General features: G+C 39.7%; 54 protein-coding genes and 1 pseudogene (1 of these 55 running past the window's edge). 44 read left to right on the top strand and 11 right to left on the bottom strand.

What is annotated here, in order from left to right; genetic code table 11:
- The 7 genes from JV16_RS09205 to JV16_RS09175 form a co-directional block, all read left to right on the top strand.
- Positions 1-1,758: the 3' portion of a hypothetical protein gene (locus JV16_RS09205; RefSeq protein WP_160289328.1), read on the top strand. The gene continues 2,091 nt to the left of window position 1, outside the view; only the last 1,758 of its 3,849 coding nucleotides appear in the window; the start codon falls outside the window, past its left edge; the stop codon is at positions 1,756-1,758.
- A 628-nt stretch (positions 1,759-2,386) separates the two neighbouring features.
- On the top strand, positions 2,387-3,823 hold the full coding sequence (locus JV16_RS09200; RefSeq protein WP_042535444.1) for a helicase HerA domain-containing protein: 1,437 nt from the start codon (positions 2,387-2,389) through the stop codon (positions 3,821-3,823).
- Between the two features lie 2 nt (positions 3,824-3,825).
- Positions 3,826-4,647 carry a DUF4007 family protein gene (locus JV16_RS15020; protein ID WP_052481251.1) on the top strand — a complete coding sequence of 274 codons (822 nt, stop codon included), beginning with the start codon at positions 3,826-3,828 and terminating at the stop codon, positions 4,645-4,647.
- Between the two features lie 14 nt (positions 4,648-4,661).
- Positions 4,662-8,921, top strand: a complete 4,260-nt coding sequence (locus JV16_RS09190) for a coiled-coil domain-containing protein (protein WP_042535442.1) — start codon at positions 4,662-4,664, stop codon at positions 8,919-8,921.
- 203 nt (positions 8,922-9,124) lie between these two features.
- Complete coding sequence (locus JV16_RS09185) at positions 9,125-10,003, top strand: DUF4007 family protein (protein WP_042535440.1); 879 nt, start codon at positions 9,125-9,127, stop codon at positions 10,001-10,003.
- Positions 10,000-13,413: a hypothetical protein gene (locus JV16_RS09180; RefSeq protein WP_042535438.1), complete on the top strand. Its 3,414-nt coding sequence runs from the start codon at positions 10,000-10,002 to the stop codon at positions 13,411-13,413. Before JV16_RS09185 ends, JV16_RS09180 begins: the two co-directional genes overlap by 4 nt.
- Before the next feature lie 12 nt (positions 13,414-13,425).
- Positions 13,426-14,229 carry an adenine nucleotide alpha hydrolase family protein gene (locus JV16_RS09175; RefSeq protein ID WP_244463819.1) on the top strand — a complete coding sequence of 268 codons (804 nt, stop codon included), beginning with the start codon at positions 13,426-13,428 and terminating at the stop codon, positions 14,227-14,229.
- 315 nt (positions 14,230-14,544) lie between these two features.
- Here JV16_RS09175 and JV16_RS09170 read toward each other — a convergent pair whose 3' ends face one another.
- From JV16_RS09170 to JV16_RS16195, 3 genes are read right to left on the bottom strand one after another with little or no spacing between them, the layout of a single operon-like run.
- Positions 14,545-14,949, bottom strand: a complete 405-nt coding sequence (locus tag JV16_RS09170) for an IS630 family transposase (RefSeq protein ID WP_042535436.1) — start codon at positions 14,947-14,949, stop codon at positions 14,545-14,547.
- A gap of 41 nt (positions 14,950-14,990) precedes the next feature.
- Positions 14,991-15,395, bottom strand: coding sequence for a winged helix-turn-helix domain-containing protein (locus JV16_RS09165; protein WP_420864991.1), 405 nt, complete (start codon positions 15,393-15,395; stop codon positions 14,991-14,993).
- Positions 15,343-15,534, bottom strand: coding sequence for a hypothetical protein (locus tag JV16_RS16195; protein WP_420864990.1), 192 nt, complete (start codon positions 15,532-15,534; stop codon positions 15,343-15,345). Before JV16_RS16195 ends, JV16_RS09165 begins: the two co-directional genes overlap by 53 nt.
- Positions 15,535-15,747: 213 nt before the next feature.
- Between JV16_RS16195 and JV16_RS09160 the strand changes: the two genes are divergently transcribed.
- The 5 genes from JV16_RS09160 to JV16_RS09140 all read left to right on the top strand — a co-directional run bounded on the left by JV16_RS09160 (position 15,748) and on the right by JV16_RS09140 (position 22,775).
- Entirely contained in the window at positions 15,748-17,745 is a 1,998-nt protein-coding gene (locus tag JV16_RS09160) for a 3'-5' exonuclease (RefSeq protein ID WP_244463818.1), read from the top strand.
- The gene (locus JV16_RS09155; RefSeq protein WP_042535434.1) at positions 17,687-18,742 is read left to right on the top strand and encodes a tetratricopeptide repeat protein; all 1,056 of its coding nucleotides are present in this window, start codon (positions 17,687-17,689) and stop codon (positions 18,740-18,742) included. The genes JV16_RS09160 and JV16_RS09155 overlap by 59 nt, the downstream gene beginning before the upstream one ends.
- Before the next feature lie 66 nt (positions 18,743-18,808).
- Positions 18,809-20,257, top strand: coding sequence for a M20/M25/M40 family metallo-hydrolase (locus JV16_RS09150; RefSeq protein ID WP_042535432.1), 1,449 nt, complete (start codon positions 18,809-18,811; stop codon positions 20,255-20,257).
- 235 nt (positions 20,258-20,492) lie between these two features.
- Positions 20,493-21,650, top strand: a complete 1,158-nt coding sequence (locus JV16_RS09145; protein WP_042535430.1) for an ImmA/IrrE family metallo-endopeptidase — start codon at positions 20,493-20,495, stop codon at positions 21,648-21,650.
- A gap of 135 nt (positions 21,651-21,785) precedes the next feature.
- A complete protein-coding gene (locus JV16_RS09140; protein WP_042535428.1) occupies positions 21,786-22,775 on the top strand; it encodes a PD-(D/E)XK nuclease family protein in 990 nt (329 codons plus the stop codon).
- Between the two features lie 39 nt (positions 22,776-22,814).
- Here the strand turns inward: JV16_RS09140 and katG are convergent, their stop codons facing one another.
- Entirely contained in the window at positions 22,815-25,001 is a 2,187-nt protein-coding gene (gene katG / locus JV16_RS09135) for a catalase/peroxidase HPI (protein ID WP_042535426.1), read from the bottom strand.
- A 229-nt stretch (positions 25,002-25,230) separates the two neighbouring features.
- Positions 25,231-25,362 carry a hypothetical protein gene (locus JV16_RS16105; protein ID WP_003395753.1) on the bottom strand — a complete coding sequence of 44 codons (132 nt, stop codon included), beginning with the start codon at positions 25,360-25,362 and terminating at the stop codon, positions 25,231-25,233.
- A gap of 204 nt (positions 25,363-25,566) precedes the next feature.
- Between JV16_RS16105 and JV16_RS09130 the strand changes: the two genes are divergently transcribed.
- Entirely contained in the window at positions 25,567-26,391 is an 825-nt protein-coding gene (locus tag JV16_RS09130; protein ID WP_042535424.1) for an undecaprenyl-diphosphate phosphatase, read from the top strand.
- A 120-nt stretch (positions 26,392-26,511) separates the two neighbouring features.
- The gene (locus JV16_RS09125; protein WP_021094934.1) at positions 26,512-27,654 is read left to right on the top strand and encodes a TIGR04053 family radical SAM/SPASM domain-containing protein; all 1,143 of its coding nucleotides are present in this window, start codon (positions 26,512-26,514) and stop codon (positions 27,652-27,654) included.
- On the opposite strand, the gene JV16_RS09120 is transcribed toward JV16_RS09125, so the two are convergent.
- Positions 27,651-27,896 (bottom strand): YczF family membrane protein, encoded by a 246-nt coding sequence (locus JV16_RS09120; RefSeq protein ID WP_035063225.1) that lies wholly within the window; start codon positions 27,894-27,896, stop codon positions 27,651-27,653. The two genes, JV16_RS09125 and JV16_RS09120, sit on opposite strands and share 4 nt — an antisense overlap.
- A gap of 73 nt (positions 27,897-27,969) precedes the next feature.
- Here JV16_RS09120 and JV16_RS09115 point away from each other — a divergent pair, with 73 nt between their 5' ends.
- Genes JV16_RS09115 through JV16_RS09105 form a run of 3 tightly spaced genes read left to right on the top strand, consistent with a single transcriptional unit; the run spans position 27,970 to position 31,932 of the window.
- Positions 27,970-29,610 carry a spore germination protein gene (locus JV16_RS09115; RefSeq protein WP_042535422.1) on the top strand — a complete coding sequence of 547 codons (1,641 nt, stop codon included), beginning with the start codon at positions 27,970-27,972 and terminating at the stop codon, positions 29,608-29,610.
- The gene (locus JV16_RS09110; protein ID WP_476855432.1) at positions 29,555-30,802 is read left to right on the top strand and encodes a Ger(x)C family spore germination protein; all 1,248 of its coding nucleotides are present in this window, start codon (positions 29,555-29,557) and stop codon (positions 30,800-30,802) included. Before JV16_RS09115 ends, JV16_RS09110 begins: the two co-directional genes overlap by 56 nt.
- A 17-nt stretch (positions 30,803-30,819) precedes the next feature.
- Positions 30,820-31,932, top strand: a complete 1,113-nt coding sequence (locus JV16_RS09105) for a GerAB/ArcD/ProY family transporter (protein ID WP_042535420.1) — start codon at positions 30,820-30,822, stop codon at positions 31,930-31,932.
- A gap of 11 nt (positions 31,933-31,943) precedes the next feature.
- On the opposite strand, the gene JV16_RS09100 is transcribed toward JV16_RS09105, so the two are convergent.
- Together JV16_RS09100 and JV16_RS09095 are read right to left on the bottom strand one after the other, a co-directional pair.
- Positions 31,944-32,774, bottom strand: coding sequence for an aldo/keto reductase (locus JV16_RS09100; protein WP_042535418.1), 831 nt, complete (start codon positions 32,772-32,774; stop codon positions 31,944-31,946).
- 84 nt (positions 32,775-32,858) lie between these two features.
- Positions 32,859-33,563, bottom strand: coding sequence for a polysaccharide deacetylase family protein (locus JV16_RS09095; protein ID WP_042535416.1), 705 nt, complete (start codon positions 33,561-33,563; stop codon positions 32,859-32,861).
- 110 nt (positions 33,564-33,673) lie between these two features.
- Here JV16_RS09095 and JV16_RS09090 point away from each other — a divergent pair, with 110 nt between their 5' ends.
- The 4 genes from JV16_RS09090 (at position 33,674) to JV16_RS09075 (ending at position 37,457) form a co-directional block, all read left to right on the top strand.
- Positions 33,674-34,525 carry a hypothetical protein gene (locus JV16_RS09090; RefSeq protein WP_042535415.1) on the top strand — a complete coding sequence of 284 codons (852 nt, stop codon included), beginning with the start codon at positions 33,674-33,676 and terminating at the stop codon, positions 34,523-34,525.
- Positions 34,526-34,536: 11 nt separating this feature from the next.
- Entirely contained in the window at positions 34,537-35,118 is a 582-nt protein-coding gene (locus JV16_RS09085) for a Uma2 family endonuclease (RefSeq protein WP_042535413.1), read from the top strand.
- A 22-nt stretch (positions 35,119-35,140) separates the two neighbouring features.
- Positions 35,141-36,634, top strand: coding sequence for a glycoside hydrolase family 32 protein (locus JV16_RS09080; protein ID WP_042535411.1), 1,494 nt, complete (start codon positions 35,141-35,143; stop codon positions 36,632-36,634).
- Between the two features lie 100 nt (positions 36,635-36,734).
- The gene (locus JV16_RS09075) at positions 36,735-37,457 is read left to right on the top strand and encodes a TspO/MBR family protein (protein ID WP_042535409.1); all 723 of its coding nucleotides are present in this window, start codon (positions 36,735-36,737) and stop codon (positions 37,455-37,457) included.
- A 327-nt stretch (positions 37,458-37,784) separates the two neighbouring features.
- Here the strand turns inward: JV16_RS09075 and JV16_RS09065 are convergent, their stop codons facing one another.
- Both JV16_RS09065 and JV16_RS09060 read right to left on the bottom strand, forming a co-directional pair.
- Positions 37,785-38,201, bottom strand: a complete 417-nt coding sequence (locus JV16_RS09065; RefSeq protein ID WP_042535407.1) for a hypothetical protein — start codon at positions 38,199-38,201, stop codon at positions 37,785-37,787.
- Between the two features lie 303 nt (positions 38,202-38,504).
- Complete coding sequence (locus tag JV16_RS09060) at positions 38,505-38,630, bottom strand: transposase (protein WP_042535405.1); 126 nt, start codon at positions 38,628-38,630, stop codon at positions 38,505-38,507.
- Between the two features lie 353 nt (positions 38,631-38,983).
- Between JV16_RS09060 and urtA the strand changes: the two genes are divergently transcribed.
- Genes urtA through JV16_RS08995 form a run of 13 tightly spaced genes read left to right on the top strand, consistent with a single transcriptional unit; the run spans position 38,984 to position 49,308 of the window.
- Positions 38,984-40,240, top strand: a complete 1,257-nt coding sequence (gene urtA, locus JV16_RS09055; protein WP_042535403.1) for an urea ABC transporter substrate-binding protein — start codon at positions 38,984-38,986, stop codon at positions 40,238-40,240.
- 60 nt (positions 40,241-40,300) lie between these two features.
- Positions 40,301-41,200, top strand: coding sequence for an urea ABC transporter permease subunit UrtB (urtB, locus tag JV16_RS09050; RefSeq protein WP_042535402.1), 900 nt, complete (start codon positions 40,301-40,303; stop codon positions 41,198-41,200).
- 13 nt (positions 41,201-41,213) lie between these two features.
- Positions 41,214-42,287, top strand: a complete 1,074-nt coding sequence (gene urtC, locus JV16_RS09045) for an urea ABC transporter permease subunit UrtC (protein WP_042535400.1) — start codon at positions 41,214-41,216, stop codon at positions 42,285-42,287.
- On the top strand, positions 42,244-42,993 hold the full coding sequence (gene urtD, locus JV16_RS09040) for an urea ABC transporter ATP-binding protein UrtD (RefSeq protein WP_042535398.1): 750 nt from the start codon (positions 42,244-42,246) through the stop codon (positions 42,991-42,993). Before urtC ends, urtD begins: the two co-directional genes overlap by 44 nt.
- On the top strand, positions 42,987-43,688 hold the full coding sequence (gene urtE / locus JV16_RS09035; protein ID WP_042535396.1) for an urea ABC transporter ATP-binding subunit UrtE: 702 nt from the start codon (positions 42,987-42,989) through the stop codon (positions 43,686-43,688). The genes urtD and urtE overlap by 7 nt, the downstream gene beginning before the upstream one ends.
- 34 nt (positions 43,689-43,722) lie before the next feature.
- Entirely contained in the window at positions 43,723-44,025 is a 303-nt protein-coding gene (locus tag JV16_RS09030) for an urease subunit gamma (protein WP_042535394.1), read from the top strand.
- A gap of 12 nt (positions 44,026-44,037) precedes the next feature.
- Complete coding sequence (locus tag JV16_RS09025) at positions 44,038-44,373, top strand: urease subunit beta (protein ID WP_042535393.1); 336 nt, start codon at positions 44,038-44,040, stop codon at positions 44,371-44,373.
- Positions 44,370-46,079: an urease subunit alpha gene (gene ureC, locus JV16_RS09020; protein WP_042535391.1), complete on the top strand. Its 1,710-nt coding sequence runs from the start codon at positions 44,370-44,372 to the stop codon at positions 46,077-46,079. The genes JV16_RS09025 and ureC overlap by 4 nt, the downstream gene beginning before the upstream one ends.
- Before the next feature lie 11 nt (positions 46,080-46,090).
- Positions 46,091-46,540 carry an urease accessory protein UreE gene (gene ureE, locus JV16_RS09015; RefSeq protein ID WP_042535389.1) on the top strand — a complete coding sequence of 150 codons (450 nt, stop codon included), beginning with the start codon at positions 46,091-46,093 and terminating at the stop codon, positions 46,538-46,540.
- Complete coding sequence (locus JV16_RS09010) at positions 46,530-47,204, top strand: urease accessory protein UreF (RefSeq protein WP_209428840.1); 675 nt, start codon at positions 46,530-46,532, stop codon at positions 47,202-47,204. The genes ureE and JV16_RS09010 overlap by 11 nt, the downstream gene beginning before the upstream one ends.
- A gap of 27 nt (positions 47,205-47,231) precedes the next feature.
- Complete coding sequence (gene ureG, locus JV16_RS09005; RefSeq protein WP_042535387.1) at positions 47,232-47,846, top strand: urease accessory protein UreG; 615 nt, start codon at positions 47,232-47,234, stop codon at positions 47,844-47,846.
- Positions 47,843-48,658: an urease accessory protein UreD gene (locus tag JV16_RS09000; protein WP_042535384.1), complete on the top strand. Its 816-nt coding sequence runs from the start codon at positions 47,843-47,845 to the stop codon at positions 48,656-48,658. Before ureG ends, JV16_RS09000 begins: the two co-directional genes overlap by 4 nt.
- 23 nt (positions 48,659-48,681) lie before the next feature.
- The gene (locus JV16_RS08995) at positions 48,682-49,308 is read left to right on the top strand and encodes a HoxN/HupN/NixA family nickel/cobalt transporter (protein WP_042535383.1); all 627 of its coding nucleotides are present in this window, start codon (positions 48,682-48,684) and stop codon (positions 49,306-49,308) included.
- A 178-nt stretch (positions 49,309-49,486) separates the two neighbouring features.
- On the opposite strand, the gene JV16_RS16190 is transcribed toward JV16_RS08995, so the two are convergent.
- Complete coding sequence (locus JV16_RS16190) at positions 49,487-49,543, bottom strand: hypothetical protein (RefSeq protein ID WP_420864992.1); 57 nt, start codon at positions 49,541-49,543, stop codon at positions 49,487-49,489.
- A 229-nt stretch (positions 49,544-49,772) separates the two neighbouring features.
- Here JV16_RS16190 and JV16_RS08990 point away from each other — a divergent pair, with 229 nt between their 5' ends.
- The 10 genes and pseudogenes from JV16_RS08990 to JV16_RS08945 form a co-directional block, all read left to right on the top strand.
- Positions 49,773-51,149, top strand: a complete 1,377-nt coding sequence (locus JV16_RS08990) for a HAMP domain-containing sensor histidine kinase (RefSeq protein WP_042535381.1) — start codon at positions 49,773-49,775, stop codon at positions 51,147-51,149.
- A 2-nt stretch (positions 51,150-51,151) separates the two neighbouring features.
- Positions 51,152-51,823 carry a response regulator transcription factor gene (locus tag JV16_RS08985; RefSeq protein WP_042535379.1) on the top strand — a complete coding sequence of 224 codons (672 nt, stop codon included), beginning with the start codon at positions 51,152-51,154 and terminating at the stop codon, positions 51,821-51,823.
- Between the two features lie 11 nt (positions 51,824-51,834).
- The gene (locus tag JV16_RS08980; RefSeq protein ID WP_021096079.1) at positions 51,835-52,389 is read left to right on the top strand and encodes a TVP38/TMEM64 family protein; all 555 of its coding nucleotides are present in this window, start codon (positions 51,835-51,837) and stop codon (positions 52,387-52,389) included.
- 82 nt (positions 52,390-52,471) lie between these two features.
- Positions 52,472-52,891 (top strand): hypothetical protein, encoded by a 420-nt coding sequence (locus JV16_RS08975; RefSeq protein ID WP_035063652.1) that lies wholly within the window; start codon positions 52,472-52,474, stop codon positions 52,889-52,891.
- A 74-nt stretch (positions 52,892-52,965) separates the two neighbouring features.
- Entirely contained in the window at positions 52,966-53,700 is a 735-nt protein-coding gene (locus JV16_RS08970) for a nucleotidyltransferase family protein (protein WP_042535377.1), read from the top strand.
- 59 nt (positions 53,701-53,759) lie between these two features.
- Complete coding sequence (locus JV16_RS08965) at positions 53,760-54,032, top strand: hypothetical protein (RefSeq protein ID WP_021095624.1); 273 nt, start codon at positions 53,760-53,762, stop codon at positions 54,030-54,032.
- Positions 54,033-54,407: 375 nt separating this feature from the next.
- Positions 54,408-54,719 (top strand): metal-sensing transcriptional repressor, encoded by a 312-nt coding sequence (locus tag JV16_RS08960; protein ID WP_042535375.1) that lies wholly within the window; start codon positions 54,408-54,410, stop codon positions 54,717-54,719.
- Positions 54,720-54,732: 13 nt separating this feature from the next.
- Positions 54,733-57,120: a heavy metal translocating P-type ATPase gene (locus JV16_RS08955; RefSeq protein ID WP_042535373.1), complete on the top strand. Its 2,388-nt coding sequence runs from the start codon at positions 54,733-54,735 to the stop codon at positions 57,118-57,120.
- Positions 57,121-57,138: 18 nt separating this feature from the next.
- Positions 57,139-57,342, top strand: a complete 204-nt coding sequence (gene copZ / locus JV16_RS08950) for a copper chaperone CopZ (RefSeq protein ID WP_035019187.1) — start codon at positions 57,139-57,141, stop codon at positions 57,340-57,342.
- Positions 57,343-57,463: 121 nt separating this feature from the next.
- Positions 57,464-57,671, top strand: a pseudogene (locus JV16_RS08945) (IS66 family transposase); the annotation flags it as partial.

Here is a 57,671-nt window from a genome sequence, read left to right as displayed (position 1 = left end):
AAAGGAGTAGCGGATGAAATTTATTTAAATCATCCCTCTTTAATGGCCTTAGGGAGGTCTTTAGATGAAGATTTTGACAGTAAAGAGGTTCTATCGGAAACATCAAAATCACAATTAGTATTTAACCATATGAAGCAGTACGTTCAAACTTTTCCATCTAATGCTGACTTTCTATCGGTGTGTTTTATTAACTTTGAACAATTACAAATCATAGTCGCTTCTCTTCATAAATTTATTGAGGAATATAAGGAATCGTTTCGATATGTAAATTTAAAAATACACATTATATCGCCATTAAATACTCAACATGGAAAAAGGTATTTGAGTTTTTGGCTAGATAATTTCTTTAGCGAGGATGATAATGTAAATATAGAAACTTATTATAGTTATATAGATATAAAGAATATGTCACTAAATGATTGGAAAAAGGCATTAGATAATTACGATATTATTTTTTACGAAAACATACTTGAGACAGCAGGGATTGATTACGAACGAACATGGGAAAAATCTATTAATCCCAGTGACACTAGGTTTCCGATGACGTTTCATCCTCTCCCTGCTTCAAGAAAAGACAGAGTAAGAAATATATCAATTAGCCAAAAGCAGTTTCAAGCTTCATTCAGTCATTCACAATTAGTGTTTTGGATCGAGCAGCCATACAGCGAAAAAGATATTTACCGAGTAGAGAGAAAGTTGGTTTTATCTGACCAATCTAGAGAGTTATTAAATTATCTTCATAAAATAGCTCGCTGGGTGGTTACTATAGATACATGTCTAGATAAAACATTCTATGATAGTGAAAATATCATAAGTTTCTCAACTGGAGAGGGTTCGTTCGGAGAGTTAAATGTTGCGATTTCGTCATCTCCAGAAGTGAAAAATGATATATGCTTAAAGCTAAAATCTCGATTACAATCCATATTTACTTCTTGGGATTTAAGGACATGCGAGCAATCAGCGAGTTATTGCGTCAAGAAGTCTTCACTTTTAGATGGTATTAAGGTTTTAAAGGCATTGAATCCTTATAACTATGAAATTCATAATTTTTTATCTAGCCTTTTATCTGTCTATTCACTAGAGGTAGAAACAGTAACTGATAGCTTGATAGTTAGAAACTATATTTCGCTTGATTCTTATCAACATTGGTTTCATGAAGGAAAAATGCAGAATAAGTTAGAAAATAGGCCAGATTTTTTACTCTTAGAAATAGACAGGAATGGATTGCAGTTAGAAGATGTTATTAAGATTAAGGCAACGCTAGTAGAATGCAAAATGGGGAAAGAAAATGCTTTCCATGTAGAAAAAGGGATTACCCAACTAGAGGCAGGAGTACAGTTCCTAAAGTCTATTTTTGATCCTTCCTCTGAGAAACATGATAGAAGATATTGGTATTCACAATTGTATAGATTGCTATCTTTTTCGCCGGTTTATATCACCAATAATCCAAATGATAAAGAAACATTAAACAAAGGCTTGTTGAAGATAATCGAAGGAAAATTTGAAATAGAGTGGAACTGTGTGTTACTTACCTATTGGTTAGACTATAACCAAGAGGTCATTAGTGAGGAAAAAATTAATTTAAGAGATAGCGAGATCCTGTGTGTTCATAAATCATTTGGACAGATTTACATTCAGAAGAATTTATTGCCTCAAGATTTACAAGATGGTATTTCTTTTGTTGATATAGAAAAGGAAGAAATAGATCTTTTTGCGGATGATAGAGATGATTACCAAGACGGTGCGACACGTTCCTAACTGAAAAGGTTAGGCACTAGCGTAAAAAACTAGGAGAACTGATGGTTCGAAGAGTCGAATGAGAGGGTAACGCCTCGAAAGGCTCTCCCTAATACTCCGAATAGCGGCAAGATGGGGAAGCATCTAGTCGTTATAAGCTCGGTGAAGTCGGCTGAACGTTGCCGTAACAGATAAGGCTGACGAAAGCTCTCCAGAGGTGGGGGGTGCAACGGATAGGCCGGGGGTCTATAAAGCACTCATGGTGAGGATGCTGGGATGCAAAAACAGCTGACGAAAATCCGAATGTACAGCTCTAGAGGTATAAGTACCAGAAATGGTATTGCCACGATTGGTGGTGCTGGTGAGGTGGAGTAAGATTCGTCTTTATGAAACACCTTACAGCGTTATAGGCGCTGTCCAGCCAGCAGGGCTAGAGGGTTCACCTAAAAGTGCATATGTACAGATAGAACCATTGGAACGTGGAAAGTTGGCAACGTGGAGGTCTTACCCACCGATGAAACGGTGATGAGGAAAGGCGAAATGCTATAACTCATCTTTATGCCAGTGAGAGCGGTGGCATAGTACTGAAGAAGTGATGGAAACATCATGGAGGGATGGCCACTAGTCAATCGGCTGATACAACTGATTGATGGAACGCCGTATGAGGGGAAACTCTCACGTACGGTGTGAATGGGGGGAAAAACCAGAGATTACTTCAAAGGTTTACCTATCCATATTTTTAAAGAGAGTAAATGTAGAAAAAGATGTTGATATTACGAACACGGAATCTCTCATAAATGAGAAAGAGTATAATCGAAGTGACACAGAAAATGTAATTAATCAAACCTTAGTTGAGGCACAGGGGTACCACTTTTCTAGCAAAGTAGCAACCGAAGCTCTAGAGATAACTAATTCGAATAAGAGTATTTTAGATACTCACGAGAGAACAATCAACAGCTTGGAGAATATTCGAATTCTGCTAGGTGAAGAAGTTAAAACGAAAAAGAAAGTTTATTGGGAATATGGACACCCACAACTCGAGAATCGACATATATTGATTACTGGAAAATCGGGGGTAGGAAAAACATACTTTATCCAGTGTTTATTGCTTGAACTGGCTCGTCATAATATTTCAAGTATTATTTTTGATTATACAGATGGATTTAAAAATTCTAAGTTAGAGCCAGAGTTTAAGGGATATTTAGGAGATAGAATTAAACAATTTCATGTACAAATGCAAGGATTTCCGATCAATCCTTTCAAAAAAAATTTAAAGGAAATTGATGAAGGGCTTTATAAAGAAGAAGAAAATGCGGATGTAGCTGAAAGAATAAGAAGTGTTTTTGCAGCTGTGTATAAAGGGATGGGAGATCAGCAAGCTAATGCTATATATAGAGCTACGATGAGAGGTCTTCAAAAATATGGTGCTAAAATGAATTTACAATATTTGAGAGATGAATTGGAAGTAGACGGATCTAGTTACGCCAAAACAGCATTAGCAAAAATTGAGCCACTTATTGATAGAAACCCATTTGACTCTGAGTCAGAATATAACTGGGAGGAACATCGGAAACAAGAAGGAGTTATTTTTGTTGTTCAATTGTCTGGATTTGTGAGGGAAGTTCAGTTAATTGTAACTGAGTTTATACTTTGGGATTTATGGAATTTTAATTTATCACACGGAGATAAAACAAAACCTTTTCCAGTAATATTAGACGAGGCGCAAAATCTAGATCATTCCGAGAGTTCGCCAAGTGCTAAAATTTTAACAGAGGGGCGTAAATTTGGCTGGTCGGGTTGGTATGCTACTCAATTCTTACAAGGACAGCTAGATAAGGATGAGATTCAGAGGTTGCAAAATGCAAGTCAAAAAGTTTATTTTTCACCTCCGGAATCTGAAATAAGTGATATTGCTTCTTTCTTAAGTATGGATAATCAAAAAAGAAAAGAATGGGCTTTAAAACTGTCAAGTTTAGGAAAGGGTCAATGTATAGTCTCTGGACCTGTATTAGGTGCGAACGGTAACTTAGAGAGAGGGGCACCTATGATTATTAATATTACTTCGTTAGGAGAAAGGATTAAGTAGCTATGCAGTTCTCATTAAATTTTCATCAGACATTTGCACCAGAGAAGGAAGCGATTGCACAGTTAGTGCAACTCGCTTCTAAAACAAACGATTACTTATCAAAAGAAGAAATTTCAGCTATAACGACAATTCCAACTGGCCAACGGTCTGGAAAAGTTGAACCTAACATCATGTACTGTCAAGCAATGAGATTAATAAGCGTTCATAAAAAAGGAGTTGCTTATTCTATTCGCTTAACCCCTTTAGGAGAGGTAATCGTTAGAGAGGATCCGTTTTTTACAGAAACTTTAACACATTGGTTATGTCATTATAATTTATGTACCCTTAAATCTCCGGCAACGATGTGGTCTTATATTTTTAATACGCTCATTCCTAGTGCTGGGTTGGAGTTAGAACAACAATTTTTAGAAAATGCCCTTTGTAAACATTTTAATGTAAGTAATATTAATACTACTCCACTTCGTACATGCTATACAACCGAAAAAAGTTTTGGGAATCTAGGGATACTAGAGATTGAAAAGCAGAAATGCATTTTTAGACAGCATCAACCTAATAGAGTGTTTAGGTATTTATATGCGTATTTACTAATCAGTGAATGGGAAGAGTTGTTTCCTAATCAAACAGAATTAACGTATGACCACATAAAAAAAGAGCTCGGTTTTGGAAAACCTTTCATTTGGGATGATTTTGTTATTATGGATATATTGGATACTCTCCAAGAAGAAAGGATAGTTCTTATTAATAGGCAGCTATCCCCTATTACGATAGTTAAACAAGTCTCTTCGGAAATGTTATTAGGAAAAATATATAGTTTTTTGATATAGAAAAGAGGGAGATTATGATACATCTTAAGGATGTTATTCGATTTAAAAAAGAACTATATTTCAACGGTGCGGTACAAGTTGATTGGTATTATAACAAGGAAAAACAAGAAGAGGTAGCTAAAAGTTTTGTGTTTCATGGACCGGAGTACTTTGGTGTTTTTGAAGATGATTTAACGTATAAAACTCATCGTTTAGTCGATACGGCCACCTTCGCTAATATTTTAGCTAATAAGTTATATGGTGATAGTAGCCTATCTAATTTCTTTATGGTCATTGCTCCGTACGGAACAGGTAAATCACATTTAGCGTTAACTTTAGCAAGTTTATTTAGCGGGAATGCATCAACACAAACGGAGATTATTTCAAACATAGAAAAAGTAGATGGTAGAATAGGAAAAGAAATTAAAGGATATTCATTGAAGCCTAACTTGGTGCTGGTTCTAAATGGAATGAGAGATTTTAACTTAAACTATGAGATATTAAATGCAGCACAGAAAGTTTTAGATCTGCAAGGCGTAGATGGAGAATTTTTAAAAAGCATTACAAAATCATATGATATTGCTAAAAATTTCGTTAACAACACTTATGAAAATTACGAAAATTTGTATAAGGAATATGCACAAGAAATTCTTAGTGTAGCGGATTATGTAAATTTAAAAAATTATCTTCTAGAAAATATCTTACAAGATCCTAATGTGTTTGAAGTTATAAATAAGGTTTATTATCAAATAAATGGAACATATATCAGATGGGATGAGGGAATTTCAGCCGGGGATGTGCTTTCCAAAATAGCTGAGCATTTATGTGGAGATAGAGGAAATTTTAATAAAGTCTTAGTGTTTTTTGATGAGTTTGGAAGATATATAGAGTTCGCTTCTGCCTATCCTACAAGAGCAGGTGATTCCGCCCTCCAACAGATTTATGAGGCTGTTCAAGACAGTAGTGATAAAATCGTCTTTGTTGGTTTTATACAATCTGATTTAAAGTCGTACCTCACTAGGGTAGATAGAACAACAAATATAAGTCGTTATATCGGTAGATACGAAGCGAGCGAAAAAATACATTTATCATCAAATCTAGAAACTATTTTCGCTAATTTAATAGAAAGAGAAGATAGTAACGAATTCAAAAGATTGGTTGTTAACAAAATTGAAAAAAATAAAGATGAATGGAAATTATTCCATGAAAAATTTTTAGCTTGGTCCCCTCACTCTAAAAATTCTAGTGTATGGGGAGATTTTGAGCATTTTAGAAAAATAGTTTTAGAAGGAGCCTATCCATTACATCCATTAACTACATGGATGCTATCGAATCTTTCTTCTTGGCTTCAGCAAAGATCTTCTTTAACTTTTTTAGAAAGACAAATAGATTTAGAAGCAAATAACATCTTGAGTGAGTTCGGGGATCTATGTACTGTTCCAGCAACGAGAATAGTAAGATCAGAGTTTTTTAAAGAACTTTTAGCTGCTGAACAAGAAGGGAGAAAGCAGAGTGAATACTGCATTCTTTACAACCAAATATTAACAAAATACGGAGATAAGTTGGATGAAAGACAGAAGGAAGTTTTAGCAGCAAACCTTGTTGCCAGGATCGGAAAGTTTAAAACTAGGTCTTTAGAAGAAACGAAACAGTTACTTGCCTATATTGCACAATTGACATTTAAAGAAGTAAATGAAATTGTCGCTCAGCTAGAACACGAACTTGGTGTTATTAGTTATGATGAAAGTGCTAATGTATTTGATTTTATTGCTGATGCCACGGGGATTAATGATTTCAAAAGGCTAATCAATGCGAAAAGAAGAAAATTAGAGTTGGATCTTAGCTTATTTTTTGATAATGCTGTGCAGCAAGTCTTGCCATTAGAGGTTACTGATACGTCGTTTGGGATAAAAAACAATATAACCACAAATGAGTGGAAATTTAGTCAACAAATAGTTCACATTGGAGATGTAGGGAAAGATTTTCTGCTTCGGTTAAAAAATGATTGGGAATTATCAACTTCTCCAGAAAAACCGAAGGGAAAATTAGTGTGGCTCTATGTTCCAGCGGGAACTGATACGGAGGAAATCGAAAAAGTTTCAAAGTTGTTAAAACGATTTGAGTTTGACAAAATACCTATTGTTTTCTTTGTACTAGATGATCAAAGTAATGATTTCTATAATAGTTTAGTGGAATATCAGATTTCTAACTTATTTACAGAACAAGAAAAAGCGAAGTTTTATCGATTTATTCCAGAGTTTAGAGAGAAGACAGAGAATGTGGTTAGAGATCGATTTAATGAGCTTATTTCAAAGCGTACAATATTGACTGGAGACGGAGTTAGTAGAGTTGATAAACGTCCTAAACTCTATTTTGAGGCGTTGTTCGACAAATTGTATCCATTTGTTGTCCCATTCCCTTTTACAGAATTCACTAATAAATCATTAGGAAAAGCTAAGAAGAATTTATCCCGAATAGGAAGACTTATTTTATCAGGTGCAACTTTCCAAGTTATTCATTCAGAAACAACTGAAATTAAAAATCGTATCGAAGGGATTTTGTTTGAGGGAAGAACAGGGTCATGGGGAATATTCAACAGTGATTATCAAATTATTTCACCAACTAACTTAAAAATAAGACAAATATATGGAGAAATAGACGAGTTAGTTGCTCAAAGCGAAGAGGTAGAAGTAAGTAAAATTTTCGATTTTTACCATAAACCTCCATATGGTATTAATGACTATGCTTTAGCTTTACTAATCGCTACGTACTTAATGCAAAGAAAACTTGAGATTCGGGTAAGTATTGGAAATGTTCGTTTACGCCTCGAGGAATGGGGAAATGAAGTATTTGCAGATAAAGAAGTAGATTTTAAGAAACTGTTTGATACTGCGATTGTTAGAGTCGATCCTGAAAAATCTGCAGGGCGATATTTAGTTTTGTATAATAAAGTTGAAAGAAATAATGATATAGATATGTGTCCATCATTATGGGAAGAGTATCAAAAACTAAAGCAAGAAGAAGATATACCAAAAGAGCTCGAGGACAAAATAATTAATATGGAGTTGATTTTGAAAGAGGGATTGAAATTACACAAAAATAATACTGATCTGTTCGGGATTTTAAGATCTAAATTAGAGGATGGAAAAAGAGATAAGCAATTTAAGCTAATATTCGAGGTGTTAGATGATTGTCAAAACATACAAGGAATGATCGGGGATTCAACAAGATACTTGTACAATCAAAAACATCTTGAGGAAGCTCGTCAAATGGAATTAGAATGTCATAGCTTTATTCAAGAGAAATTCGAGCATTTTATAAATAATTTAAAATGTCAAAGCTACGCTCAAGTATCAGCTTTTGAAAAATGGGTTCTTCACTTAATAGATTCTTTAACTAAATACGATTATCGGGATTTGGCACGCAAATTAAGAACAAAGCTTGATAAAATCTTGGATGATTTGACAATTATACAAAAACTGCAAAATATTAATGAAACAGTACAAAATTATTTCAATAATAACAAACCATCTCCGACATCCGGATACAATGAATTGGTCAAAATAAAAAATGATGGACAAGAAATTTTGAAATTACTAGAAAACTATCCGGTGGATAAAAGATATTTACATGAATACTATCAAAAAATCGAGTCAAACATAAATAAAGCAGATGAATATTTGAATAAGCTTAAAGAGGAAGTTTCAGAAATATATGACGTGATATATAATTTACTAAGTGTTCAAGATTGCAAAGAATTTTTGTCTCAAGTAAGAATAATCCTTGGAAAATCGATTAGCGATATTGATCGGGAGGGTATAGAGCAAGCAGCGAACGATGTACAGAACTTCCTTAATGATGTTTATAATCTTGAAAAATTCTCTGATAATAGAAAAGAATTAATTAATGAATTTAATGCTTTGCGAGATAAGTGGGGAGGCTATGAGTCAGAAGTTGATTTTTCATTAGTTATTGATGCACATGAAAAATATTTGCTCGATCGCTTGAATGATCTTGAAGAAAGATGGAAACTCGGCTATCTATCATCATTAGCTGATGAAGTTTCTAATTGGGATGTATCCCGTTGTATGACTTGGCTAGAGAATACAAATATAATCCCACCATATTTAAGTGAATCAGCTATTTGTTCTCTTAAAGAAACAAGAGAATTAGTAAATAATCGATTAAGTGAACTGCAAGTAGAAGCAGTGATTAGTCTGTTTTCTAAGTTGTCTGATGAGCAAAAAGAGATTGCTTTATTAAAGATGAGGAATATGTTGAATATTGTTTCCTAGTAATGAAATTGCGAAGAGAGATGTAGTTTTCAAAAAAATGGAATATGTTAGGTGGGAATTCCCGATACCCTCTCTAAATGTATGTAGTTGTTTTTGTGTTATAAAGAAAAGGAAGCGTCTAGATAGTAATTATCTAGATGTCTTCTTTTCTATATATTTTTGTATTGGACAGAATGTTCCAACAGTAGGAGGAAAGTAGAAAAATGGCTTATGGTCAACATCAAAGCTTTTATTTACGTGATCGATGGTTGAGTAAAGGGATAAAGAATTTAATGGAAGATGAACGTTTTTTTTATAATAAGGATTCTTTTGAAATAATTGGACTAGGGAAGAATATGCTACAGTCTTTACGATTTTGGCTAATAGCCACACGCATAGTCCAAGAGAAGTTTAATGGTGAACAGAAAAAAGTGCATCATGTAACCCAGCTAGGCCAGATTATTTATAGATTTGATAGGTTTGTTAGATTCTATGACACAGCCTCTATTTTGCATTATGAACTTACCAAAGAAAGAGAACCTGCTACTGCTTGGTATTGGTTCTTTAATGTATTGCCTCAGCAATCTCTTTCGAAAGAGGAATTGTTACAGTTGTTTGTTGAGTGGGTCAGTAGAGAAGAAAAACGCGAAATATCGGTAAAATCTTTAAAACGTGATATCGAGTGTTTAATAAAACTATATACTGCTGGTCAAACCACATTTGACCCTGAAGAAGTAATCCAGAGTCCGCTCTATAAAATAAATCTGTTAGAAGAGACGAACGGAATGGTGCGTAAACGAGATGGAAACATACAGAATGTAGGTGTTACTGCTTTAATGTACGCTCTGCTAGACTATCGAGAAAGGAAAGGTGTAGAAACAATAGCAGTTGATGAAATTGTTACTGAAGAGGGATTGTGGGGAAGAATTTTTAATATGAATCGCTCAACAGTGGTTAATGCTCTAGAGATTCTCGCCAATCATCCGGTTTATAGAATTTCATTCACACGTACCAACAATCTTGATACGGTGAAATTGCCTTCTATTTCCGCAATGGGCTATCTGCAATATGAGTATGAAAGAAAGGTTGAGATTTTAGTATGACATTTAAAGCTAGTGTTAACATCAAGTTTGATTTTGGAAAAAAGGAGTTTTTTGAAAGATATATTCCGACTCCCTCACACGCCGAGGTTATTAGAGGTTTGTTAAAAGGGTTTAACGGCACTGGATCAAGGGCGCACATTGTTGTTGGACCATACGGAACTGGAAAATCCTTAATAGGAACTTTGATAAGCAGTATTGTATCGAAGGTAGTTGAAAATGAAGCATTTAATGCCCTTGTAGAGAAGTTTAATCAAGTAGATGATGAAATCTATAGAGAACTAGATAGAGTACGTAAACATAAAAGAATATATCTCCCAGTGATTTTAAATGGGTATGAGGGTACTTTTCGACAAGCCGTATTATCGGCGGTAGTGAGAACACTCAAGGAAAATAAAATTTCGATTGTTGTTCCTGGAATCGTGAGTAAAATTTTGTCTATCGTAGCTATGTGGGAAGATAAATACCCGAAAACATACCAACACTTTTTGAATTTGCTGCGTGAGTATAAGAAAGATCTAGAGTTATGGAGGCTGGAGTTGCTTAGCTTTAATGAAATGGAAATAGAATGGTTCAAAACTGTTTACCCATCACTTACGTCTGGAGCACAATTTGTATTAGATTACGAAGACAATTTTATATCTCAAATACAATATGTATTAAAAGAGTTAGATAAACAAAATATCGGTATTTTTATGGTTTACGACGAATTCGGGAGATTCCTTCAGAATATGCCCGCCGAACAAATTCATCAAACAATGCAAGATATCCAAGATTTAGCCGAGCTTGCGGATCATAATACTAATAACTTTCATTTGATGTATATTACTCACAAAAATCTTCGACACTATTTCTTAAGGCTTAGTGATGAGTATCGAAGTGAATTTCAGCGGATTGAGAAAAGGTATGTGATTTACCATATTGAAAATGATCGTGCAACGTATGTTCGGTTAGTACAAAATGTTCTTCGTGAGTTGTATAGCGGGAAGAAGATTGAAGAAGATAAGAAAAGGGAGTACATACGTTATCTACGTAGATTTTTTATTTTTCCAGAATTAAATCAAGTGGAGATTGAAAAACTCTTGGTACAAGGTGCGTATCCATTACATCCTGTATCTCTAGCTTTGCTTCCCACTCTTTCCAGTCTTTTTGGTCAGAATGAGAGAACATTATTTACATTTTTAGGAAGTTCTCAAACGGGTGGGTTACTTAATTTTGTATCTAAATACGATAGTGTATATACTGCTTCTAATTTGTTTGATTATTTCTTTCCAAGTCTAGAAGAGATGGAGGTATACGAAGAATTTAATGATTTGAATGTGTATAAGAAGTTAATAAAAAAAATCCCTAATTTATCAGAAGAATCTTCGAATATTTTAAAGTTTGTTACATTGTGGAATATAACGGGGATGCAATCAAAATGCCCGCTGACTTTAGAGTTTATTTCTTTTGCCATGGACAAAGAAGAGTCTGAGATTGAAATGTATTTAAAAGAGCTAGCTAAAATGAAAGCTATTCGTTTTAATTCAATCCGTGGTTATTGGGAATTATTTGAAGGTAGTGCGTTTAATATTGATGAAATGATAGAGAGTAAACATAAGTCACTAAATTTTTCTAGAGAAAGAAGGATACAAATTCTTGAAGAGCATATTGCTAAAAAATTTTATTTAGCAAATGAGTATAATGATGTTAAAAGTATGACACGTTTTGCTTCTGTTCATTTTATTTTTAGTTCTGACATTTTAAATGGAAATGTATCGGTTCTAGCTTACGAAAAACAAGCTGATTCGTTAATTTACTTAGTATTACTAGAATCAGCCACAGAGCGGGAAAATGTGATATCTACCTTACTTAACCAAAAAAATTCTTATAATTTTTATTGTATTCCTACCTTTGAATATGCTTCCGTAAATAAATATGTTGAAGAGTATGAGATTGTTAACTTACTTTTAAAAGATAGCGATTTGTTAAAAAGCGATTCAGGCTTAAAACATGAGTTAGTTTTGAGAAGAGAAGAAATATCGTTTAATATTAGAAAATTTGTGGAACGATATTCTAGCTTTCAGGAAAAATTAGAATGGATTGTACGTGGAGAAAAAAGAGAGGTTAAAAACGAGTACATTTTAGAACAGCTACTGTCTAATACTATGTTTGAAATATATCCGCATACTCCAGAGGTGCGAAATGATTCTTTTAATAGAAAGTTTGTTAATCGTGTTCAGTTGAAGGCAGCATATACTGTTGTTGATCATATTATTAGGCATCCTAATAAGCCGAATTTTAATATCGCTGGGAACGGTCCTGATTACTTAATTTACGCAACCATTTTTAAGAACAATCAACTAGATATTGGACAATTAGACAATATTAAATCTGGAAGTTTTCGCTTATTGCGTGAATCATTAATAGGATTGTTAGAAAAGAAACCTTTAGGGTATTTGAGTGATTTGGTAAATATACTTAGAAGTTCTCCGTTTGGGATTCGTGAGCCGTTAATACCGATCTATATTGTGAGTCTACTTCGTGATAAATGGGATAATATTTCTTTCTATAGAAATAATATGTATGTTTCAGAGGTTAATGGAGAAATTCTGTTTAAAATGATTGAAGAGGCGGAACAGTATCTGTATTTTTACTATGAATTTGGCACGGAGTACGAAGAATTGTTTAAATTACTAGAGGAAATGTTCGGGGAATATATAGACGATGAGTCAGCTACAACACCGAAACACCAAAAAATAGCTAGGCTTTCACTGAGATGGCTGAGATCATTGCCAAGATTCTCTCAAGTAAGTTCCGATATGGATGAAGAGTTGCTTCAGCTTAAAGAAAAAATTCGGCAGATTGAAGTGAATCCTAATCAAGCGTTTGAAGCGCTAGTCAACAAATATGGGAATGATCTTTCACTTTTGAAAGACCACGTATCTGCTATAGAAAGTTTTTATATAAATAAAAAAGAGCAGATCAAGAATAAAGTGTATAATATGATAAATGTTTCATCCTACGAAGAACTGATTAATTGGGCTAATGAGCAAGACCCGGTGTCTAAAAAACAAAACCGTCTTGTGACATCTATTTTAGAGTCGAATTCTGAAAATTGGCTTGACTTATTAATTGATCATATGGTAGGAGTAAGTTTTGATGCGTGGTCTGATAATACTGTGCAAATGTTTTTTAATCAGATAAGTAATGAATATAGTCAGTTGGCAAACCGAAATGCTAACAAGGAGGAGGAGAATATTCATTTAGTTGTTGATGGGGACACAAAGGTTATTTCCCGAGTAAATCTTTCACCTAAATCACAGACATTGTATCAAAATATTAATCGAATTATTAAAAATGGTGGAAAAACTGTTCCGCAAGAGGAAATAGAGTATTTAATCTATCAATTAGTTAAAGAATTTGTTAAATAAAGGAGTGTTACCGTGGCTGAGAGAAAAAAAGTGCACGTAGCTATGTTTAGTGGGGGAGCAGCTAGCGCATATGTCGCGTATCAAATGGTTCAGACGTATGGAAAAGAGAATTGTATTCTATTTTTTACAAATACTTTATGGGAAGATGAGGACAACTATCGCTTTATGGAAGAAGTGGCGGAGTATATAGGAATTGACATTACAGAACGAATAGATGGACGTACGCCAGAAGAAGTTTTTTATGATTACCGTTTTTTAGGTAACTCTCGATTAGCTAAATGCTCAGAAGAACTGAAGGTTAGACAGACTGTTATGTTTATCGAAGAACTGCGTGATGAGCATAATTTAGAACCAATTTTATATTTTGGAATTGGTCCGCACGAAAAGCATCGAGCCGATAATTTAAGAGAGTTTTATCAGCATGTGCCACTTGAACCAGTTGAAACTAGGTTTCCGATGATCGAAACATTTACTAGAGATATTGACGTAAAATCGATTATTCAGAATGAATGGGGCATCAAATTGCCGCGGATGTATGAGTTAGGATTTGCTCATGCAAATTGTGGTGGACGTTGTGTACGAGGAGGATTCCAACATTATGCACAGCTTTATAAAATTTGGCCGGAACGTTATAAAGAACAGGAAGAAATGGAAGAGAGATTCCGTAGTTATTTTCAGAAAAATGTTTCTATCCTAAAAAAAGATGGAAAACCGTTTACTCTAAAAGAATATCGCAAGCAGATGGAGCGTGAAGGTGTAGAGAAATTCTTGAAAAAGCCTGATGATACGGTTCCTTGTGTATGTTCTTATTCATAAATACCCGTGGTGCTAGTTGAGCGCTAATGCTCAACTAGCACCAGTGTTAAAAACGTTATTATAGTCTCGGAGAGATAATCTAGGGTATTAAATGTTGTAAATGTGTCAGGTTTCTAACAGCGGATAAACAGCTGAACGCGCTGCAAAAGTTAGAGTATGACCGGTGTTGGCTTGTGGTCGAAAAAGTAGGATTTCAACAGTACGTATTGCTGGAAAGCTATCGTGAATATTCAGCTTTAATTGGACTACAACCGAATGTGGGCGCATTCCTTGCTTCGTTGTATATACATCCAAATTGAAATTTTAATCTCTGGTTCACGCAGCACACCCGATGCGGCGTAACACCTCATCTGGGTGCTGTAAGACATGTTGTTCAAACCGAGTAATCGACTGGGCGATGTCCTTTTGATCTTTATGCAAGACGTTGGCGATGACTTCGTCTTTCAGCCACTTCCATAACCGTTCAATCGGATTCAAATGAGGCGAATACGGCGGGAGAAAAATAAAATGAAAGGCATCGCCTTCTTCGCTTTGAAGGAAAGCTTGCACCATGTTGGCATGATGAATACGCGCATTGTCCAATACAAGAACAATGAATCGATCGGAATATTTCTCTTTCAACAGGCGCAAGAAGTCGAGGAACGTTTCGGCATTGGCGGATGATGCGCGATGAAACACGACATCGCCTTGTTGCACGTCGACGGCACCAAAAATGGACACGTGGGCGTGGTGACCGTAGCTTGGTACTTGTTTTTGATTCCCTACTTCTGCCTATGTCGTACGAAGCTCCTTTTTTTTATAAACTCGAGTTCTTTTTCAAAGGCCACTTGAAGCACTGGATCGCCTTTGACAAGCTTATCAGTCGGGCGTGTCCATGACAAGCGAAGACGATGCAACAACTTCTGAATGCCTTCCCGTGACATCGAAACACCATATGTTTGTTGGATGTAAGATTGTAATATACGTGTGTTCCATGACGAAGAAATGCCCCAGCCGACATCCACAGGGGTGGTGGTTAAGACGAGTTGTCTCATTTCTTGTTGTTCTTCCGTAAGAAATGGCACGCGACCAGGTGGCAAGCGACGATCGAGTAAATGATCGAGCCCACCTTCATTAAAGCGTACGACGAACCGATTGGCGGCATAGATGAACCATTTTTGCGACATCTTTGCCAAGAAACCCTTCCATGACAAGTCGAACGGCAGTCACTCGAACACGAAGAGAAGCATCTTTGATTTTCCGTTCTTGTTTCCGAAGTGTTCGAGGTGTCCAACCGTGATCATTTGTGATTTTCAGACGCTTCATATCATTTCCGCTCCTTTTGTACGTGGATACTTAGGAGCAGTATAACGATGGAAAAAGGTGTTCATACAGAAGTCATCATCTTAAAGTGCATGTGTATAAAAGGTCTAAACAAAATTGTAATTCTTCTAATATCTCACCAAATTCCCTCTCCCAAATCCCTTATTTTATATTATAATGGTACAAAAATCCTATTTTCCACTGGAGCTGGTTTAGATGGCGTACATGATTCCGGAAACGATTCGTTCGAGTGCGACGGCGGGGGAGCGATTGTTGTTTCGAACGCTAAAAACATATTTGCCAGATGACTATATTGTCTATTATGAACCGGAGATTCGAGGAAGACGTCCGGATTTTGTCATTATTGGTCCTGATTTAGGGCTTGTTGTGCTTGAGGTAAAAGATTATACATTATCGACATTGCTTCATTTGAATAATGATGAATGGACGATTGTAAGTAGCGCTGGCGAGCAGGCGACGGTAAAAAGCCCGTTTAAGCAAGCGAGAGATAATGCGTTTCACATTGTGAATGCGTTAAAAAAAGATAAAAATTTAGTTCACTTAGAAGGGAAATATCAATTTCAGTTGAAATTTCCTTACGGTTATGGAGTTGTGTTTACGCGAATTTCGCAAAAAGATTTAGTCAAAAAGCAGTTGTATCCGGTTGTTGATCCGAATTTTTGTTTGTTGCGTGATGAAATTGATCCGGACAAAGAAACGTTTAGCGAAGAAGTATTGTTTGAAAAAATATGCAATATGTTTGTCGTTCCGTATCGATTGCGAACACCGTTAACGAAAGAGGAAATCGATGCGATTCGTTATCATCTTTTTCCAGAGGTGCGTATCAGTGCGGAGTTTCGCCCTCCTACGCCATATCAAGATCAAGTGCTTTTATCTCTTCATGACATTAAAGCGATGGATTTGCACCAAGAAAATCTCGCAAAGCAACTCGGAGATAAAAACCGTTTGATTCGTGGAGTGGCTGGAAGTGGAAAGACGCTTATTTTAGCTAGTCGGGCGAAGTTGTTGGCGAAACAACATCCCGATTGGAAAATTTTAATTTTGTGTTATAACATTTCGCTTGCGCAAGGAATTCGACAAATGCTCTACCATATGTTACATGAACCAGATTCGTTATTTGATTTTGACTTTACAAAAGAAGATGGGATGGTGAAAACGGTAGGCGATCAAATTATTGTCCGTAACTTTCATGAATGGTTGAAATATGATTTAAAAATATCAGAACAACAAATTCCGTATATATTAGAGAAAATTGATAAAAAAGAAGCCATTTTGCCAATGTATGATGCTATTTTAGTTGATGAAGGACAAGATTTTTCTTCGGACTGGTTGGCACTTATTAGTAAATTATTAAATCCAGCAACACAATCGCTTCTTCTTGTAGAAGATCGAGCGCAGACAATTTATAGACGAAAACGATCATATGTGCAAGATACGGGATTGAGTTTTCAAGGGCGTTCCAAGGTGTTGACGATTAATTATCGAAATACGGCACAAATTGTGAAGTTTGCGTGGGATTTTTATCGTGAGCATTCGGTACTAAGCAATAAAGCGGCCCAACGCGAGTTCGAAGGAGAAATTATCGCCCCACAAAGTACGAGGCGGAAAGGGCCAGAGCCGGCAATTGTAAAAGCAGAGAACTTTGGACAAGAGATGCAAATAGTTGCGAAGCAAATGAAACGATTACATGAAGAGAAAAACGTGCCGTATTCGGAAATGCTTATTTTGTATCGAGTGAAACGAACGCATAAACAAAACATCATCGATGTCATCAAGCGGGCGTTGGAAAAAGAGCAAATTCCTTATTATTGGCTCGCTGAAGATGAAACAACAAAGCGAAAATTTTCTCGCGATGAAGAAACTGTTAAAATTAGCAAAATTGAAAGTAGTAAAGGACTTGATTTTCAAGCCGTGTTTATTGTCAATATGGACAACATGCCATTTGCACTCGAAGAAGACCGTGAACGGGAAGTATCGTTGTTGTATATCGGCATGACAAGGGCGAAAGAATACTTATGTTTGTCTTATTCGGGGGAGTCCGAATTTACACGGTATTTCGAGCAAGTTCGCACGAGCAGATTGCAGAAGAAAAAGCAAATGGTTCGTAACTTTGTTCTTTTGAAAGGAGAATTTCATGAGACGATCCGAAATAACCTTAGATACATTATACGACCGCGAAGAACAACTTCTTGAAGAGTTAAATAGCGGTGAGGCAAAAGATTGGATTTATTATGAAATTGTCGATGTGTATAAAAACATGTACCATTACTTATCCCGTTGTTCAGCAGAGGAAAAAGAGGAACATGGGTTTGAGTATGTGAAAAAACAGCTCGTGAGTTATTTGATTCATTATGGAACATATTTGAAAACACAGCTTAGAAAAGACGAGCGTATGGCGAAAACAGCGTTTCAAAGAGCGTTGACATACGATGCAAAAAATCCGATTGCCCATTATCGTCTCGGATTTTTAGCGTATAACGAACAGCATTATAAAGAGGCGCTTCGTTATTTTGAACAAGCGCTTGAATATCAAAAGACGTATTCGAATCGCGAGTTTTGTTTAAATGAACGACAGCTATATTATGCGCATCTTTATTTGGCGAATAGCGCCTTGTTTATCGCGGAAAAAACGTATCAATCAGTAGCGCAATTTCCTGATTATATAAGCGATCAAGAGAAACCTGCGGAACTTTCATTTTTGCATGAATGGTTGCAGCGAAATGAAGCTATTTTAACGATGCAAGCATTTACGAAATGGACGGCGAGCGGAAAGGAGTATTGTTCAAAAGAACAATGTGAACAAGTGATGATGAATCCTCCTAAAAATACAGTCGTTCTTTATTTTTCCGATCGCGAAAATGTTGTATCTTATCACGGTAGGGAAGTATGTTTGCCACGCGATCCTGCGGAAATGCTTTGTTATTTTTTAGTGGAAACAAACAAAGAGCGTCCGGCAACGAAATATGATATGGAGGTATTTTTCCAATCGAGACGGAATGGGGACATTCCTACAAATACGTTCGTTCAAAAAGTAAAGCGTCTTCGGGAAAAGCTAGGACGTATTGGAGTGCCTACGATCATCGACTCATGCTCATGTCGAGGAGAAACGGCCTACTATTATAACGGTCTTGTCGATTATATCATTATGTATCGCAGTGATTATACGTTTATGTTTGACGATGAATGGTGATGACATGTGTGTCATCGCTCTTTTTTTATATTGAACTTGTAAATAACGAAAAGGAGTGATGACGCCATGAAAACATGGAACCAATTATTTATTCGTCAAGGTTTTATTTTAGAGGAAAAAAGTCCGAATGAGTTTATTTGCACAAACGAGAGAAAAGAAAACGTCGAGTTTTTATTGACAAGTTTGGACGTAGCGAATGTCGATTATACGTTCTGTGACGGTGTATTAACAATTGCTCGTCCGCCGATTAGTGAAAAACAATGGCTGAAAGCAGTCGATGTTCCGGGGCGCGGAGTTAGCGAGTCACTAGGGCTAGAAGAGCCGAAAGTGTTTGAGTTGGATACGTATATGAGCGGTATCATTCGTGAGTTGAATCGTTTGGGGTTACGTACCGTTTCTTGCTGTGATGGTCACGGGGAGGGATTACCGCGTATATATTTTGATAACCAAACAAACATGGAGAAAGTCATGCAGTTGTTCCGTGCACTACACGCTAATGCTCATTTATTACAGTCTTATCCTCATCGGGTCACGCTTCGGATGAACAGAGAACGACTTCTTGATCTCGCGGAGAACATGCGGAAAGTACAAATCGATTGGTTAGAACAAGAAGAACAATATATCCAGAAAATGTTGTTTTTGCATACATTGGAAGAGTTGCTTAGCATTTCAGGGGAGAGCGGAAATGAACATAATATTCGCTCGGCCGTATATGAGAAACTTGCGCCATATGTCGATCGCATCACAACAGATCAATACGGAAACTTGCTTGCACAAAAGAAATGCAAAACAGGACATGGACCGACGATTTTGTTGAACGCTCATTTAGATACGGTAGAAGCATTTGCGCCAGGAAGAACAATTGTGAAACAAGGAGCGATTTGGTCGAGTAGTGAAGGGATTTTAGGGGCGGATGATCGCGCTGGAGTGACGGTGTTGCTTGAAATGGCGAAATGGCTTGACACATCTTCATTTAACGGAACGATAAAATTTGTTTTTACCGTAGAAGAAGAGTGCGGACTTGTTGGAGCGCGGAATCTAGAGGAATATTTTCTATGGGACGTTGATGCAGCGATTGTTGTTGATCGGCGGGGAAGTGGTGATATCGTCACATCATGTGGCACCATTCAACCGTTTTGCGATATTCGCTACGGACAGTTTTTTGAACAAGTAGCTCGTGACATTGGATTGACTCATTGGACATGTACGGCTGGTGGAAGTAGCGATACGAGAATTTGGGCAGAACATGGCATTCAAAGCGTAAACTTATCTGCAGGATACGAGTGGGAACATACAGACAACGAAAGATTAGATACGGATGCTTGTTATGGAACGGTGCAACTCATTCAAGCGGTGCTTACTCAATCGAGAGACTTATCAAGAATGTTACGTGATTTGCGTCGTGTTGATCGAAACGATTTATGTTATGTTGGTCGAAATGATTTACGTCGTGTTGATCGAAAAGTTGTCAAAGTGGAGAGAGTGTCAAAAGTGAAATCGAAGCAGATGGAATGATCGATTTTGCGTTGCGAAAAGGACGTCGCTTAGGCGTCCTTTTTTGGTGTTGTAAAAAAATTTGACAAATAAATTTAGTGACTGATAAACTAATCGGCAATTAGCTAACTCTTGAAGTGGGAATTTTTTCTCGGAGCTATGTTAAAAGATAAAAAAGTGAGTTGGCTTAATTTTAATTACTCATCTTTCTTTTCCAGTATTTGTGTTATATTATATGTAATAGGGGGTGGGAATAATGACGAAGGTTGAGGTAAAACCGAGCGTCTTGCAATGGGCGATGAAACGTGCGGATCGTTTGGATAAGCTGAAAGATCAGTTTCCTCATATCGATAAATGGATTAGCCAAGAGAGCCAACCGACGCTGAAGCAACTCGAAAAGCTTGCCAAAGCGACTTCTATTCCTCTTGGTTATTTCTTTCTTTCAAATCCACCTGAGGAGAAGTTGAGTATTCCCCATTATCGAACGGTGAAGGATGAAGGAGCCGGGCAACCGAGTCCGAATCTTTTGGAAACGGTTCAAACGATGGAGAGACGGCAACAATGGATGCGCGATTATTTAATTCGACTAGGCAACCAACCTCTGGATTATGTAGGTCGTGCGAACTTATCAACGAATCCAAAACTTGTTGCCAGAAATATGAGAAAAACGTTAGGTTTAGAAAATGATTGGGCATCGAAGCAACCGAATTGGCAGGAAGCTTTACGAACTCTTATTAAAAAAATTGAAGATATTGGAATTGTTGTAGTCATTAACGGAATAGTCGGCAATAATACGCATCGAAAATTAGACGTTGCTGAGTTTCGCGGCTTTGTCCTTATTGATGATTATGCTCCTTTCATATTTGTGAACGGAAGAGATGGGAAGGCAGCGCAAATGTTTACGCTGGCACACGAACTTGCCCATGTTTGGTATGGGGCGAGCGCTGCGTTCGATTTAGCCAATCTTCAACCTGCTGATATTAAAATTGAAAATATGTGTAACGAAGCTGCAGCGGAGTTTCTTGCCCCTGAAGACGAATTGTTTCATTTATGGAAGCGTGTCGGCACTTCAGAAGATCGTTTTAAACAAATTGCCCGCCATTTTAAAATTAGTGAAATTGTGGCCGCCCGCAGAGCTCTAGACTTAAAACTCATTGCAAAAGAAGAGTTCTTTTTGTTTTATGAAGCGTATGTTAAGCGACTTCGACAAGAAGAGGAAGAAACAAAAACGGACGGTGGGGGTAACTTTTATGCTATTCAAAATATGCGCATTGGTCGCCGTTTTGCCGAAGCGGTGATACGAGCTGCAAAGGAAGGAGCGCTCCTTTACCGTGAAGCCTATCGATTGACAGGACTATCCGGAACCACTTTCGATAAGTTTGCTGAATATGTCGATGGCGGGAGAGTTGTATGAGCTCTAATCGTAAGTTTGTGATTGATACGAATATCGAACAGTGCCTGTCACTGTTCGCTAAATTGAGCGTGACGGGATCGTTATTTATGAGAAATGAGTTTACATATCGGTTATGTCAAAAGGAGAAAAGAAACGATGAATAAACCTAACTTATTTTCGTACGCCACAAGTGAGCTATCACAAGATGCTTTTTTATGCTGGTTAATCGATTGGGCAAACCATGAATTTTCTGAGATAAATCCACCATTGCATGACATAGGAAAAAGTTTTATTGAAGCGATATTTCAAAAGCACGGACAGCTTTGTCCAAACATCGAGCACATTTCCATTACTAGACAAGTCGATGGTTTAGATATATTAGCTGTTATAAATCACAAATATGCCATTCTCATAGAAGATAAAACATATACACGCGATCATACGAATCAACTGGCGCGATATCGTGCGGCGGTAGAAAAGCGAGGGTATCATTATCAACTTCCTATCTACTACAAAATAGGAAATCAAAGTAATTACGATACAGTGGAAGCCGCAGGGTACAAGCCGTTTTTACGGAAAGATATGTTAGCGATTTTACAAGAGGGATATAAACGAAATATCACAGATTCCATATTCAATGACTATTATCAACATCTGTTATCGATTGAAGAAGCTTATAACAAATACAAAACAGCTCCTTTAAATGAATGGAAAGGACTTGCGTGGCAAGGGTTTTATAGTGAACTTCAAAACGCGGGTATTTTAGGGGAGTGGGATTATGTTTCTAACCCGCAAGGTGGTTTTTATGGATTTTGGTGGCATTGGAAAAACGGAGGTGATTGTCAGCTCTATCTGCAGCTAGAACAAGAAAAATTATGTGTTAAAATTGAAGTAGCTGACAAAGAAAAAAGGGCGTATCTTCGTACGAATTGGTGCCAGAAAGTGCTCGAGAAATCGAGGGATTTTCAACTACATGTGAAGAAGCCAAGTCGATTCGGAAACGGAAGATATATGACGGTGGCAGTTTTAGAAAACTATATAATAACAAACAAAGATGGGATACTTGATTTGACAAGTACGATCGATGTTCTTAAACGGGCTGAAAAATTGCTTGATGCATTAACAGCTGTTCGTACTAAACAATAAAAAAGCAGGGAAGACGATCGTCCACCTGCTTTTTCTCCTTTAAATCGTAACCGATGTTTTTGTTTTTTTCCGAAGGTCGAAACGGTCAGCGTTCATCACTTTCACCCAAGCTTGAATAAAGTCGCGGACAAATTTTTCTTTGTTGTCGTCTTGGGCGTAAAATTCAGCGTATGAGCGAAGGATCGAGTTTGAGCCGAAAATTAAGTCCACACGAGTGGCGGTCCAACGAACAGCCTTCGTTTTCCGGTCGCGAATGTCGTAAATGCCGTCTTCTTTCGGTACCCATTCATAGTTCATATCGACGAGGTTGACAAAAAAATCGTTTGTGAGCACACCGATGCGATCTGTAAATACACCGTGAGGAAGATCGCGATACGTCGCTCCTAACACACGTAAGCCACCGACTAATACCGTCATCTCTGGGGCGGTTAAGCCGAGCAATTGGGCTTTATCGACAAGCAATTCCTCAGGGCTGACGCGATATTTTTTCTTTTCATAATTGCGGAATCCGTCCGCGAACGGTTCTAATACCGCAAAGCTTTCCACATCCGTTTGTTCTTCCGTAGCATCGCCTCGTCCAGGCATAAACGGTACGTGGACGTCAAAGCCAGCATCGCGCGCTGCTTTCTCGACCGCCGCACTGCCACCAAGTACGATTAAATCGGCGATGCTCACTTTTTTAGGGAGCGCGCGTTGAATGTCTTCATAAACGGCAAGCACTTTCGCAAGTCGCTCTGGTTCGTTTACTTCCCAATCTTTTTGCGGCGCAAGCCGAATGCGCGCACCGTTCGCTCCGCCACGCTTATCGGAGTTACGGAACGTGCTAGCGGATGCCCAAGCGGTTTTCACAAGTTCGCTAATCGTTAACCCTGAATGTAAAATTTCCGTTTTGATATCTTCAATTTCCGCATCCGTTAATTCAACCTCTGCTTCTGGAATCGGGTCTTGCCAAATGAAATCTTCTTTCGGTACTTCTGGACCGAGATATCTCGTTTTCGGCCCCATGTCGCGATGAATGAGTTTAAACCAAGCACGAGCAAACGCATCCGCAAATTCTTCTGGATGTTCATAAAAGCGACGAGCAATTTTTTCATATATCGGGTCAAAGCGTAACGCTAAGTCCGTCGTCAACATCATCGGCGGCACTTTCACATTGGCATCTTCCACATCAGGCGCTAAATGTTCTTCTTTTATATTCACCGCTTCCCATTGATACGCACCAGCTGGACTTTTCGTCAACTGCCATTCGTATTCAAAAAGCAATTGTAAATAGCTGTTATCCCACTGCGTAGGTGTTGGCGTCCAAGCGCCTTCCAGACCGCTTGTAATCGTATCGCGACCGTTTCCTTTTCCGTACGAGCTAAGCCATCCTAACCCTTGCGCTTCAATCGGAGCTGCTTCTGGCTCAGGGCCGACATGCGACGCAGCACCAGCCCCATGCGCCTTCCCAAACGTATGTCCGCCTGCGATGAGCGCCACTGTTTCTTCGTCGTTCATTCCCATCCGTTTAAACGTCTCGCGAATGTCACGTGCCGCCGCAAGCGGATCTGGGTTGCCATCAGGACCTTCTGGGTTGACATAAATCAGCCCCATTTGAACAGCGGCAAGCGGATTTTCTAATTCGCGATCGCCTGTATAGCGTTCTGAGGCGAGCCATTCTTTTTCCGCTCCCCAATAAATGTCTTCTTCTGGATGCCATACGTCCTCGCGACCAGCGCCAAAACCGATCGTTTTTCCACCCATTGACTCAATCGCCACGTTGCCGGCTAACACAATTAAATCTGCCCACGAAATTTTATTGCCGTATTTTTGTTTAATCGGCCACAACAGGCGACGTGCTTTATCTAAGTTCGCATTGTCTGGCCAACTGTTTAATGGGGCGAACCGTTGCGTACCCGTTGAAGCACCGCCTCGTCCGTCGCCAATGCGATACGTCCCTGCAGAATGCCAAGCCATGCGGATAAACAGTGGGCCGTAATGTCCGTAGTCGGCAGGCCACCAATCTTGGCTTGTCGTCATGAGTTTACGCAAATCTTCTTTTAACGCCCAATAGTCGAGTGTTTGAAATTCCTCTGCATAATCGAACGTTTCGTCATGGGGATTCGTTTTTCTGTCGTGTTGATGAAGAATGCTTAAGTTTAGTTGATTCGGCCACCAGTCTTTGTTTGTTGTTTTGTTTGAAGCATGACTCGTCACACTTCCATGGAACGGGCATTTGTTTTCCATTCTTTTATTCTCCTTTCCTACGTATAAATGAAATATGATGCTGTTCACTTGTTGAGGTTGATAATAATGATTACATTAGAATTATACTAAATTAATATTTAATAGTAAAGTAAAAATGATATTTTTATTTAAAAATTATAAAAACCCCCCATTTTATTCTGTTTACAGAATAAAATGGGGGATCTATACGTTCACATCCGCATTTCCGTTCATCGTTTCACTCCAATCTTTAATGTTGCAACATATGTTTCACTTGTTCAGTTGTTAAGTTGCGAATAAATTCGATTAAGTCAATCGCCTCGATTCCGAATTCATTACATTTTTCAACGTATCTTTGGTAAGCTTTTGTGTACATATCCATAAACAAAACTCCTTTCACACGTTGCTTTTGTTAGTTATATTGTATTATAACAGAAATAAAAAATCAACAACTGTTATATAATTATTTTAAAAAATGATATGATTTTTATGTACATGTAGTAGAAACGGAAGGTTTGTAGTACAATAGAGTAGGCAAATGGAAGGGATTATACATATTTTACCGTTTTAGAAAGGATGAACATACATGCATATAATCGAGTTAATGAAAGCGCTTATTTTAGGGCTAGTCGAAGGGGTGACAGAGTTTGCGCCTGTTTCATCGACAGGTCATATGATTATCGTTGATGATATGTGGCTAAAGTCAAGCGACTTTTTAGGAAAGTATGGGGCAAATACGTTTAAAGTCGTCATTCAGCTCGGTTCCGTTTTAGCTGCTGTTGTAGTGTTTAAAGATAAATTTTTCGAATTGCTTTATTTACGAAAAAGCGAAGTGAGAAAAGGACCGCGGTTGACACTTATGCACATTTTTATCGGTCTTTTACCTGCTGGTGTGTTGGGTGTTTTATTTGAAGACTATATTGATGAACATTTGTTTTCGACGGAAACGGTGCTCATTGGGCTCATGCTTGGAGCGTTGTTGATGATCGCAGCAGACCGTTTCGGAAAACGAACGAAAGTAGCGCAAACAGTAGATGATATAACGTATAAGCAAGCTTTCATTGTCGGTCTCGTCCAATGCTTATCCCTTTGGCCAGGGTTTTCTCGTTCGGGGTCGACCATTTCAGGTGGCGTACTTGTCGGAATGAGTCATCGCGCTGCCGCTGATTTTACATTTATTATGGCTGTGCCAATTATGGCTGGAGCAAGCGCCATTTCGTTGTTAAAAAACTGGCAGTACATTACGATGGATGCTTTACCATTTTTCATTGTCGGTTTTATTAGTGCTTTTGTTTTTGCATTGTTAGCCATTCGCTTTTTCTTGCGTTTAATTAACCGCGTTCGCCTTGTGCCATTTGCCATTTATCGCATCGTGCTCGCGGCAGTTATTTATATTGTTTATTTTGCGTAATCTCCACGATTTTTGTGGAGATTTTTTTGTTTAAAAAGTCGTCAAAAACGCACGAACGCATGATGAAAAAATAAGTCTATAATGAATGTGAAAAATAACACGAAAAGCTGGTGATGACATATGCATGAACATGCGCGTGCGGTAGATTATAACGAAAATCCGTTTATCGTCATTTGGGAAGTGACAAGAGCTTGCCAGTTAAAATGTGTACATTGTCGTGCCGATGCCCAACCTGTCCCAGATCCGTGTGAGTTAACGCACGAAGAAGGGCTTCATCTTATCGACGACATATATGAGATGAACAATCCGATGCTTGTGTTTACAGGTGGCGACTGTATGATGCGCGAAGATTTGTTTGATCTTGCATCGTATGCGATGAAAAAAGGGATGCGCGTTTCGATTACACCGAGTGCGACACCAAATGTGACGAAAGAAAAAATGAAAAAGGCAAAAGAGATTGGACTGTCGCGCTGGGCATTTAGTTTAGACGGACCGACCGCTGACATTCACGACCGATTTCGCGGTACACCGGGTTCGTTTGATTTAACGATCGAAAACATTCGTTATTTAAATGAGCTACATATGCCATTACAAATTAATACAGTCATTTCGCGCTATAACTACGATCATTTAGAACAAATGGCGAAATTAGTTGCAGAGTTAAAGGCAGTAATGTGGTATATTTTTTTACTCGTTCCGACCGGCCGTGGACAAATGGGCGATTGCATTAGCCCGGAGGAACATGAACAAGTGTTCCGTTGGTTGTATGAGTTAAGTAAAACGGCACCGTATGATATAAAAACGACAGCAGCACAACATTATCGTCGTGTTGTCATTCAACAAAAAATGCGCGAAAAACGAATTGAAGCAGGGGATATTCGTTATGAGCATGCGATTACGACCGATCATGCTTCAATGATTGACGGCTTAAAACGGGCGCCAAAAGGCGTCAATGACGGCAACGGTTTCGTTTTCGTTTCACATACAGGAGATGTCATGCCAAGCGGCTTGCTTCCAATCGTATGCGGCAACGTACGCGAGCAACCGTTATCGTATATTTATCGTGAATCGGAAGTGATGAAACAGTTGCGCCAACCAGACTTATATAAAGGAAAATGCGGCATTTGTGAGTTTCGCTACGTTTGTGGCGGATCCCGCGCTCGCGCCTATGCAGTCACAGGTGATTATATGGAAAGTGAACCGTTTTGTATATACGTTCCTTTAGGGATGAGAAAAGAAAAAACCCGAACGGTGTTCGCTTAATGCGGACGCTGTTCGGGTTTTTTATGTTGCTTCGTTTTTCGAAACAGGTGAAGGCATGTGTTAAATATCCATAAACTGATAAGTGAGAACAAAACGGCTACTTCAATTGGTTCCATTACTTGAAAAGGATTGAAAATGTCAAACCAAGCTTGATGAATGCTCATTCCTAGCAATAAATTCATGCTAATCGCTATACCGCCTAACAACATAGAAATAGCGATACAAACCACGATAGTTTTCATCACTTCATCCCCATGGCTGCACTTTTTATTTAGCATCTGACCATTTTTTACGTTTATTCCTTTTGCATAATATATGCATTATATGCTTATTCTAACCATCAAGGAGACAATGGATGGAGGAGGAAAGATGTGGACACGATCGAAGGGTAAGAAAGAAAAGGATACGCATGCATATGGGGGATTAGCACCAAACGGCATATACGGAACGATTGATCAAGATTTACATACAAACATAGAAAAAGTTCGAGATATTACTGGAAATAGTGCAGATATCATCATCCGCCGTTTTTTACTTGGAAAGGATGATAATTTTCCTGCTGCACTTTGTTTTGTAAGCGGAATGGTTGATGAACATATCGTTCAGCAATTATTGCTTGAAATAAGTGTACAATTATCACTTCCTTCAAGTAGTTGCGGTCTAGACTATATTGAACAAAAAATAGCTACAACTAATACAGCACGGCGCATTCAGCAATGGCACGACATATTTTCCTCGCTTATGTCTGGGGAAGTCATTTTATTTATTGATGGGATGCTAGAGGCAATTGGTGTATCAGTAAAAGGTGGTGAGTATCGTGCGATTACAGAGCCGAGTACACAACTATCTATTCGAGGGCCACGTGAGGGTTTTACAGAATCGTTAGCAACAAATGTTGCTATGGTTCGACGACGAATTCAAAATCCACATGTGTGGGTAGAAGCCATTACACTAGGTGAAGTGACACAAACAAATGTCCGTATCATGTATATTAAAGGAATTGCAAATGACAAAATTGTTGAAGAAGTGCGTAGTCGATTGCGACGCATTTGTATAGATGGCGTTCTTGAATCTGGATATATTGAACAACTGATTGAAGATGAATCATTTACAACGTTTCCAACTGTTTATCATACGGAAAGACCAGATAGTGTTGCGGCCAATTTGTTGGAAGGAAGAATCGCTATTTTTGTAGAAGGGACACCATTTGTCCTTATTGTCCCAACCGTATTTATACAATTTTTCCAAGCTGTAGAAGATTATTATGCACGCTTTGATATTGCGACAGCGTTGCGTTTTTTACGTATGCTCGTTTTTTTTATTTCCCTTGTTGCACCGTCTGTGTATATTGCACTGACGACATTTCATCAAGAAATGATTCCTACTTCCCTTGTCATTGCAATTGCTGCACAACGTGAAGCGGTTCCTTTTCCAGCTTTTATTGAAGCATTACTCATGGAGGTGACGTTTGAAATTTTGCGTGAAGCTGGAGTGCGCTTGCCAAGGGCTGTTGGACAGGCTGTATCGATTGTTGGGGCGCTCGTCATCGGACAAGCTGCTGTAGAAGCAGGTTTTGTTTCGTCCGCTATGGTTATCGTTGTGTCCATCACAGCAATTGCTAGCTTTGCGACGCCGTCGTTTGCAATTGCTATTTCCGCACGTTTAATTCGTTTTGCCCTAATGGTATTAGCTGCTCTATTTGGTTTTTATGGCATTTTGATTGGCGTAATTTTAATGACTATTCATTTATGTAGTCTTCGTTCATTTGGAGTGCCATACATGGCACCACTTGCCCCCCTTATTTTAGAAAATATAGGTGATACATTTATACGTTTTCCGTTATGGGGTTTAAAAGAGAGACCTCACTTAATCATGAATACAGACACGGTTCGTCAAAAGGATGGGCAACGTCCAAAGCCGCCTCAACGAGCAGAGAAAGAAGGGGATTCAAATTAAACGATATCTTTTTCTCATCTTTGTCCTGTTATTTATGTGTATTATTTACGGTTGTTGGAGCAAAAGAGAGCTGACAGACTTAGCATTCATTATCGCAGTTGGTATAGATAAAAGGGATGGAAAATATATGTCGACATTCCAAATTGTCAATCCTGGAAACGTAGCAGGGGCGACTCAAAGAGGAGGAGGGAGCGCAGGACTTCCCGTTGCCTTATATACATCAACTGGCGATACGTTAGTGGAGGCAAGTCGGAAGGCGTCAAAACAAATATCACGCATTCCATATTATTCTCATACAAACCTTGTTGTCATTGGGGAGGAGCTTGCGAAAGAAGGGATTCAGCAAATTTTTGATGCTGTTGAGCGCAATCCCCAGTTTCGACCTGCAGCGAATATTATTATTGCGCGTAAGCAAACAGCGAAACAATTATCATCTGTACTTACACCGATCGATAAAATTCCTGCAAATCAAATAATTAAAACATTGCAATTTACAAAAGGTTTGTTAGGAGAAAACGTTGATACTCGCATAAGGGAAATAATAGAAAATTTTTCACTTGATGGAAAAGAAGTGGTCATAAGTAGTTTTCGTATTGCCGGTGATTGGCAAAAGGGAGCCGAACAAGATAATGTTCGTACCATTGAACCTTCGGCACGTCTTCGCGCTGCTGAATTAGCTGTTTTTAAGAATGGGAAGCTTGTTGGTTGGATGAAAAATGAAGAGGCTCGTGGAGTATTGTGGGTGCTTAATAAAGTAAAACAAACAAATGTAAATATTGATTGGGGCGAATCTAAGGAAGGATTGTCCTATAAGGTTATGCGTGCGCAAGCAAAGGTAAAAGCAAAACTAAAAGACGGAAATCCGATAATATCAGTTGTTATTAAAACAGAGGGAGATATTAGCGAAACATTTATTTCTATGGACTTCACAGATCCAAAGCAAATAATAGAGCTCGAAAAAAAAATACAACAAGAGATAAAAAAAGAAGTGAGAAAGGCAGTACATGCTGCTCAAAAGAAGAAAAGCGACATTTTTGGATTTGGAGAAGTGGTTCATCGAACGTATCCAGAGGAATGGAAAGAAATGAAAAAAACATGGCATAACAAATATTTCCCTGAAGCAGAACTTCATGTGAAAGTCGATTCATTTATTCGAAGAACAGGATTGAGAACTCGCTCATACATTCAGTGAAAAGGCGGTGAGATGCAGTGGAACGAGCGTGTATAAGTGCGCGACAATTGTTTATGCTTGCCATTTTATTTGAACACGGTAGCGCCATGGTTATTCCACTTGGAGTAGATGCAAAACAAGACGTTTGGCTTGCTATTTTATGCGGCATGGTTTTAGGAGGAGGATTGCTGTTCATTTATTACCGCCTTTTTACATATTACCCAAGACTACCTCTTACATCATATAGTCAGCGCATTGTTGGTTCTTTTTTTGGAAAGGTACTGGGGCTTATATATGTACTTTATTTTTTATACATTGCGGCTCGAGTGTTACGCGATTTCGGCGAGCTTCTATTGACGTTTGCCTATCCTGAAACCCCTTTGTTTATTTTAAATACTGTTATGATGTTGACAGTAATGTATGCTGTTTATAAAGGAATTGAAGTCATTGCGCGAGCGAGTCAATTATTTTTCTTTTCACTTTACTGGATACTTATATTAGGATTTGTACTAATCATCATTGCAGGAGCAGTTGATCTTCGTCGTTTACAGCCGATATTAGAAGAAGGATGGGAACCCATTTTTCATGTTGTATTTACACAAACACTATATGTTCCATTTGGCGAAATGATTGTCTTTACGATGATTTTTCCTTACTTGCAAAAACAAGAAAAAGTAATGAAGGCAGGGTTTCTTGCTTTGTTTTTAAGTGGCATCAATTTAGCGATCATCATGGCAATGAATATAGCCGTATTGGGGGCAGATACGGTTTCACGTTCCACTTTTCCCTTGTTGAATACGATTCAGGAAATTCGTGTAGCAAATTTTTTAGAGCGATTAGATGTGTTATTTATGATTGCACTCATTGTCGGGGGATTTTTCAAAGTCGGTGTCTTTTTTTATGCAGGAGTGATCGGAGCGGCAGATTTATTTCAAATTAAAGAATATCAACGTCTTGTTTATCCGCTAGGTATTTCTGTTTTGCTTTTGTCCATTGCAATCGCCAGCAATTTTGCTGAACATATTAAAGAGGGGCTACAAATCGTTACAATTTATATGCATATTCCACTTCAAATTGTGATCCCATTTCTTCTTCTTTTAGTTGCTGTGTTGAGGCAGCAAAAAACAGATAAAGAAAATAAGGGACGATAGGTCGCCCCTTTTTAAAAATCAAAATGATCCGGATCGGGACCGATGCGGCGGTTTTCGTTTAGCGCGTCAATCGCATCCATTTCTTCTTTTGTTAAAGTAAAGTCAAAAATGTTTGCGTTTTGAGCAATTCGTTGAGGCGTGACAGACTTTGGAATAGTGACGACTTCGTGTTGTAAGTCCCAACATAAAATGACTTGAGCTGGTGTTTTCCCGTATTTTTGTGCTATGTCGACAAGCGTTGGTTCGTTCAACAGCTCGCCACCGCGCATAAGTGGTGACCACGCTTCTAATTGAATTTGGTGTTGTTTACAAAATGCAAGAAGCTCTTTTTGCGTCAACCGCGGGTGAAACTCCACTTGGTTGACCATCGGTTTTATTTCGCAATCAGCAAGAATATGTTCTAAATGGTGAATTTGGAAGTTGCTCACCCCAATGGCGCGCACAAAGCCATCTTTATACAACTTTTCGAGCGCCTTGTACGTTTCTTTATATTTTTCTTTGACAGGCCAATGAACTAAATACAAATCAATATAATCAAAGCCGAGTTTTTTTAAGCTCGTATGAAATGCTTTTAATGTTGATTCGTATCCTTGATCGGAATTCCATACTTTTGTTGTGACAAAAACTTCTTCACGACGAATGGCCGACTCGCGAATCGCTCGCCCGACCCCTTCTTCATTTTCATAAAACGCAGCCGTGTCAATATGACGATATCCTACTTCAAGCGCTGTGCGAACAGAACGAATGACTTCATCGCCTTCTTGCACTTTATAAACCCCTAAGCCAAGCCACGGCATACGGACACCGTTATGTAACGTTGCGGCATCTTGTAAACTTTTCATCTCTATGCTCCTTTCCAATATTTTTCCCTTTTATTATGAAATGGATTGTATGAGAAAGCAAAACATATGCTCATATGGAAGGGGCTACAAATTTAAATCACGATAGTTTGGATGATGTTTTAACAGTTCCGAGACAGTGACAAATGTATATCCTTTTTCTTTTAAAATCGGTAAAATTTCTTTTAATGCTTGGACAGTTTGTTTCCGGCTACCGCTTCCGTGATCGTGAAACAAAATAATTTGTCCAGGCTGAATATGTTCAATGACACGGCGGACAATTCGTCTCGTCCCAGGGTTTTGCCAGTCATATGTGTCTTGATGTTTTGACCACATGACGACAGTATAACCTCGTTGTTTGGCGATATCTATGATCTGCTTGTTGTAGTAGCCAAGTGGGGGACGAAATAACGTCGGGCGTTCTCCGGTAATGTCATATAGCACATCTTCGCTTTTTTTTATTTCTTCCTCAATCGTTTGTTTAGATTTGCCGCGAAAATCAAGATGTTTATACGTATGATTTGCAATTTCATGCCCTTCGTTCATTTGTCGCTTAATGATATCCGGATATTTTTCAGCACGAAACCCAACGACGAAAAAAGTAGCTTTGGCGTCATACTGTTTTAAAATCGTTAAAATGTCAGGAGTGTATAATATGTCTGGCCCGTCGTCAAACGTAATCGCGACCATTTTTTCATCAGTTGGCACGTTCCAAACAATATCGTCATGTATTCGGTGAACAGGTGTTGTCGTAATGAGCAACAAAGACAAAAATAAGAAAAGTACGTTCATTTTTCATCCCCGCTTTTTTATATATCATGTGAAAAAAGTCGTTTTGTCATTCTCTTTTCTATACAAGACGTAGTAAAATAAAGATAATTAGGTCATGGGAAGGGATATCAATGAAAAAAATTGTTGGCATCATCGTATTTTTATTCGCACTTGTTGTGGGAGGAGTATATTTGTTTGCACAAGAAAGACAGCCCGTGCATGCAACGTGGCTTTGGAACCCATGGTTATTTGTGAAAGACGAAGATCGCGTTTTCTCTTTTTTACAAGAAAAACAAGTGAGCGATGTATACGTGCAAATCGATGAAGAAATTCCGATTGATACGTATCGTCAATTTGTTCGGCGTGCAACCGAAAAAGGTATTCGTGTGTATGCGCTCGATGGGGCGCCAAATTGGATTGAAAATGGAGAAGGAATGGAACGCTTATTTCGATGGCTGGTCGAATATGAAAGCGTTGCCGAGAAGAATGAAAAGTTTTACGGTGTACATTTAGACGTTGAGCCGTACTTGCATGCGTGGTGGCGGACAAATCAAAATGGGGCAATCACTTCGTATCAAACGGTGTTACAACGAGCGCGTGAGCTTGCGAAAGAACGATCGCTACGGTTTGAAGTGGATATACCGTTTTGGTTTGATGGGGTACGGTATGGAAACAGCAATTTAGCGGAATGGGTGATTGCGAATACAGACGGTGTGACAATGATGGCATATCGTGATCAAGCAAGAGACATCATTGACATCGTGAAAAAAGAGATGCAAATAGCTAGAAAATACGGGAAGCAAATTGTTGTGGGGGTTGAAACAGGACAGGTTGATGAAGGGGATGACGTTTCGTTTTTTGAAGAAGACGAGACGTACATGAACGAGCAATTGGCGATTGTTCAAAAGCACTACGCACGAACAAAAAGCTTTTCTGGCATCGCTGTGCATCATATGGAACAATGGATGAGTAGAAACGAGTGAAGGTGAGATAGATGAGTGAGCGTGAAGAAAAACAGCTGTATACGCTTGCAGAGTTTTTTGAGCTTGTCGGAGAACGACGAATGGAGTTGTACGAAGGCGTTCCTGTGCTCATGGCTCCAGCCTCATACGAACATGAGGGGGTTGTAGCGAATGTAATTGGGGAAATCACATTCGCGTTAAAAGGTAGCCCTTGTTTTGTGTTTGGAAGCAATTTGCAAGTCGTGCTTCTTTTCCAAGATGAGCAAAAAGGAAAAGAAAATGTCACGGTGTTACCGGACATCTCAGTTGTTTGTGAGAAAGAGAAACTGCGCAATAAGCGTTGTTATGGCGCCCCAGACCTCGTTGTCGAAGTTCTTTCTCCAAGCACTGCAAGAAATGACCGATTATTAAAGCGTTATTACTATGAAAAAGCAGGGGTAAAGGAATATTGGATTGTTGATTATCAGCATCAGACGATTGAAAAATATGTCCTTCATAACGATCGTTTGCAACTAGAAGAAGTATATGATGCGCAAAACAATCATTTTGTCTCAACTTTGTTTTCAAATATACAGTTCTCTACACATGATATTTTTTCATTTTCTAATATATAAACAAAGAGGAAGGGGAAAATGTATGTCGAAACATACGAAGCACATTTATGAAGCAGAAAGACGAGTACAACAAGCAAAAGAAAAAATGAACAGTACGTATCGCTTAGCATATCACATTATGGCGCCTGTAAACTGGATGAACGACCCGAACGGGCTCATTCAATGGAACGGGGAGTACCATGTGTTTTATCAGTTTCATCCAGACAGCCCAAAGTGGGGGCCGATGCATTGGGGGCATGTGAAAAGTAAAGACCTTGTGTATTGGGAGCGTGTACCGATTGCACTTGCGCCGAGCGAATGGTACGACGAAGGCGGCTGTTTTTCAGGAAGCGCGGTAAATGATCAAGGAGTGCTGACTCTTATTTACACAGGAAACGTATGGTTAAATGAAGAACAAACGGAACTGAAACAATATCAATGTATTGCCACAAGCAAAGACGGCATTCATTTTGCAAAAGACCCGACCAATCCGGTACTTTCCGAGCCGCCGTTTGACTGCCAAGGGCATATTCGCGATCCGAAAGTGTGGAAGCATGGCGACGAGTGGTATATGGTGCTTGGGACAAGAGAGGGGAATAACGGAAAAGTCGTTTTATACAAGTCGAACGATTTGCGCCATTGGGAGTATGTCAACATCGTTGCGCAAAGTGATGGTAGCTTAGGCTATATGTGGGAGTGTCCAGATGTCTTCCGTTTGAACGGCAAAGATATTTTGTTATTTTCACCACAAGGGATTGAACCAGAGGGCGATCGTTTTCAAAACCTTCATCAAACAGGTTATGTTGTTGGTACACTTGACTATGAAACGGGAAAACTAGCGCATGGAGCGTTTGAAGAACTCGATAAAGGGTTTGATTTTTACGCTGCGCAAACGTTTGAAGATGAAAAAGGACAACGCATTTTGTTCGGTTGGATGGACATGTGGGAGTCGCAAATGCCGACGCAACAACACGGATGGGCCGGAGCACTAACGATTCCGCGTCTTTTAGAATTGACAGATGATGAGAAACTGTTGATGAAGCCGGTGCCGGAATTGCAGTTATTGCGGGAAGAGCATGTGAAGTTGGAATCGATTTCAGTAAAAGGAGAGGACGGAACGTATACACTTCCATGGAAAGGGGATCGACTAGAGCTACTCATCCGTTTTTCGTTAGCTAATTTTCAAGGAAATGCATTTGGTGTCAAAGTGCGTTGTTCGGGTGATGGAAGCGAAGAAACGATCTTCCGCTATGATGTGAAAGACTCCATCGTGACGTTTGATCGAAACCGCTCTGGAAAAGGAGAGGGCGGCATTCGTCGCGCTGTATTAGATAGACACGGGGATGTGGTTACGTTCCATTTCTTCATCGACCGTTCCTCTGTCGAGTTATTCGTTAACGATGGTCAGCTTGTGATGACAGGAAGAATTTATCCATCCGAAACGAGCCAAGGAATCGAATTGTTCACAGAAGGCGGGGACGTGACTATCCTTTCTATCGATGCGTGGACATTGAAGGATATTTGGGGTGAGGAATAGGGGAGACGGTACAGAAAGCCGTCTCTTTTTGTTTCAAACGGTTATCGTGTCCACATGAGAGGAATAGTATAAATAAGAAAAGAAGAGATGGGGGATGATGATGGGACGATTTGTTATTTATATGATTGCATACGTTGTTATGGTTATTGTGAATATCATTGCTGAGCGGCTTCCGTTAAATGGTCAGACGACAGGGGAAATATCGCGAAAAGCGGACGTCTTATTTACTCCGGCAGGGTATGTATTTTCGATTTGGGGTCTCGTTTACATCTTACTGGCAATTTGGATTTTAAGACAAGTTCCTCTTTCACGCCGCGACTTGCCTATGTATCGCGAAGCGCTCGTCCCTTTTGTTATTAGCTGTATATTGAATGCGTTATGGATTGTTGTGTGGCATTATGAATATTTTTTCTTTTCGGTTATTGTGATGCTTTCTCTTCTTTTGACGCTGATATGGTTATATAAAGCGGTCAAACGTACGAATCCACGTTTTTTTGACCTTTTGCCATTTTCTATTTATTTAAGTTGGATTAGTGTTGCGACGATTGCCAACATTTCCTTTGTTTTAAAATACAACGGTTGGAACGGATTCGGATTATCTGATGCATTTTGGGCAATCGTTATGTTACTTGTTGCGACAGCTTCAGCCCTTCTTTTCATGCGCCGACAAAGCGATTACGTGTATCCACTTGTGTTCGTTTGGGCGTTTGTAGGCATCGGGGTGAAAAACCAAGGGACTGCGTCGCTTGTTGCGTACGTTTCATTTTTACTGGCGGTAGTTATATTAATTAGCACAGCATCTTTATACAAAGAAAAAACATAATCGCCCATATTTGCCTATGGGCGATTTATACATATTTATGTATCGCTTCATGAAATTGTTTTTCCATGTCTTTGTCATGAATAAGTTTTTTGAAGTGTGTTTTTGAAAATAAATATGTAGTGATGCTAGGATCTTTTAACATATGTTTTATTGTGTTTCGATCGAACGTTTTTTGCGGTGCAATAATTCCTATTTTTTACAGATGTTTTAATTTTCGTTTTGCGGTGAGATAACTAAACTGACCGAGCAACAAAAAATCGAACAATCCACCTAACATTTCAAAACATAACTCGAATAGCATCCCCATCTTTCCCTCCGTCCTTTTTGTTATTTTTGATATATGATATCCTCTAATATTTTTGCGCTATTTTTATTTAACGTACCAACATTTTCTTCGGGGTCATTACTTATAATCGTTGCTCCGATGTCCGTATGTTCAAACCATATGCGATACTGAATGACTTTTTCAGACATCTGTTGTTTTCCTTGTTTGAATATAATAAGTTTTGCATCTTCTTGTCTTGCCATTTTCACCTTTATTTGTCGATTCCATTTGATTTGCTCCAGTACGCGTTGTAGCTCCTCTAATGTTTTTATGTCTGTTATTTCTTTTTCGGATGATGTTTTTCCGTCAGTATAAATGATTACGTTCGCTTTTGTTATGACATCGTCTTCTTTTTGGATTAAGTAAAAAAGAAATGTTCCAATGATTACCAACAGAACAATCCACATATTCTTATACATTTGATTTCCTCCATATTCCTAATTGGATAATATTTGGTTCATCACCACAACATGTACTTGACAAGCGATATGTTATCCTGGACAAGGATTTGCAAAAATCATTGACTTACTGATTTTTTCCTTACAAGCGCGAGTGGGACATGTTACGAAAAAATCAAGCACAACCTTTGGTGAATAACCTAATATTTTATCATGATCGACTAGTTTTTTGAACAAAGAAAATGTGAGAAGAAGCTTATAGAAGCAGAAGGAATTGAAGTGAATTTTTATGTTATCATACATCGTTAAATGGTATGTAACTATTCAGCACATGAAATAACTAATGCCCAATTCTTTCGCCACCGTTTTGTATTCCATGCCTTCTTTCAAATATAAATCCACAGCTTTCTTTTTAAATTTTGCATCATATGTTTTTCGTATTTTCCCCATAGAAAAATCCCCTTATAGTAGACAGATTAATTGCCTTTCTTTTTTTCTGTCTATTATAAGGGGATTATATCATTTTCTATTCAACAAGAAGTATATGATGTTAGATTATATAACAAAAAATTAAAACATAATACAATTTTCTGAATTTTTTGTTGACTTAACAAAAAAAGATTATGTATAATGTTAGAGAATATTACATCTAATGTTATTAAATATAACAGAAAGGAGGTGAAGAAAAAAGGAATCTTCTCACCGCCATGAGAAGATTCCCACAAATCAGGCATTACATACGTCGGTATGTGCCTGATTCTAATTATATCATAAATAATTAGAATCTTGTAAGGGGTGTTTACATGAAGTTAAAAGGGAATGGATTGAAATGGCTCGGTTTGTTTTTATGCGGAAGTTTATTGGCGCTGAGCGGATGTGCTGCATCATCGGCAGTCGATGAGGCGAAAGAAAAGAAGAAAGAAAGCAGTACATCGGAAACAAGCGACACTGTCAAAGTAGGGATACTTCACTCATTAAGCGGCACGATGGCTATTAGTGAGGTATCGCTGCGAGATGCGGAATTAATGGCGATTGAAGAGATTAATGAATCTGGGGGGTTATTAGGAAAGAAAATTGAGCCTGTCATTGAAGATGGCGCCTCAGACTGGCCAACGTTTGCGGAAAAGGCGAAAAAGCTACTACAGAAAGATAAAGTAGTGACAATCTTTGGTGGATGGACATCAGCGAGCCGTAAAGCAATGCTTCCAGTAGTAGAACAAAACAATGGCTTGCTTTGGTATCCAGTTCAGTATGAAGGGATGGAGTCTTCACCAAATATTTTTTATACAGGTGCCACGACGAACCAACAAATCGTTCCGGCGGTAAGCTGGTTGTTACAAAATAAAGGAAAGAAATTTTTCTTGCTTGGTTCGGATTATGTGTTCCCGCGCACGGCAAATAAAATTATTAGAGCTCAATTAAAAGCGGAAGGCGGGCAATTGGTCGGTGAAGAATATACGCCGCTTGGCCATACAGATTATAGCACGATTATTAGCAAAATTAAAGATGTGAAGCCAGATGTAGTGTTTAACACGCTAAACGGGGACAGCAATGTTGCGTTCTTCAAACAATTAAAAGATGCCGGGATTACACCAAAGGATTTAACGGTTATGTCTGTGAGCATCGCCGAAGAAGAAATTCGTGGAATTGGCGGTGATGTATTGGCCGGCCATCTTGCGGTATGGAACTATTTTCAGTCAACGGACACACCGGAAAACAAAGTATTTGTAGAAAAATATAAAAAGAAGTATGGAAAAGACCGCGTCACAAGCGACCCGATCGAAGCAGCGTACTTTGCTGTTCATTTATGGGCCGAAGCGGTAAAAAAAGCCGGCTCGTTTGATGTAGATAAGGTGAAAAAAGCAGCAGATGGCATCGAGTATAAGGCGCCTGGCGGAACGGTAAAAATCGACGGAGAAACACAACATACATGGAAGATTGTGAGAATAGGAGAAATCCAACCGGATGGTCAATTTAAAGAATTATGGAATTCTGGGGAAGCTGTTAAGCCAGATCCTTATTTAAAAAGCTATCCATGGGCAAAAGACTTGATGAATTAAATACATTTGTGGGAAAGGGGTTATGCTCCTTTCCTCTCCTAAAAGAAAGGGGGTATTTCCTTGTCAGTTTTTGTGACACAATTGTTTAACGGTTTAAGCTTAGGTTCGATCATGCTTTTCATTGCCATCGGGTTGGCGATTACGTTTGGGTTAATGGGCGTCATCAACATGGCTCATGGCGAATTGATTATGGTGGGAGCTTATGCGACGTACGTTGTTCAACAGTTTTTTGCGCAATATGCACCGCAATCGATGGACTATTATTATGTCATCGCTATTCCTGTCTCCTTTTTTGTTTCTGCTCTCCTTGGTTTAGGATTGGAAAAATCGTTAATTCGCCACCTATATCACCGGCCATTGGATAGTTTACTGGCAACGTGGGGAGTGAGTTTGATTTTACAGCAAATGGCGCGGACGATTTTCGGTGCGCCCAATGTGGCGGTACTTCCTCCCAAATGGTTAGATGGCGGGGTTCATGTTGCGGGAATGGTGTTTCCGTATAAACGGTTGTTCATTTTAGCATTTGTCGCCGTGTCAATCTTTGTACTTTATATGTATTTAAATAAAACAGCAGCTGGCCGAAGAATAAGGGCGGTTACACTTAACCGGGATATGGCCGCATGCCTTGGCATTTCTACGCAAAAAGTAGACGCATACGCTTTTGCGATCGGATCCGGCTTTGCGGGTTTGGCAGGTTGTGCATTAACGCTGCTCGGTCCGATTGGTCCAACGATCGGAACGTATTATATTGTCGATGCATTTATGGTCGTTATTTTAGGGGGAGTAGGGAAAGTAATCGGAACAGTTTTAGGGGCATTTGGAATCGGATTGATTGGTACATTGACCGAATATTCGACAAGTGCCACGATGGCAAAAGTGATTACGTTTGCGTTGATTATTGTCTTTTTGCAATGGAAGCCTTCTGGACTTGTGAGCATGAAAACGAGATCACTCGATTAAGGGGGGGACAAAAATGATCAAAAAGAACTGGATGTATTGGATGTTTTTTCTTGCTTTGTTTTTAGCGCCGTTTTATTTAACAGAATTTCGTTTGTCGCTGCTTGGGAAATTTCTTTGTTTTGCGATGATTGCGATCGGCATTTCTTTAATTTGGGGCTATACCGGCATTTTAAGTTTAGGTCACGGTGTATACTTTGGCTTAGGAGCTTATTGTATGGCGATGTATTTAAAACTGGAGGCTTCCGGTGGTCGGTTACCCGACTTTATGGAATGGAGCGGTGTAAACAATCTACCTTGGTTTTGGAAACTGTTTGAACATCCAATCATCTCCATATCTTCCGCCATTATCGTTCCGGTGCTTCTAGCGATGTTTTTAAGCTATTTTACGTTTAGAAACCGAATCAAAGGTGTTTATTTTTCATTATTATCCCAAGCGATCGTGGTTGTTTTTGTGACGTTATTTATCGGAAAGCAAGAATGGACCGGGGGAACAAACGGGTTAACGAATTTTTCTACCGTTTTTGGGTTCTCGCTATCTTCTCCTCTTACACAAATCGTTCTTTATTTATTAACCGTTGTTTTGCTTTTGTCGATGTTTCTTTTCTCTCGCTGGTTAACGAGGAGTCGATTCGGTCGGGTGCTTGTTGCGATTCGGGATAGTGAAAACCGGGTCCGCTTTTTAGGATTTAATCCGACTACGTATAAAGTGTTTGTATATAGCCTTTCCGCTGCTTTTGCTGGAATAGCAGGAGCGATGTTTGTGCTGCAGGTAGGGCTTATTTCTCCGGCAATGATGGGAATTATTCCTTCCATTGAAATGGTGCTATGGGTTGCCGTCGGCGGAAGAAGTTCGTTAATCGGAGCGATCATCGGTGCCATTGTGACGAACGGTGCGAAAAGCTTTTTTAGCGAAAATTATCCTGATATATGGCTGCTGTTTTTAGGGGGATTATTTATTGCTGTCGTGCTGTTTTTGCCAAACGGGCTAGCAGGCGTATATCAGTCTGTTAAACAACGAAAAAAACAAGGGGAAGTGAGAGCAAATGAAGCCAGTTCTCATGTGCTGCAGCGTGTCAGTAGATTTTGACGGGTTTTATGCGTTGCAAGGAGCTGATTTGAAAGTTTATCCACATGAAGTACGATTTTTAATCGGGCCAAACGGAGCGGGAAAGACGACGCTATTAGATGTGATTTGCGGTAAAACAAGGGCAAGCAGCGGAAAAGTGTTATTTTACTCACACGATATTACCGATATGCCGGAACACAAAATTGTACAGCTTGGCATTTCTAGGAAATTTCAAAGCCCATCGATTTTTCATCAGTTGACTGTATGGGAAAACATGGAACTGGCTTTAAAACAAGATCGCGGGCTATTTGCTGTTTTACGGGCAAAGATGTCAGAGGCAGATCGGGATATGATCATCACGTTATTACAACGTATCGAATTACTCGATTATGCTGATCAAAAGGCTGGTTCTCTTTCACACGGCCAGAAGCAGTGGCTCGAAATCGGCATGCAGCTGATTCAGTTTCCTCAACTGTTGCTGCTTGATGAACCGATTGCAGGAATGAGTGCCGCGGAACGGGAACGCACAGGGGAATTGATCCATGAAATTGCTCGCGATTGTGCAGTTGTGATTGTCGAACATGATATGGATTTTGTGCGTCGTTTTTCAAAGCAAGTGACGGTGATGCATGAAGGGAAAGTATTGTGTGAAGGGACGATGGAAGACATTCAGCAAAATGAAAAAGTAGTCGAAATTTATTTAGGAAGAGAGGAGAAAGCGTGTTAAGCGTTCGAAATATGGCAGCCGGATATGAACAAAGCGTTGTGTTAGAAAACGTAAGCATGGACGTACAAAAAGGATGTGTGACGGCAGTGCTAGGGCGAAATGGTGTCGGAAAAACGACGCTTATGAAAAGCATCATCGGATTGATCAAACCGATGAGTGGCAACATCGAATGGGAGGGTGAGGATATTACATCATTGCCGCCGGAACAGAGGGTAAGAAGAGGAATTGGATATGTTCCTCAGGGTAGAGAAATTTTCCCTTCGTTAACGGTCGAAGAAAATTTATTGTTAGGATTCGAGGCGCTTCCTAAAAAAATCAATTCGTCACACGTTTTAGAAGAGATTTATGAATTCTTTCCTATATTAAAAGACATGTTGCATCGAAAAGGAGGAGATTTAAGCGGTGGGCAACAGCAGCAACTTGCCATTGCCCGTGCGCTGATTGGACAGCCAAAGCTGCTTTTGCTTGATGAACCGATGGAAGGCATTCAGCCATCGATCGTACAACTGATTCGTGATGTTATCATGAAAATTGCAAAAGAAAAAATGGTCGGAATTGTACTTGTCGAGCATAGCCTAGATTTAGCTTTTTCATGCGCCGACTACTTTTACATTTTCGATCGCGGCATAGTTGTTGCGCAAGGGCATGTGAGTGAAACGAGCATGAGTGACGTTCAGCGGTTTTTAACCGTATAAGTCGAACGTAATGAATAAGGAAGGTGGGAGAATATTGAAATTAACTGCACGTGAACAGGAGAAGTTGCTTATTGTCGTAGCGGCGGATCTCGCACGCCGCCGCAAAGAAAGAGGGGTGAAGCTAAATTATCCCGAAGCAGTAGCGCTTATTACATATGAAATTTTAGAAGGTGCGCGAGATGGGCGTACGGTGGCGGAGTTAATGAAATACGGGACAACGATTTTATCTCGCGATGATGTAATGGAAGGGGTGCCAGAAATGATTGAAGACATACAAGTGGAAGCCACATTTCCCGACGGCACAAAGCTCGTGACGGTTCATCAGCCAATTCGTTGAAGGGGGGATACGATGATTCCAGGAGAATATTTGTTAAAAGAAGATACGATCGTTTGTAATCGCCATAAACCGATTACAAAACTGATCGTGACAAATCGTGGAGATCGTCCGATTCAAGTTGGATCTCACTTTCACTTTTTTGAAGTGAACTCGTTTCTTGAATTTGACCGCCAATCGGCATATGGGAAACACTTAAATATTCCAGCAGGGACGGCGGTGCGTTTTGAGCCTGGTGATGCGAAACAAGTGGAATTAGTCCCGTTTTCCGGGGAGCGCCGTGTTTACGGATTGAATAATCTGGTCAACGGACCGCTTGATCGAGATAAGAAAGGGGGAGTAAGTGGATGAGTTTTCAAATGCCGCGAAAACAATATGCGGACATGTTTGGACCGACAACAGGAGATTGTGTCCGTTTAGCGGATACCGATTTATGGATTGAGATTGAAAATGATTTTACCGTTTATGGGGATGAAGTGAAATTTGGCGGCGGAAAAGTCATCCGCGATGGAATGGGGCAACATCCGCTTGCCACGCGTGCGGAATCGGTAGATTTAGTGCTGACGAATGCAATCATTGTAGATTACACGGGAATTTATAAAGCAGATATTGGGATTAAAGATGGCAAGATTGCCGCGATCGGGAAAGCGGGCAATCCGTTGTTAATGGACGGGGTAGATATGACAATCGGAGCATCGACAGAAATTATTGCTGCAGAGGGGAAAATTGTCACTGCAGGAGGAATTGACGCCCATATTCACTTTATTTGTCCGCAACAAATCGAAACAGCCTTGTCATCGGGGATCACGACAATGATCGGCGGCGGAACAGGACCGGCGACAGGCACAAATGCGACGACGTGTACTCCCGGGGAATGGAACATCCATCGCATGTTGGAAGCTGCCGAAGCGTTTCCCATGAACCTTGGATTTTTAGGAAAAGGCAACGCATCGGCGAAAGAGCCGTTGGCGGAACAAATTCGTGCAGGAGCCATTGGCTTAAAGCTTCATGAAGATTGGGGGACAACAGCGGCGGCCATTGATGCGAGTTTGCAGGTCGCGGACGAATATGATGTGCAAGTGGCGATTCATACCGATACGCTGAATGAAGGGGGATTTGTCGAAGATACGTTACGGGCGATTAACGGGCGCGTCATTCACACATATCATACGGAAGGAGCGGGCGGGGGACATGCGCCGGATATTATTAAAGTAGCGAGTTTTCCAAATATATTGCCTTCTTCTACAAATCCAACGCGACCTTATACAAAAAATACGTTAGATGAGCATTTAGATATGCTGATGGTTTGTCATCACTTAGACCCGTCTGTCCCGGAAGATATTGCATTTGCTGACTCGCGCATTCGTAAAGAAACGATTGCGGCGGAAGATATTCTCCATGATTTAGGCGTTTTTAGCATGATCAGCTCTGATTCGCAAGCGATGGGACGCGTCGGAGAAGTGATTTTGCGCACATGGCAAACGGCGGATAAGATGAAGAAACAATTTGGAAGACTGCCAGAAGAAAAAGGAAGAGGTGATAATTTTCGAGTGAAGCGTTACATTGCCAAATATACGATTAATCCGGCGCTTACCCATGGGATTGCGAAGTACGTCGGATCGATCGAAGTGGGCAAATTAGCCGATTTAGTCGTTTGGCATCCTGCATTTTTTGGTGTAAAACCGGAACTTGTTTTGAAAGGTGGAATGATTGCCTATAGCGTAATGGGAGATCCAAATGCCAGCATTCCGACTCCGCAGCCGGTCATGTATCGACCGATGTTTGCGAGTTATGGAAAAGCTTTATATAGAACTTCTATTACATTTGTATCGAAAACAGCTTTTGAACTTGGAATCTCGCAACAACTTAATTTACAAAAAATGATTCAACCGGTAGAGCACATTCGCAACTTGTCGAAAAATGATATGGTGTATAACAGTGCGATGCCAAAGATTGATGTGGATCCGCAAACGTACGAGGTAAGAGTCGATGGAACACTTATTACGTGTGAACCAGCCGAAGTTGTTCCAATGGCTCAACGATACTTTTTATTTTGAGGAGGTCAAGCATGATTGTCGAAAAAATTATTGGAAATATCCGAACATTAGATCATTTCCCGCCACACATGGAACGTGTATATATGGATAGCGATGACTTAGTGAAACGCATTCAACGAGTGGTGACGGATCATGGAACCGAAATAGGCATTCGTTTACACGAGGCAAAGGAATTAACCGATGGCGATATTTTATTCATGAATGAGAAAAACATGATCGTGGTCAGTGTCCTTCCTGATGACTTGTTGGTTATTCGCCCGACATCGATCAAGCAGATGGGGGAAATTGCGCATCAGCTTGGGAACCGCCATTTGCCTGCACAATTCGAAGGAGAAGAAATGCTCGTTCAGTACGACTACTTAGTAGAGGAGCTTTTAAAACAGCTACATATTCCGTACCAACGGGAAAAGCGAAAAGTAAAGCAAGCATTTCGTCATATAGGACATAGCCATGCTGGATAAGCTATTGCCTTTATTGCAACTATGCGATTCCAATTTTCCTTCTGGAGCATTTTCGCACTCCTTTGGATTTGAAACGTACATTTACAACGAAAAAATCAACAACGAGAAAACGTTCCGTGAGGCGCTTTGTGCTTATATTCGAACGCAATTAACGTATATAGACGGCTTGGCATGCCGCTTAACGTATGATTTTTTACAGAAACAATCAAAAGATGATGTATCGCGGTTAAATGAAATGTTGGCTGCGCTTTGCCTGGCGAGAGAAACAAGAGAAGGAACGCGGATGATCGGGGAACGAATGTGGAAGCTTTGCCGTGAAATTTATTCTTTTGAGATATGGAACGATGATAAAGAAAAGCGAGATTACATTCATCCAGCCATTGTGTTTGCGATTGTGTGTGATCATTTAGAGATCCCTAAAGATATAACGGTTTTATCGTATTTATATACATCTGTCCAAGCTCTTGTTCAAAATGCGGTTCGCGGCATTCCGCTCGGCCAGACCGATGGGCAACGGCTGCTCGTTTTTGTCCAACCTTATCTAATTGAAGCGGTTCAAACCATTGATGCTTTAACCGAAGAAGATCTAGGCGCTGTAACGCCGGGGCTAGAAATTGCCCAAATGCAGCATGAACAGCTTTCTGTCCGCTTATTTATGTCTTAATGTTAGAAAAAGGAGATGGAATAAAAGATGGAACCAGTAAGAATTGGAATTGGGGGCCCGGTTGGTGCCGGAAAAACGATGCTTGTTGAAAAACTGACGAGGGCGATGCATCGTGAGTTTAGCATCGCCGTTGTAACGAATGATATATACACAAAGGAAGATGCGCAGTTCTTAGTGAAACATAGTGTATTGCCGGAGGATCGGATTATCGGGGTGGAAACAGGGGGATGTCCTCATACCGCTATTCGTGAAGATGCTTCGATGAATTTTGCGGCAATTGATGAGTTGAAAAGACGACATCCGGATGTTGACCTTATTTTTATTGAGAGCGGTGGCGATAATTTGGCGGCTACGTTCAGCCCCGAGCTTGTTGACTTTTCGATTTATGTCATCGATGTGGCGCAAGGAGAAAAAATCCCACGTAAAGGTGGACAAGGAATGATTAAATCCGATCTATTAGTGATTAATAAAATTGATCTTGCTCCTTATGTCGGGGCTAGTTTAGAAGTGATGGAAAGAGATGCAAAAGCGGCACGCGGAACGAAACCAGTTATTTTTACGAATTTAAAAGAAGAAATTGGATTGGATGAAGTGGTCGAATGGATGAAAAAGCAAGTATTATTGGTAGGGTTAGAGGAATGAACTGGTCGGGCTTGTTGCAATGTACGGCCGTGGAGAAAAATGGCCGTACGATTGTTTCTGATTGCTATTATGAAGGGGCTTTTAAGCTAGCCCGGCCCATCTATCTTCACCCTTCCCAGCCAACGATTTACTTGATGCATGTAGGAGGAGGGTATGTCGACGGAGACCGATATAAGACGGAGATCTCTTTGCAAAAACAAGCAAGGATGATTGTGACAACGCAGTCGGCAACGAAAATTTATAAGACGGTGAAGATGCCGGTACAACAATATACATCGTTTTTCCTTGATGATCAAAGTGTGCTCGAATTTTTCCCTGATCCGGTTATCGCTTATGAAAAAGCGAAATTTTATCAAGAGACGACTGTGTATATGAAAGCAAGTGCGACGTTTATATATGGAGACATTATAACGCCTGGCTGGTCAGAAAGCGGAGATCTGTTTCGCTACGACTGGATTCGTTCGAAATTAAAGATCTATCACGAAGGTCATTTAAAGTTATTCGATCACCTTTATTTAGAACCAAGAAAAGGAATTACTGACATTTTTCAAATGGAAGGTTATACTTATATCGGATCTCTTTTTGTCGTTAGTCCTTTGATCACCAAGGACGTTCTTAAAAAATTGGAAAAGATTGCAGCGCATTTCCCTAACGAAGCCCATTTTGGATGGTCCACTCCGACCGTTCCGGGACTTGTTGTTCGTATTTTAGCCCGTGAAACGTACATCATTGAAGTCATTTTTCAACTCATCCACCAATTGATTCGAGAGGAATGTTTTCAGGAAGGACCGATTTTTTTAAGAAAGTACTAAAAAGAGAAGGGGATGGAACATTAGTGAACACCGTATGGCCGACATTGCTTTTTGGATTTATTTTAGGGCTCAAACATGCCACAGAGCCGGACCATGTCATTGCTGTATCAACGATTGCCAGCCGCACAAAGAAGCTTTCGCTTTCGTCACTTGCGGGGATTTTTTGGGGAATTGGCCACACCACAACATTATTTGTCGTCGGAATGATCGTCATCGGGCTGGAACAACAAATACCGGAAACCGCAGCGATGTGGCTGGAACTAGCCGTCGGAGTGATGATCGTCGTTTTAGGGATTACGAGTTTTCGCTCAGCGTACGTAGTTTCTAGCAAAAAAGAAGTAGATATAAGTCATTTGCATCTGAAGTCTACGATGATTGGTATTGTTCACGGGTTAGCCGGCAGCGCTGGAATGGTGCTTTTGACGTTAACGACTGTCGATACACGATTGCAGGCGGTATTATTTATATTGATATTCGGTGTCGGAACGGTTATGGGAATGATGCTATTTACGACATTTCTTGGTTTACCATTTATTTGGATGAAACGTAAACAAATAGTTTTCCAGTTTACCATCAAAGCCGTTTCGTTGATTAGTATTGTATATGGTTTATATTACATGTATCGCATAAGTAGTGAAATCATTGTTTAATCGTTTGTAAGATTCGAAATGACAATTATTGAACAAGTTCAGTGTGTTGATTCGCCAATAAACACCAATTGAAGCTATTCATCATTGATCTAGCCTCCAGCGGAAAGGAAGTATTTTAAAAATGTTCATTTCCACCCTTCCGCTGGTGATGTGCTTTGTTGGCGTCATAGACGTCTATTTAAACCTTGATAATAAGGTAATCACCGTTTTTCATTTTTACTACATTTGCCTTCAATGCTTTTGCAATATCTTGTTGTTATCATTTTTTGTTGTTTCTCATTCTCCGCTCACAACGCTAGCTGGCTCCCACCTAAAATTTGTTCTTTCTTTAATGTATAGTTAGGTTGTTCGTAGCTACTGTGCAGTCACCTATCACAACTCCACAAGGGTATGTCGTCCCTCCACATTTTCTCCATATTTTTTCTGCTATAATGAAGAAAAACGCCAGTAAGGAAGGAATATTTGTGAGAAACCTTTCATTTAAGTTAGGGCTATTATTTTTTGTCTTTGTGTTAGGGATTGAAACCGTTTTATTTGTCGCTCTATATATGACGCTTGTTCATGCGAAGGTTGACGAAGAGTTTGAACAATTGCTCGCAAGAGGGAACAATCATCGAGCGGTATTAGAAAGTCATTACGATGAAGTGACGTTAGAACATGTCGTCATGATGGAGTCGGAAGCGGAAACGGATGTCGTCATTACAGATGCGAAAGGGAATATTTTATATTTTTCCGATCACATTTTGCCGTTTGCGAAAAAACTCATTCCTTATACTGATACCCTTCACATTCCTCATAGTGGAATGGTGGTGCAAAAAAACTGGAAAAACGAATCGTATATTGCCACCGCTAGCCCGATTCGGATGGACGGCAAGATAAAAGGATATGTATATATGTTTCAGCGGACGGCTTCTATTCAAAATATGATTGCTAAATTAAAATATCATTTTCTCGTTGTCGGCATTGTTTCCGTCTTTTTGACGATTTTGACGATTTTTTTCTTATCAAGAGTCATTACGATTCCACTTATTCGCATGAAACAAGCGACCGAGAAACTAAGCAAGGGGGATTTTTCTGTCCGCCTGCAAGTGAAAGGGGAGGACGAGCTAGCGCAACTCGGAAAAGCGATCCAAACACTTGCGACCGATTTGGAATATTTGAAAAAAGAACGAAACGAATTTTTAGCGAGCATTTCGCATGAACTGCGCACCCCGCTCACATATGTGAAAGGATATGCGGACGTTGCGCGCAGACCGAATATTGCTGAAGAGGAACGAGCGAAATATTTGTCCATTATTTATGAAGAAGCAGAGCATATGCAAAAATTAGTGAAAGACTTGTTTGAGCTCGCGAAAATGGATCAACATTCGTTTCAAATTAAGAAAGAGCGAACTCCACTATGCCTTTTTTTGAAAAAAATATACGAAAAAATGTATCCTGCATTTCAGACAAAAAATATGTCGCTTGTCTATCACTGTGATGCAAACGTTACCGTCCATATCGATCAACAGCGGTTTGAACAAGTGATGATGAATCTTTTGGACAATGCGTTAAAATATTCTCATCAAGGTTCTACTGTTTCTATTGATGTGAAAACAGAGAAAAAGAACGTCATCCTCATCATTTCTGATGAAGGAATCGGCATCCCTGAAAAAGATTTGCCACATATTTTTGAACGGTTTTACCGAGTGGATAAATCAAGATCGAGAACAGGCGGGGGTACAGGGTTAGGTCTGGCGATTGCCAAAGAAATTGTCGAAGCGCACGGCGGTTCGATTCATGCGATAAGTCAATTTGGAAAAGGGACAAGCATGATCATTACGTTGCCGAGGAGTGAATGAAGGTGTATACCGTTTTACTGGTTGATGACGAAAAACGAATGTTGGATTTATTGGAGCTGTATTTAATCCCAAACGGGTATCGTTGTGTGAAATGCGAGTCAGGGCAGTCCGCTGTTCGCTATTTAGAAAATGATGAAGTAGACATTGTGTTGCTTGATGTGATGATGCCAGAGATGGACGGATGGGAAACGTGCAAACAAATCCGTAAGTTTTCAAACGTCCCGATTATTATGGTCACCGCAAGAGATGCGACGACAGATGTTGTCCAAGGACTAAAAATCGGCGCAGACGATTATATTACAAAACCGTTTGACGAATCCGAATTGCTTGCAAGAATGGAGGCGGTATTGCGTCGTTCTGTAGGAAAACAAACGAAACTCGAGTTTCACGGCTTAGTTTGGGATGAAGCGCAACATAAAGCCCAATATGTCGGGCACGATATTTTTCTCACGCCAAAAGAGTTTGCCATGTTAGGGCTTTTTCTCAAAAATCCAAACCGCGTATTTAGCCGCGAACAGCTGATCGTGACATTATGGGGGTATAACGCCAATACAGAAGAACGGACAATTGATTCGCATGTGAAAAATATTCGCGAAAAGCTCCGCCAAGCTGGTTTTCCAATCGATGAATTTTTGCAGACCGTTTGGGGTGTAGGATATAAATGGGGGGGATAAGGTAAAAAGAAATGGAAGAGAAGCTCATTACACTATTTCATACATATGAAAGCGTTGCTTATCTCATCAGTATTGCGATCAATATTGTGATCAGTATTTTAGGCGTGGTACCGAGCGTCTTTCTCACTGCGGCTAACTTGGCGGTATTCGGTTTTTGGAAAGGCACTTTTGTATCGTTTGTAGGGGAAGCGGTTGGGGCGATTGTTTCTTTCGTTTTATATCGAAAAGGATTTCGCAAACTTTCGGAAACGAAATGGTTTTCCTATCCGAAAGTCAAACGTTTGCTTGCGGCAGAAGGGGTAGAAGCCTTTTCGCTCGTTTTATCTTTGCGTCTTCTTCCTTTTGTTCCGTCAGGACTTGTGACGTTTGTGTCAGCGATTGGGCGCATGTCACTCCTTCTTTTTCTGGTCGCCAGCTCGCTTGGAAAGCTTCCAGCACTTTTGTTAGAGGCATATTCGGTGTATCAAGTGATGAACTGGACATGGCAAGGGAAAGTGATACTGGCGCTTATATCTGCTTTTTTATTGATGTTTACTTGGAAAAGAATTGCTCAAAAAAAGGGGTAACTTCCATATATTTTCTAAATGTTTCTATGAACGTCGTACAAAGGAGAGTCGACCGTGATAGGATGTCAAAGCCAACGGTACCGTGAGTGCAAGCGATTATTCCATTACCGCGAAAGTGTATTTTGTAGACGGAACGACTCAAACGTATACGGCTGATTTTCCGATCGGTACGCAAGATTGGAACCGTGCGGCCATTTCGATCCATCCGTTTAAGCCGATTGACAAAGTGGACGTATCCGCTATGTTCCGCGGAAACTACACAGGAACGGTCTGTTTTGACGCCATTCGTTTGATGGAAGGCAACGTCGTCACGAAAAACAAGCATGATGCCAATGGCAACTATGGGGAGGAAGAAACAGATGAAGCCGGGCATGTCACGAAAAAGAACTATGATGCCGTAGGAAATCTGTTGAGCGAATACGATGAGAAGGGACATCAAAGCCACCAAGCGAAGCGCGATAGAAAAAGCAAATTTCATGCAAAAAGGACTCTCTCTCTGTAATGATAATTTACAACATACGTTAATCACGTTATGCTATTAGTAGTTAAGATTTTTTATCTGGCAGGGGAAATTTTATGTTGCCGTATGAAGGAATTTGGGGAATTATAGAAAAAATTATTGAACATGGACCGGAAATCAAGACTTCTCGCAGATACAAAGGTTTTGATGAAGAACTTTTTGAGGAACTAAAAAATAAGGTAGAAGATTATTATTTAAATACAGCAGAATATCCAGATAAAATCGTTGAATTAATTAAACATATTCCTGAAATTGACTTTACTTACCGTTACAAGGATCCTGCATCAATAAAGCTGAAATTAGAACGTAATCAATTGACAAAACAGCTCTACAAAATTGCAAACGACATTTTAGGAATGCGATTTATTATTAAAGCAGAGACTACAGAGTTGAAACAGATAGTTCATGAATTTGTAACATGTTGTCCGTATGGACAAGATGCATGCAACATTGTTGATCAAACATTAGGGAAAACCTATGATGATGGGTATAAAGCTATTCACGTTTATGTAAGACCAAATAATTATGTTTTCCCTATTGAAATTCAATTTTGGACAAGAACACATGCATTATTGAATGAATATTTACATGAACAAATATACAAAATGGATAATGATCAATTAAATCAATATGCGTTGGATTTGAGTAAGTGGCTTGAAAGTGTTCCAATATTTCCTAATAGTGATGAAGTTGCAATTAAGTCATATGTAGACTATATTTATGAACAAGCATTTTCAAACAAATATTTACATGAAAACGATGAAGATATTGATGACGTTGACCAATATTAAAATGAGTAAAGTTAGGTATCAGTCGGGTATAATTCACGTATAAGTGAGGGAAATGAAAAATGAGCAAAGTTTATATTATTTCTGCTGCGGATGATAAATCGGTTATTCTGGAATTACCGTCAACAAAAGAGGCTAAAATAGCCTACAAATACATTCGTTCTAAAACACCAGAAGCAAGCATTGGAGTATATGGTGCAAGAGATCTTCAAACATTTAGAAGAACACAAAGGACAATCGGACCTGCTACTGTGACGAGATCAGTTGAAACTTTTGTGAAAGCTTTGAACCTGAAAGAAAAATATATCCGCCGTGAACCAAAGACCACCTTATAAAAGAGGTGGTTTTCTTTTTGTTTTGATTGTCATGCCTGAGTTCGACAGTGACTAGGCAAACCAAATGTCTCTCATCCGTTGATATAAAAGGGACGAGAGGCATTTGAGCATACTTCGGGCGTGTATCTAGGTGCGAGGATGGATGCCTAGAATATTCGGAGGAGGCTCCGGCCCTAGAACCACAAAGAGTTGAGTCTATTTGTCCGTTAGTTCGATTCGTTGAGAAAGGTCTCTGTTTACGGAATTTTTGTTTCACAAAAAATCTACCAAAAGTGAATAGACCATGGGAAAACGTTGACGATAATAATGTTGTCAACACTTCCATTGCTTTATATACCCATTACCGGTATAATGTAATTGAAGAGGTGATATTTGATGAGTCATTGTGAAGATCACAATATGGATAAAAAAATGGTTCCGCGCACGGAAGAAGAAATTGAAAAAATTGTGAATCGCTTAAAACGGATTGAAGGACAAGTGCGCGGCGTGCAAAAGATGGTCGAAGACAATCGGTATTGCATCGATATTTTAGTGCAAATTTCTGCAATTACGGCAGCGTTAAATAAAGTAGGATTGAACTTGTTAGAACGCCATGTCAGCCATTGTGTGTCGAAAGCGATCCGCGAAGGAAGCGGAGAAGAATCCATTCGTGAGCTAATGGATGTCATTAAGCAATTTTCAAAGTAAGGGAGGGAAATGGATGCGAACGGTGACACTAAAAGTGACCGGCATGACATGTGCCGCCTGTTCTGCCCGCATTGAAAAAGTGTTGAATAAAATGGACGGTGTAGAAGCAACGGTCAATTTAACGATGGAAAAAGCGACCGTTCAATACGACCCGAATAAATATACCATTGCAGACATTGAAGCAAAAATTGAAAAGTTAGGATATGGCGTTGCGACAGAAAAAGTGACGCTAGATATTGAAGGGATGACATGCGCAGCATGTGCGACACGGATTGAAAAAGGGTTGCATCGGATGGAGGGTGTGACAAGCGCTACGGTAAACTTGGCGACAAACAGTGCGGTGGTCGAATATAAAGAAGGCGTTACATCTGTCGAAGACATTTTAGAGAAAATTAAAAAGCTTGGGTATAAAGGGCAAATTCGCACCGAGGAACAAGACGATGCTGGTCGGAAAGAAGAGCGGCTTAAACAAAAACAACGGCAACTCGTTATTTCCATCATTTTATCGTTGCCTTTGCTTTATACGATGGTTGCCCATATGCCGTTTCATATCGGCTTGCCGATGCCGCATCTCTTGATGAATCCGTGGTTCCAGCTTCTTTTAGCGACACCGGTTCAGTTCTACATCGGCGGTCCTTTCTATGTCGGGGCGTACCGGGCGTTACGAAACAAGAGCGCGAACATGGACGTCCTCGTGGCGCTTGGAACATCAGCTGCATACTTTTACAGCTTGTACGAAGCTTTTCGGGCGCTTGGGAATCCTGCATATATGCCAAGATTGTATTTTGAAACGAGCGCTGTTTTAATTACGCTTGTGCTTGTCGGCAAATATTTTGAGGCGCTTGCGAAAGGGCGAACAACCGAAGCGATTTCAAAGCTACTTAGCCTGCAGGCAAAAGAAGCGACTGTCATTCGACATGGGAAAGAAATAAAAGTTCCGCTCGAGGAAGTGGTGATTGGCGATACGATCGTTGTTAAACCGGGAGAAAAAATTCCAGTAGACGGTACGGTCATTGCTGGATCTTCTTCCGTTGACGAATCGATGATTACGGGGGAATCCATTCCAGTGGATAAAAAGGAAGGCGACTTTGTCATCGGGGCAACGATTAATACAAATGGTGTACTAACTATTCGTGCAGAAAAAGTTGGAAAAGATACTGCACTTGCCAATATCATTAAAATCGTTGAAGAGGCGCAAGGATCGAAAGCACCGATTCAGCGAATGGCGGATACGATTTCCGGCATTTTTGTCCCAATTGTTGTCGGGATTGCTGTCGTTGCATTCATTATATGGTACTTCTTTGTTGCGCCAAACGATTTACCAAAAGCGCTCGAAGTCGCTATTGCCGTTCTCGTTATTGCGTGTCCGTGTGCGCTCGGTCTTGCCACGCCAACATCGATTATGGTCGGTACAGGCAAAGGTGCAGAACATGGCATTCTTTTTAAAGGGGGTGAGTACCTAGAAGGAACGCATAAAATCAACGCGGTCTTACTTGATAAAACAGGAACAGTGACAAAAGGAAAACCAGAAGTGACAGATGTGTTGTCGTTCCAAGAACATATGCTTGACTATGCCGTTTCCGCCGAGAGCGCTTCGGAACATCCGTTAGCGCAAGCGATTGTGGCGTATGGAAAAGCAAACGGAATTGTCGCGCAACCGTTGACGCATTTTTCTGCGCTCGTTGGACATGGAATTGAAGCAACGGTGAACGAAAAGCACGTGCTCATCGGTACGCGCAAGTTAATGAACGAACGTGCGGTCGATATTGCCGAACATGAGGAACAAATGATAAAGCTTGAAAATGAAGGAAAAACGGTCATGCTCGTTGCTATTGACGGACAGCTTGCCGGGATGATTGCCGTTGCAGACACGATCAAGGAAACGTCGAAACAAGCCATTGCGACATTAAAACAAATGGGAATCGACGTGTACATGGTAACGGGAGACAATAAACGAACAGCCGAAGCAATTGCGAAACAAGTCGGCATTGAACACGTATACTCAGAAGTGCTGCCAGAAGATAAAGCGAACATCGTTGAGGATTTGCAAAAACAAGGAAAACGAGTCGCGATGGTCGGCGACGGCATTAACGACGCTCCAGCTCTGGCGAAAGCGGATATTGGAATGGCGATTGGCACAGGCGCAGATGTCGCGATCGAGACGGCGGATGTGACGCTTGTTGGTGGCGATTTGCTGCATATTCCAAAAGCGATTGAACTGAGCCGACAAACGATGCGCAACATTCGGCAAAACTTGTTTTGGGCATTATTTTATAATAGCGTTGGTATTCCAGTCGCAGCGGCTGGTCTATTACAACCGTGGATCGCTGGGGCAGCGATGGCATTTAGCTCTGTATCTGTTGTGACAAACGCGCTTCGTTTGAAGCGTGTGAAAATATAAACTAGGGAGGAATAGATGATGACGATTACATTACAAGTACAAGGAATGACATGCGGACATTGCAAAGCGGCGGTGACAAATGCACTTCAAACGTTAGATGGCGTCAGCCGCGTCGAAGTACATTTGCAAGAAGGTACAGTCGATGTAGATTATGATGAAACAAAAGTAAGCGTAGAAAAACTAAAAGAAGCGATTGAAGAGCAAGGATATGATGTGAAATAAGGAAGAGAAAGGGTATTCCTATGTCGAAGGGTAACTATTCAGCCACCTCATAAAGTGAGCTGAATATTTTTTGGTTTTCCTGTCTATCATGTGAATACGGATAGACAAGGAGGTGAATCGCATGTTGACGGTACAACAAGCTGTATTTACGGTTGAGAGCTTAATCAGCAAAGTCCAACAACAAAAACAGCTCATTCATCAACTCATTCAAGAAAATGAACATTTGCGTCAAGAAAACAAACAGCTACGCAAAGAAAATGAACAACTGACATATCGCGTTCAAGAGCTGGAAGCACGCACGAAAAAAAACAGCTCTAATAGCCATTTGC

Origin of the sequence: Anoxybacillus ayderensis, from assembly GCF_000833605.1 — a bacterium.
GTDB lineage: Bacteria > Bacillota > Bacilli > Bacillales > Anoxybacillaceae > Anoxybacillus > Anoxybacillus ayderensis.
This window is presented reverse-complemented; position numbering and strand designations above follow the sequence as displayed.

Excerpts from the sequence above, each read along its gene's own strand:
- JV16_RS09180 (WP_042535438.1), top strand. The coding sequence starts at position 10,000 with ATGACATTTAAAGCTAGTGTTAACATCAAGTTTGATTTTGGAAAAAAG.
- JV16_RS09145 (WP_042535430.1), top strand. The coding sequence starts at position 20,493 with ATGACGAAGGTTGAGGTAAAACCGAGCGTCTTGCAATGGGCGATGAAA.
- JV16_RS08980 (WP_021096079.1), top strand. The coding sequence starts at position 51,835 with ATGGAAGAGAAGCTCATTACACTATTTCATACATATGAAAGCGTTGCT.
- urtA (WP_042535403.1), top strand. The coding sequence starts at position 38,984 with ATGAAGTTAAAAGGGAATGGATTGAAATGGCTCGGTTTGTTTTTATGC.
- JV16_RS08970 (WP_042535377.1), top strand. The coding sequence starts at position 52,966 with ATGTTGCCGTATGAAGGAATTTGGGGAATTATAGAAAAAATTATTGAA.
- JV16_RS09000 (WP_042535384.1), top strand. The coding sequence starts at position 47,843 with ATGAACTGGTCGGGCTTGTTGCAATGTACGGCCGTGGAGAAAAATGGC.
- JV16_RS09160 (WP_244463818.1), top strand. The coding sequence starts at position 15,748 with ATGGCGTACATGATTCCGGAAACGATTCGTTCGAGTGCGACGGCGGGG.
- ureC (WP_042535391.1), top strand. The coding sequence starts at position 44,370 with ATGAGTTTTCAAATGCCGCGAAAACAATATGCGGACATGTTTGGACCG.
- JV16_RS09155 (WP_042535434.1), top strand. The coding sequence starts at position 17,687 with ATGAGACGATCCGAAATAACCTTAGATACATTATACGACCGCGAAGAA.
- JV16_RS09075 (WP_042535409.1), top strand. The coding sequence starts at position 36,735 with ATGGGACGATTTGTTATTTATATGATTGCATACGTTGTTATGGTTATT.
- JV16_RS09065 (WP_042535407.1), bottom strand. The coding sequence starts at position 38,201 with ATGTATAAGAATATGTGGATTGTTCTGTTGGTAATCATTGGAACATTT.
- JV16_RS09110 (WP_476855432.1), top strand. The coding sequence starts at position 29,555 with ATGGGCAACGTCCAAAGCCGCCTCAACGAGCAGAGAAAGAAGGGGATT.
- JV16_RS08955 (WP_042535373.1), top strand. The coding sequence starts at position 54,733 with ATGCGAACGGTGACACTAAAAGTGACCGGCATGACATGTGCCGCCTGT.
- JV16_RS09120 (WP_035063225.1), bottom strand. The coding sequence starts at position 27,896 with ATGAAAACTATCGTGGTTTGTATCGCTATTTCTATGTTGTTAGGCGGT.
- JV16_RS09025 (WP_042535393.1), top strand. The coding sequence starts at position 44,038 with ATGATTCCAGGAGAATATTTGTTAAAAGAAGATACGATCGTTTGTAAT.
- JV16_RS09090 (WP_042535415.1), top strand. The coding sequence starts at position 33,674 with ATGAAAAAAATTGTTGGCATCATCGTATTTTTATTCGCACTTGTTGTG.
- JV16_RS09140 (WP_042535428.1), top strand. The coding sequence starts at position 21,786 with ATGAATAAACCTAACTTATTTTCGTACGCCACAAGTGAGCTATCACAA.
- JV16_RS16105 (WP_003395753.1), bottom strand. The coding sequence starts at position 25,362 with ATGGATATGTACACAAAAGCTTACCAAAGATACGTTGAAAAATGTAAT.
- urtC (WP_042535400.1), top strand. The coding sequence starts at position 41,214 with ATGATCAAAAAGAACTGGATGTATTGGATGTTTTTTCTTGCTTTGTTT.
- JV16_RS09125 (WP_021094934.1), top strand. The coding sequence starts at position 26,512 with ATGCATGAACATGCGCGTGCGGTAGATTATAACGAAAATCCGTTTATC.
- JV16_RS09200 (WP_042535444.1), top strand. The coding sequence starts at position 2,387 with ATGGAACGCCGTATGAGGGGAAACTCTCACGTACGGTGTGAATGGGGG.
- JV16_RS15020 (WP_052481251.1), top strand. The coding sequence starts at position 3,826 with ATGCAGTTCTCATTAAATTTTCATCAGACATTTGCACCAGAGAAGGAA.
- JV16_RS09165 (WP_420864991.1), bottom strand. The coding sequence starts at position 15,395 with ATGTCGCAAAAATGGTTCATCTATGCCGCCAATCGGTTCGTCGTACGC.
- JV16_RS09190 (WP_042535442.1), top strand. The coding sequence starts at position 4,662 with ATGATACATCTTAAGGATGTTATTCGATTTAAAAAAGAACTATATTTC.
- JV16_RS09185 (WP_042535440.1), top strand. The coding sequence starts at position 9,125 with ATGGCTTATGGTCAACATCAAAGCTTTTATTTACGTGATCGATGGTTG.
- JV16_RS09080 (WP_042535411.1), top strand. The coding sequence starts at position 35,141 with ATGTCGAAACATACGAAGCACATTTATGAAGCAGAAAGACGAGTACAA.
- JV16_RS09100 (WP_042535418.1), bottom strand. The coding sequence starts at position 32,774 with ATGAAAAGTTTACAAGATGCCGCAACGTTACATAACGGTGTCCGTATG.
- JV16_RS09010 (WP_209428840.1), top strand. The coding sequence starts at position 46,530 with ATGCTGGATAAGCTATTGCCTTTATTGCAACTATGCGATTCCAATTTT.
- JV16_RS08960 (WP_042535375.1), top strand. The coding sequence starts at position 54,408 with ATGAGTCATTGTGAAGATCACAATATGGATAAAAAAATGGTTCCGCGC.
- JV16_RS09085 (WP_042535413.1), top strand. The coding sequence starts at position 34,537 with ATGAGTGAGCGTGAAGAAAAACAGCTGTATACGCTTGCAGAGTTTTTT.
- JV16_RS09150 (WP_042535432.1), top strand. The coding sequence starts at position 18,809 with ATGAAAACATGGAACCAATTATTTATTCGTCAAGGTTTTATTTTAGAG.
- copZ (WP_035019187.1), top strand. The coding sequence starts at position 57,139 with ATGACGATTACATTACAAGTACAAGGAATGACATGCGGACATTGCAAA.
- JV16_RS09060 (WP_042535405.1), bottom strand. The coding sequence starts at position 38,630 with ATGGGGAAAATACGAAAAACATATGATGCAAAATTTAAAAAGAAAGCT.
- ureE (WP_042535389.1), top strand. The coding sequence starts at position 46,091 with ATGATTGTCGAAAAAATTATTGGAAATATCCGAACATTAGATCATTTC.
- urtD (WP_042535398.1), top strand. The coding sequence starts at position 42,244 with ATGAAGCCAGTTCTCATGTGCTGCAGCGTGTCAGTAGATTTTGACGGG.
- katG (WP_042535426.1), bottom strand. The coding sequence starts at position 25,001 with ATGGAAAACAAATGCCCGTTCCATGGAAGTGTGACGAGTCATGCTTCA.
- JV16_RS08965 (WP_021095624.1), top strand. The coding sequence starts at position 53,760 with ATGAGCAAAGTTTATATTATTTCTGCTGCGGATGATAAATCGGTTATT.
- JV16_RS09130 (WP_042535424.1), top strand. The coding sequence starts at position 25,567 with ATGCATATAATCGAGTTAATGAAAGCGCTTATTTTAGGGCTAGTCGAA.
- ureG (WP_042535387.1), top strand. The coding sequence starts at position 47,232 with ATGGAACCAGTAAGAATTGGAATTGGGGGCCCGGTTGGTGCCGGAAAA.
- JV16_RS16195 (WP_420864990.1), bottom strand. The coding sequence starts at position 15,534 with ATGAAGCGTCTGAAAATCACAAATGATCACGGTTGGACACCTCGAACA.
- JV16_RS09115 (WP_042535422.1), top strand. The coding sequence starts at position 27,970 with ATGCATTATATGCTTATTCTAACCATCAAGGAGACAATGGATGGAGGA.
- JV16_RS09095 (WP_042535416.1), bottom strand. The coding sequence starts at position 33,563 with ATGAACGTACTTTTCTTATTTTTGTCTTTGTTGCTCATTACGACAACA.